Genomic DNA, 56,233 nt, shown 5'->3' on the forward strand with positions numbered 1-56,233 from the left:
CACCGTCAGATCATCCGAGAAACGCCGGTCACCCGTCGCATCCGGCACATACTTCACACAGACAACGATCCTCAAGCTCACGCCGGCTCTCCTACTGCATCGTCTTTTCCGGGCTGCCCTGTTGCACGCAGCATAGGCGCCTGATGGTGCGGTTTCCGGTCGGGGCGACCCGCGCTCCGAAGGAAATATTACTAGCCAGTACAGCCAGTGGGTGGCGTATGAGCAAGCGCTTGGAATGTGATCTGGCCGACGTACGACGGGGCGGCAGGGCGAGGGGGCGCCGCCCTGCCCTCTCCCGACGCCGTCCCGGATCCCGTCCGGGGCGCCGCCGACGGTCGCCGCACGTGCGCCGCCGGGGTTCGCGTCCGTGTGCCGCGCGGACGCCTCAGTCCCGCAGCGCGTTGAACCGGCCCTGGTGGTAGAGGAGCGGACGCCCGCCGCCGGCCGGGTCTCCCACCACGGCCTCGGCGATCACGATCCGGTGGTCACCCGCCGGGATCCGGGCCACCACGCGGCACACCAGCCACGCCAGCACTCCGTCGAGGACCGGCACCCCCTGCGGCCCGCTGCGCCAGCCGGTGGACGGGCCGAACCGGTCGGCACCGCTGCGGGCGAACGTGGCGGCCAGCTCCTCCTGGTGCTCCCCGAGTATGTGGACGCCGATGTGCTCCGCCTCGGAGACGACCGGCCAACTGGACGACGAGGTCCCCACACCGAACGAGACCAGCGGAGGTTCGGCGGCGACGGAGTTGAGGGAGGTGGCGGTGAAGCCGACGGGCCGGCCGGCCGCGGCCGTGATCACCGCCACCCCCGCGGCGTGTCGTCGGAAGACCGAGCGGAGCAGGTCGGGAGAGGCCGGACGGGCGGTGCCGATCTCGGGTGAAGCCGTCATGGAGAGGTCCTTCCGCGAAGAGGCGTACGGGGCCGTAGGTGTTCAGGCACCCGGACAGCGCGCACTCGCGTCGCGGACGAGGTCCACGTGGACCCGGCCATGGAGAAGGAGTTCCGGAGGCATGGCGTCAGACTGACGATACGTGACGGGCCCGGTCAAGCACGTTCCGCGATGTGGGAGATGCGTCACGGTCCGTCACATCGCCTCGCCCAGTGCCGCGACGACGTCGACGGTGCGCGGCTGCCCGACGGCCCTGCGGACGATCCGCCCGCCCGCGTCGAGCACCAGCACGGTCGGTGTCCTGGTGATCCCCAGCTCACGCACGAGAGCCAGACGCGCCTCCGCGTCGACCTCGACATGGGCCACTCCGTCGACCATGCGCGCGACCTCGGCGAGGACCCGACGCGTGGCCCGGCAGGGCTGGCAGAACGCGGTGGAGAACTGCACCAGGGTCGCCCTCTCCCCCAGTTCCGCGCCGAGTCGGGCCGCGTCCAGCGCGCTCCCGTGCGTCCGCCCGTCCACCCTCGCCCTCCCGTCGTCGTGCCTCCCAAGAGGGCAGCGCCGCGTGATACCGGAACATTCCCGGCCGGCCGCACGTGACGAGAATCTCGCCTCCCGCGCCCGCGAGGACTGGCCACCGCGTCGCACATGGGGCACGATCGGCCCGATGCCGCAAACCTACGGCTGCGTAACTTCCGCCGGGAGAACCCTCCTCAGGCGCTGAAGAAGGGTCTCCCCAGAGATGGCAGAACTCGTCTATCGACCGGTCATCGGCGCCGCTCGCACCTTGTTCAAGGCGCTGGACCTGAAGATCGACGCTCGGGGTTCGGAGCACATCCCGAAGACCGGCGGCGCCGTGCTGGTCAGTAATCACATCAGCTACCTGGACTTCATCTTCACCGGCCTCGCCGCGCTGCCGCAGAAGCGTCTCGTCCGCTTCATGGCGAAGGAGTCGGTCTTCCGGCACCGCATCTCCGGACCGCTGATGCGCGGGATGAAGCACATTCCCGTGGACCGCAAACAGGGCGAGGACGCCTATGCACACGCGCTCGCGTCGCTGCGCTCCGGTGAGATCGTCGGCGTCTTCCCCGAGGCCACCATCTCCGAGTCGTTCACGCTGAAGAGCTTCAAGTCGGGGGCCGCCCGGCTGGCCCAGGAGGCCGGTGTGCCTCTGATCCCGACGGCGGTGTGGGGCACGCAGCGGCTGTGGACCAAGGGACGGCCGCGCAACTTCAAGCGCGACCACCTGCCCGTGACGATCCGGGTGGGCGAGGCGGTGGAGGCGCCCGCCGACCAGTACGCGGGGGCCATCACCCGGCGGCTGCGGGAGCGGGTGCAGGAGCTGCTGGAAGCGGCCCAGCGCGCCTACCCCGTGCGCCCGAGGGACGCGAGCGACACCTGGTGGGTCCCGGCGCACCTCGGGGGTACCGCGCCGACCCCGGCCGAGGTGCGCGCCCGGGGCTGACGCGCATCGCCCCCGCTCCCGGCTGAAACGTCACTCCGGGGCGTCGGCGACGGTCGGGTCCCGGAGTTCCGCGAGGGAGCTCAGAGTTCCATGGGGAGCGCGTGCCAGAGCTGCGCGCGGTCCCCGGCGGACCTCAGGGCGCTCAGCACCGCCGGGTGCGGTGCCGCATGCAGCGTCGGGTAGTCCGTCTCGTGGAACTCGGGCCGGATGGGCCATGCCAGCCGTTCACCGTCGAGCGAGAACCGGGCGTCGACCCCCGGCTTGTTGCCCCGGGGGTCCTGGCGGTCCCAGCGGTCGCGGCCGGGCAGCCGGACCGCGACGAGGCCGTGCACGGGGCCGGGGGATCCGTGGGCGTCGGCGAGCCGCTGGTAGCAGAGGGCGGTGGGGATGCCGGCCGCGCGCAGGAGGGCGGCCAGGGCGTGCGCCTTGGCGTGGCAGATGCCGTGGCGGGCGGCGAGGACGTCGGAGGCGCGCCAGGTGACGTCCGTTCTCCCCGCGTCGCCTGAGTGCGCGATGGTGTCACGCACGTGGACGAAGGCGGCGGCCGCGTATGTGTATGCGTCGAAGGTGTCGCCGTGGAGCTCGGCGACCGTTTGTCGCACGAGCGGGTGCTCGTGATCGATGGCCTCGTCGGCGGCGAGATACGCGGAAAGTTGGGGCACGTGCTGGATCAGCTGCATGACCGCCGAGCGTAGGCAAGCGGTCGGCCTGGAGTCAATGACTTTCCGGCCGACCGCATACCTATTCAGACCTATGGCTCTCTGGACCGTGGCGCGTCCTCGGACGGCGTCACCTGGCCATCTCCTCCTTCAGCGCGAGGACGAACGCGTCCACGTCCTCCTCCGTCGTGTCGAAGGCGCACATCCAGCGCACGTCCCCGGCGGCCTCGTCCCAGAAGTAGAAGCGGAAGCGCTTCTGGAGCCGTTCGCTCACCTCGTGCGGCAGCCGGGCGAAGACGGCGTTGGCCTGGACGGGATGGAGGATCTCCACGCCGTCCACCCCGCGCACGCCCTCCGCCAGCCGCTGGGCCATGGCGTTGGCGTGCCGGGCGTTGCGCAGCCAGAGGTCGCCGGCGAGCAGCGCCTCCAACTGCACGGAGACGAAACGCATCTTGGAGGCGAGCTGCATCGACAGCTTGCGCAGATGCTTCATGGCGCGCACGGCGTCCGGGTCGAGCACGACCACGGCCTCGCCGAAGATCGCCCCGTTCTTGGTGCCGCCGAACGAGAGGACGTCGACGCCGACGGTGTTGGTGAACGTGCGCATCGGCACGTCCAGCGACGCCGCGGCATTGGCTATCCGGGCCCCGTCCAGGTGGACCTTCATGCCGTGGCCGTGGGCGTGCTCGCAGATGGCGCGGATCTCGTCGGGCGTGTAGACCGTGCCGAGTTCGGTGTTCTGGGTGATCGAGACGACCTGCGGCATGGCGCGGTGCTCGTCGTCCCAGCCGTACGCCTGCCGGTCGATGAGCTCGGGGGTGAGCTTGCCGTCCGGCGTGGGGACGGTGAGCAGCTTGAGGCCGCCCACGCGCTCCGGGGCGCCGCCCTCGTCGACGTTGATGTGGGCGGACTCGGCGCAGATGACGGCGCCCCAGCGGTCGGTCATCGCCTGGAGGGAGACGACGTTGGCGCCGGTTCCGTTGAAGACCGGGAAGGCTTCGGCGGTGGGGCCGAAGTGACTGTGCATGACGCGCTGGAGATGCCCGGTGTACTCGTCCTCGCCGTAGGCGATCTGGTGACCGCCGTTGGCGAGGGCGATGGCCGCGAGGATCTCCGGATGCGTGCCCGCGTAGTTGTCACTGGCGAAGCCGCGTACCTGCGGGTCGTGGTGGCGTCGCGCGTCGGTCCTTACGGTTGTGGGGTCAGCCACAGGCGCTTTCCGTTCACTTCCGGGGCGGGCCGGTCCCAGACGCCGACGATGGCATCGGCCAGATCCTTGACGTCGGTGAAGCCCGCGAATTTCGCATTCGGGCGCTCGGCGCGCATCGCGTCGTGCACCAGTGCCTTGACCACCAGGATCGCAGCCGCGGACCTGGGCCCCTCCTCGCCCCCCGCCTTGCGGAACGCGTCCGCGAGGGCGAGCGTCCATGCCTCGGCGGCCGCCTTCGACGCGGAATAGGCCGCGTTTCCCGCGGTGGGCTTGCTCGCCCCGGCCGCGCTGATCAGCACGTAGCGCCCGCGGTCGCTGCGCTGCAGTCCCGCGTGGAAGGCCAGCGAGGTGTGCTGGACGGTGCGGATCAGCAGCTTCTCCAGCAGGTTCCAGTCGGCGAGGTCGGTCTCGGCGAAGCCGGCGCTGCCGCGCCAGCCGCCGACGAGGTGGACCAGACCGTCGATCCTGCCGAACTCCTTCTCCGTCTTGTCCGCCCAGTCACGGGTGGCGGCGAGGTCCAGCAGGTCGACCGTGTCACCGGTGACGGTGGCTCCGCCGTGGGCGTAGCGCGCGGCGTCGACCGCTTCGGCCAGGCGTGCCGCGTCGGCGTCGGAGGCCACGACGGTCGCGCCGGCCTCCGCGAGCCTCAGCAGCGCGGCCCGGCCCGCCGGGCCGGCGGCCCCGGCGACCGCGACCACGGCACCTTCGAGGGCACCGCTCCCGTTGCCCGTGCCGTTCCCGTTCATGGCCACCGCCTCCTCTGCCCCGGCGCTCACGCGGCTGCCCGCTCGGCATCCGCGGCGGTGATCCCCTTGGTCGAGGCGATCACGTTCTTCAGCTTCTTGGAGAGCGCCTCATAGAACATGCTCAGGGGAAACTCGTCCGGAAGCACCTCGTCGACGAGCTTACGCGGCGGCAGCGACAGGTCCAGTGCGTCGGGGCCCTTCGCCCAACGGGAGCCCGGGTGCGGGGCGAGGTAGGCGGAGACGAGTTCGTACGCGGCGAACCAGTGCACGAGCTTGGGGCGGTCGATGCCGTCGCGGTACAGCTTCTCGATCTCGGCGCACAGCTGGTTGGTGATCCGCGGGGCGCGTTCCCAGTCGATCCGCAGCGTGTTGTCGGTCCAGCGGATCACGTCGTGCTTGTGGAGGTAGGCGAAGAGCAGCTGTCCGCCCAGGCCGTCGTAGTTGCGGACGCGCTCGCCGGTGACGGGGAAGCGGAACATCCGGTCGAACAGCACGGCGTACTGGACGTCGCGGCCCTGCGGGAAGCCGTCGGCCTCCAGCCGCACGGCCTCCTTGAAGGCGGTGAGGTCGCAGCGCAGCTCCTCCAGCCCGTACATCCAGAACGGCTGCCGCTGCTTGATCATGAAGGGGTCGAAGGGCAGGTCGCCGTGGCTGTGCGCGCGGTCGTGGATCATGTCCCAGAGCACGAACGCCTGCTCGCAGCGCTGCTGGTCCGCGACCATCTCGCGGATGTCGCCGGGCAGGTCGACGCCGAGGATGCCGACGGCGGCCTCGGTGACCCGGCGGAACCGGGCGGCTTCGCGGTCGCAGAAGATCCCGCCCCAGCTGAAGCGTTCGGGGGCCTCGCGCACGGCGACGGTCTCCGGGAAGAGCACCGCGGAGTTGGTGTCGTAGCCCGAGGTGAAGTCCTCGAACGTGATGCCGCAGAAGAGCGGGTTGTCGTAGCGGGTGGCCTCCAGCTCGGCGAGCCACTCGGGCCAGACCATCCGCAGGACGACGGCCTCGAGGTTGCGGTCCGGGTTGCCGTTCTGGGTGTACATCGCGAAGACGACCAGGTGCTGCACCCCGTCGGCACGCCCCTCGGCGGGCCGGAAGGCGAGCAGCGAGTCGAGGAAGTCCGGCACGCCGAAGCCGTCCGCGGCCCAGCGGCGCAGGTCGGCGACGAGGGCACGGTGGTAGGCGGCGTCGTGCGGGAGCAGCGGGGAGAGCTCCTCGACCGCGGAGATCACGCGGTCCAGCGTCGCCTCGGCGGTCGCGCGGGACGGGGCGCCCTCCGCGTCGAAGTCGATGGAACCGTCCTTCGACTGCCAGGGACGGATCTCCTCCACGGCGTCCTTGAGGAGGGGCCAGGCGGGGTGGTCGACCACCGGCTGCTCCGCAGCGATACCTCTTGCGGCGACGTCGTGCACAAGAATTTCCGTCATAACACTTCCTCCACAGGAGAACCTCGCGTCGAATCACCGTATCCATGCACGGTTACTCCAGACAAGTGGATCTCAGTAAATTATCCTGCGCACCCGCGATGCCGCCGCGATTCTTCCTGCACGAAACCGCGGAAGGAGCACTTCCGTCGGAAGCGGAGGCTCCGGTGGCCGCAGCTCCACTCCGTCTCGTACGCGTGCGCCCGAGCGGTCCCGCACGCGCCGGACGCGCGCCCGCGCACGGGCGGCACGGTTCGCCTCCCCTGCCGGCGCACGGACCCGGCCGGTTCGCCCGGACGCCCGGACGGCCGTGACGACCCGGCACCCGGCGGGTAGGAGCCGCATGCGGAGGAACACCGTCTACGGAAGCGAGTCGCCTTGCCTTTTCTCACCATCGGTCATCGCGGAGTGATGGGTGTCGAGCCGGAGAACACCCTGCGGTCGTTCGTCCACGCGGAACGGGCCGGGATGGACGCGATCGAACTGGACCTGCACCTGAGCAAGGACGGCGCGCTGGCCGTCATGCACGACGCCGACGTGGACCGCACGACGGACGGCAGCGGCCCGATCGCCGAGAAGACCCTCGCCGAACTGCGCGAACTCGACGCCGGACAGGGCGAGCGGGTGCCGGTCTTCGAGGAGGTCCTCGACGCCGTGCGGTCCCCGCTCCAGGCGGAGATCAAGGACGCGGCGGCGGCCCGCGCGCTGGCGGAGGTGATGCTGCGGCGCGACCTCGTCGAGCGGGTCGAGGTCTCGTCGTTCCACGACGGGGCGGTCGCCGAGATCGCCCGGCTGGTGCCGGGGGTGAGGACCGTGCTCATCGCGAGTCGCCGACAGGACGATGCGGTGGAGCGGGCGAAGGCGGTGGGTGCGGCGACGCTGGCGCTGAACATCCGCCGCCTCACCCTGGAGATGGTCGAGCGGGCGCACGCCGAGGGACTGAAGGTCATCGGCTGGGTGGTGAACACCCAGGACCATCTGCGACTGGTACGCGCCCTGCGACTGGACGGCGCCACCACGGACCGTCCGGAGATCCGCCGCGCCGTCCGCTTCACCGCCTGATCAGCACTCCGGCCCGACCAGGTCCTTGATCAGGAGTTCGAACGCGAGGTCGTCGCGCTGCGGGATGCCGAAGCGCTCGTCGCCGTACGGGAACGGGCTCGTCCTTCCCGTACGGCGGTAGCCGCGGCGCTCGTACCAGGCGATCAGCTCCTCGCGCACCGAGATCACGGTCATGTGCATCTCGGTCGCCCCCCAGTCCTCCCGTACACCGCGCTCGGCCTCGGCGATGACCACCTTGCCGAGCCCGGCGCCCTGGAGGTCGGGGCGGACCGCGAACATCCCGAAGTAGGCGGCGTCGCCCCGGCGTTCGAGCTGGCAGCAGGCGACGACCGCGCCGTCGCGCTCCACCACGAGCAGTCGGCTGCCGGGGGCCTCGACGACCTGACGGACGCCGTCCGGGTCGGTCCGCTGCCCGTCGAGGAGGTCCGCCTCGGTCGTCCACCCGGCCCGGCTGGAGTCGCCCCGGTACGCCGATTCGACCAGCGCCACAAGGACGGGAACATCGGCGACGACCGCGTCGCGGAACGTCAGCCGTCCGGAATCCTGGGTGGGGGCCATGTCCATGACGGCGATTCTCCGTTCCTCGGCTGCGGACGTGCCGCAGCAGCGTAACCCGGTGTCGCACGGCGGGCGGCGGTGCGGGGGCGGGCATAGAGTCCGCCGCATGGTTCATGTGCTGAGCAGCCGGATCCTGCTGCGTCCCACCGATCCCGAACGGTCCCGCGCCTTCTACGGGGAGTCGCTCGGACTGCCCGTGTACCGGGAGTTCGGGACCGGGCCCGAGCGGGGCACGGTCTACTTCCTCGGCGGCGGCTTCCTGGAGGTGTCCGGACGCGCGGACGGGCCGCCGGTGCCGAGTCTCGCGCTGTGGTTGCAGGTCGCGGACGTGCATGCGGCGCACGACGACCTGTCGGCCCGCGGGGTCGAGGTGCTGAGACCGCCGCTGCGCGAACCGTGGGGGCTCGTCGAGATGTGGATCCGCGACCCGGACGGTCACCGGATCGCCGTGGTGGAGGTCCCGGCGGACCATCCGCTGCGCCACCGCCCCTGAGAGCCTGTCGGGTGACCTCTGATCGGGCGGACGCGGCGTGGCACGCACGCCTCCGGCGTCTTGGAATCGCACGCACCACGCCGCGTCCGCTCTCCGATCGAAGGTCACCCGACAGGCTCTGCGGGACCGGGTCGGCATCCGCCACTCGGCGGCGGCCGCCCGGCGACCGGCTCGGCGGCGCGGGCCATGGGGACGGCCTCAGCGCGGGGCGCGGCTGCGTCCGGCGCAGTCGACCAGCACGGGCAGGGCCCGCTCCAGGGCGCCGTCGTCGTCCGCGAACGGGAGGCGCAGGTGGTGCCGGAAACCGTCCACGGCGGAGAAGGCGGGCCCCGGCACGATCAGGACGCCCGCACGGCGGGCCAGTTGTGCCGTGGCCTCGGCGTCGGCGCCGGGCATCTCCACCCAGAGGGCCGAACCCCCGGCGGGCCGTTCCCACCGCCATCCGGCCCCTTGCGCGCGCAGGAGGCGTTCGGTATCCGTCAGGCGTTCGCGCAGCCGGGAGCGGCGCCGGGCGCGGGCCTCGGGCAGTTGCCGGAGCAGACGCACGGCCAGCATCTGCTCGACCACCGGGCAGGACAGGTCGACGGACCTCTTGATGTCGGCCAGTCGGCGGACGACGGTCGGGGAGGCACGGATCCAGCCCAGCCGCAGACCGCCCCAGAACAGCTTGGACAGGGTGCCGATGGTGGCGGACCCGGCGGGCGGCAGCCGGGAGGCAAGCGAGACGGGAGCCTCGTCGTGATCCAGGGCCAGTTCCGCGTACGCGTCGTCCTCCACGGCGTACAGGCCCTGCCCGGTGAGCACGGCCGCCCAGGCCCGGCGCGTGTGTTCGTCCATGCTGCGCCCGGTGGGGTTGTGGACGGACGGCTGCAGATAGACGAGGCGTGGGCGCACGTGCCCGGCCAGCCGGGCCAGGGCGGCGGCGTCGCGGTGGGAGGCGTCGGCCGCCAGCGGGACCAGCCGGGCGCCGCGGGCCCGCAGGGCTTCGAGGGCGCCACGGTAGGTCGGGTCCTCGACGATCACGGTGTCCCCCGGCTCGACCAGTCCCTGGGTGATCAGCCAGACGGCCTGCTGGGACCCGGCGGTGACGAGGATCTGCTCCGGCGTGGTGGGCAGGCCGGCCGCGCGGTGGTAGCCGGCGATCGCCTCGCGCAGCTCGGGCAGCCCGTACGGCAGGTACCCATCGCCGGCCAGCGCGGCGGAGAGGTCGCGGGCGGTCAGGGATCCGGCCGCCGACGCCACCATCGGCAGGCCGTCCAGCGCGCCGCTGGAGAGGTCGATGCCGTCGTCCCTCGTGCCGAAACTGGCCAGCCGCCCCTCGGTCGCCGGTTCGCCCACGCCCCCCGATCCCCGCAGCCGGGAGCCGCTGCCCTGCCGACTCTCCAGCCATCCGGCGGCCTCCAGCAGCCCGTACGCGGCCGTCACCGTGGAGCGGCCGACCCCGAGCGCGGTCGCGAGGGCCCGTTGTGAGGGCAGCACGGTGCCGGGAGCGACGTCCCCGCGCTCCGCCAGCTCCCGCAGCGCCTCGGCGAGCAACTGCGGCAACGCGCCCGCGCCGCCCTTGGACCACCCGGTCAGCAGCCGCGACAGGCGGGTGGGAGGAATGCGGTCCATGCGTTCATCATCACCCGGCACAGGCCAATTGCCCTCAAGTGGTCTTGGTCCCCCTCCGGCCGCGGGCACATGATCGGGAGAACGCCGTTGCGAAGGAGCAGAACATGGCGACCGTCGTGCTCGTCGGAACACTGGACACCAAGGGAGCGGAGTACGCGTGGCTGTCGGCGCGGCTGCGCGAGTCGGGATGCGATGTCGTGCTCGTCGACGCGGGCGTGCTGCCGCCGCCGCAGGACGGCCCCGCGAGTGACGTCGACGCCGCCGCCGTGGCGCGGCGCGGCGGGCACGATCTGGACGCGCTGCGCGCCGCCGGAGACCGCGGGGCGGCCGTGACCGCCATGGCCGAGGGCGTCGAACTGGTCGTCGGCGACCTGCACCGGGAGGGGCGGCTGCACGCGGTCCTGGCGGTCGCCGGCAGCGGCGGCTCGTTCATCGCCGCCCGCGCCATGCAGGCGCTGCCCGTCGGCGTGCCGAAACTGCTGGTCTCCACCATGGCGAGCGGGGACGTGTCGCCGTACGTGGGCAGCAGCGACGTCACCATGATGTACAGCGTGGTCGACGTCGCGGGTATCAACTCGGTGTCGTCCCTGATCCTGGGGAACGCGGTGGCGGCGGCCGCCGGGATGGCCGCCCACCACGAGCGGAGCGTGAACCGGTCGCAGCCGCAGGGACGGCCGCTGATCGGTGCCAGCATGTTCGGCGTGACCACGCCCGCGGTCGACGCCGCCCGGCGGCGTCTGGACGAGCTGGGTTACGAGGTGCTGGTCTTCCACGCCACGGGGGCGGGGGGACGGGCCCTGGAGAAGCTCGCCGCCGGGGGGTTCCTCGCGGGCGTCCTTGACCTGACGACCACCGAGCTCGCGGACGAACTGGTCGGCGGCGTGCTCAGCGCAGGGCCGGACCGGCTGACTGCGGCGGGCCGGGCGGGGCTGCCCCAGGTCGTGGCCCCCGGCGCCCTGGACATGGTCAACTTCGGCGCCCGCGAGACGGTTCCGGAGCGCTTCGCCGAGCGCCGTCTCCTCGTCCACAACCCCACCGTGACCCTGATGCGCACCACCGTCGGCGAGATGACGGAACTCGGCACCCTCATGGGGCGGAAGCTGGCCGCGGCCCGGGGCCCGGCGGCGGTCCTGTGGCCGCTGGGAGGGGTCTCCGCGGTGGACGCGCCCGGCGGACCGTTCCGGGATCCGGAGGCCGACGCGGCCGGGCTCTCGTCCCTGCGCGCGGCGCTGAAGGGCAGTGCGGTCGAGCTGCGCGAGGTGGACGCGCATCTGAACGACCCGGCCTTCGCCGTGGCCGCCGCCGACCGTCTCCACCAGCTGATCTGTGCCCCCGCGGACCCTGACACGGGCGTCCGCTCCGGACCGACGTCCGGGCCCGCACGGCGTGCCCGCGCCATGTGACCAGCCATGTCACGCGCGTCCCCCGTGTCACGCGCGCCCGACAGAACTCGACCGCATCCGACCGATCCCGAACGATCTCACCCGAACAGGAGTCCTTCCGTGAACCGCGACCAAGCCCTGGCCCGCCTGACCGCACAGGTCGGCGCCGGCAAGCCCGTCATCGGCGCAGGCGCGGGCACCGGCCTGTCCGCCAAGTGCGCGGAGGCCGGCGGCGTCGACCTGCTGATCATCTACAACTCCGGTCGCTACCGGATGGCCGGCCGCGGCTCGCTGGCGGGCCTGCTGCCCTACGGCGACGCCAACGCCATCGTCCTGGACATGGCGGGCGAGGTCCTCCCCGTGGTGCGGGACGTGCCCGTGCTCGCCGGGGTGTGCGGCACCGACCCGTTCCGGATCATGGGCAACTTCCTCGACCAGTTGAAGGCCGTCGGCTTCACCGGCGTGCAGAACTTCCCCACGGTCGGCCTGTACGACGGGAAGTTCCGCGAGAACCTGGAGGAGACCGGCATGGGCTTCGGCCTGGAGATCGACATGATCCGCCAGGCCCACGAGCGCGATCTGCTCACCGCGCCCTACGTATTCGATCCCGAGCAGGCCGCCGAGATGGCGCGGGCCGGCGCGGACGTCCTGGTCCCCCATGTCGGACTCACCACCAAGGGGTCCATCGGCGCCGCCACCGCCCTCACGCTCGATCAGGCGGCGACGGCCGTGCAGGAGATGCACGACGCCGCCAAGCGCGTCAACCCCGACATCATCGTGCTCTGCCACGGCGGGCCCATCGCCGAGCCCGAGGACGCGCGCTACGTCCTGGAGCACACCACGGGCATCGCCGGGTTCTTCGGCGCCTCCTCCATGGAGCGGCTCCCCACCGAACGCGCCATCACGGAACAGGCGCGCGCCTTCAAGTCGCTCACGATCGGCTGATCGAACGGGTAGGGACGGGGCCGGTCCGGACCGGGGCGGCAGGGCGCGCGGCGGGGAACGCTCCGCCGCGCGCTCCCCGTGTACTCCCGTGCGCCGCGTAGGGCGTTCCGTGCCCGGGCATCGACCCAGGGGACCGACTCGTGCGTCCAGGGGGGTGCGCTGTGCACGGACCGGTGATGTCCGGCTGGCTGCTGATGGCGTTGTGCGCGCTGACGGGCGCGTACTGCCTGCTGCGTACGCGCGGCGAGACCGGTGAGGGGCGCAGGGCGGCGCGCGCGGAGGCGCTGATGGGGTTCGGCATGGCCGCCATGGCGGTGCCGACGGCCGTCATGACACCGCCCGCGTGGGGGTGGGCGGTGTACGCCGTGCTGTTCGGCGCGGCCTCGGTGCGCGCGTTGTGGTTCTCCCGGCGCGGCGGGCACCATCTGCACCATCTGGTCGGGTCGTCGGCGATGGTCTACATGGCGTTGACGATGGCACCCGGCGGCGGGGGCGCGACCGGTCACGGCGGGCACGCGGATCACGCCATGGCCGCCACGGCCGGGGGCGTACCCCTGCTGACCGGGCTGTTGCTGGCCTACTTCGCGGCCTATGTACTGCGTGCGGGGGCCCGGTTGATACCGGTGGCCGCGGGCGGCGGACCGACCCGGAACGGAGTCGGCGGACGGGCCGGGGACGGACCCGGCTGGGCGGCTCGGCCGGAGCTCGCTCTCGCCTGCCGGATGACGATGGGGATCGCCATGTTCGCGATGCTGCTCACCGTGTGAGGGGCGCGTGGGGCAAACCGTGGCGTGCGTCACTTGCCGCGCGCGGGCATACCGCGGGCACCTCGACGCTCATAGGCTGACGCCATGTTGGTCTCCCTCGCACTGCTGTCGCTCGGTGCACTGGCCGCCGTCGTGACCCCGCGCCTGATGGCGCGGGCCCGGTGGCCGGAGCGGGAGCCGGTGGTCGCCCTGTGGGTGTGGCAGTGCGTGGTGGCCGCGGTGCTGTTGTCCTTCGCGCTGTCCATGACGTTCAGCGCGGCCGCGGCCTGGCAGGCGGTGCGCGGGCACGTGTTCGCTCCGGCGCCGCGGGCCGTGGTGGAGGCGTACGCGCTGGGCGGCCACGGCCGGTGGTCCGCGGCCATGGCCGTGCTGCTGGCGCTGGGCGGGGTGTGGACGGCGGCGATGCTGGCCCGCGAGGTGCGCCGGGCCCGGGTGCGCCGGCGTCGGCGCAGGGCCGAACTGCTGGTGCGTTCCCCGCTGTTGCCCGGGGAGGAGCCCGGCAGCGGGCGGCTCGTCGTGCTGGAGGGCGAGCGTCCCGGTGCCTGGTGGCTTCCGGGCGCGGCACCGCAGCTCGTCATCACCACCGGGGCGCTCGGCCGCCTGAAGGGGCGTCAGCTGGATGCGGTCCTGGCCCATGAGCAGGGACACGCGAAGGCCCGGCACGACTGGCTGCTGCATTGTTCCGACGCGCTGGCCACCGGTTTCCCACAGGTCCCGGTGTTCGCCGCCTTCCGCGACGAGATGCACCGGCTGGTCGAACTGGCCGCGGACGACGTGGCGTCGAAGCGGTTCGGGCGGCTGACGATCGCCTTGGCGCTGGTGGAACTCAACGAGGACCGGGGGGTGTTCGGCCCGTCCCCCGCCGCCGACGCCCAGCTGCCGCTGCGGGTGAACCGGTTGCTGACTCCGGTGGAACGGCTCACCGCGGGCCGTCGGCTGCGACTGACCGCGGCGGCCGCCCTGGTGCCGGTGATTCCGCTCCTGGTGGCTTTCGTCCCGGGGCTCAGCGCGCTGCGATAGCCGGGGCGGGGGCTTTCCGCGAAGATCGCCCCATGCCCTCACCGCCCCCCGCTCCGCCGCCCCGTGCGCGTTGCTTCGTCACACCGTTCGGTGCGGCCATGGCCTGCGCCGCTGTCGCCGTGGTCCTGCTGGTCCTGGTCGCCGTGCGCTGGTCGCCGCTGATGGCCGCGGACCTCTCGGTCGCACGGGCCCTGCACCGCAGGGCGGTGACGGAACCCGGTCTCGTCCATGTGAACCGGATCCTGACCGACTGGGTGTGGGATCCGTGGACCATGCGCGCGCTGATCGCGGTGGCCGTGGTGGCGCTGTGGTGGCGCGGCGCGCGCGTGCTCGCGGGGTGGGTCGCCGCGACGAGCGTGCTGGGCACCGTCCTGCAGCAGGGGCTGAAGTCCGCGGTCGGACGTCAGCGCCCCCGGTGGCCGGATCCGGTGGATTCCGCCCACTACGCGGCGTTCCCGTCCGGTCACGCGATGACCGCGATGGTGAGCTGCGCCCTGCTGCTGTGGCTGCTGCGCCGAAGCGGTCCGGGCCGGCCGGTGTGGCGGGCGGCACTGGCCGTGGCGGTGGTCTCGGTCGTCGGGGTCGGCGTCACCCGGCTCTACCTGGGGGTGCACTGGATGAGCGATGTGCTGGGCGGCTGGCTGCTGGGGGCGGCTCTGGCCGGGTTCTGCGTCGCCGGGTTCGACCGGTACGAGCGGCGGGGCCGGTACGAGCGGCGGGGCCGGTACGAGCGACGTTGAAGGGCGGCCTTGCCCCGGCGTTCCTGAACCGGAAAGGATCGCCCTCATGCGAATCAAGGGTGTGCTCTTCGACTTCTCCGGGACCCTCTTCCGTATCGAACCGGTCCGGTCCTGGCTGCGCGCCGCCCTCGCCGAGCGCGGGGTTCCGATGGGCGAGGACGAGTTCGAGCGGTGCGCGCGGGAGCTGGAGGCGGCCGGGGCGCTGCCGGGCGGTCCGCCTCCCCTGCGGGTGCCCGACGAGCTGACCGGACTGTGGGCCGCCCGCGACGAGAGCGCGGAGCTCCACCGCCGGGCGTACACCGCCCTGGCCCGGCAGGTGGAGCTGCCGGACCCCGGGCTGTACGACGCGCTGTACGAGCGGCAGATGGCGCCCGCCGCCTGGCGGCCGTACCCGGACGCGGCGGAGGTGCTCGGCGCGCTGCGCGAGGGCGGCACCCGCGTCGGTGTGGTCAGCAACATCGGCTGGGACCTGCGACCGGTCTTCCGGGCGCACGGCCTGGCCCCCCTGATCGACGCCTATGTGCTGTCGTACGAGCACGGCGTCCAGAAGCCGGACGCACGTCTCTTCCACACGGCCTGCACACTTCTGGGGCTGGATCCGGCGGATGTGGTGATGGTCGGTGACGACCTTCACGCGGACGGCGGGGCGGCGGCGCTGGGCTGTGACGTGCGGTTCGTGTGCCATCTGCCGGTGGAGGAGCGGCCGGACGGGCTGCGGGCGCTCGGACTGGTGTCGGGCGTCGGCTGAAGAACATGTGAGGGATGTCCCTGACGCACAATGGGTCGGATTTTCACACCAGGGCCTTAGCCTGTATGCATGTCCCGTTCTCCATGCCCCTCCGATTCCACGCGCACCGCCGCCGTGGTGAACAAAGAGATTCGTGACCTGTGGCAGCGTTCGGGCGGCCGCCTGTCCCCGGAGGACGAGGAGCAGTACCAACGGCTGCTGGTGGAGTGGGCGGCGGTGACGGGCGGGAGCTCCCGGCCCGCCGCGTGACACCGCCGTGCGCTCCGCCCCCCGGTCTCGGCGACCGGGTGGGCGCGTGGTGGCTACCGGCCCTCGTCGACGCGCCCGGCCTGACGGTTCGCGGCGTCGAGGACGCTGTCGAGGAGCCCGGGGAACAGCGCCTCCAGGTCGTCACGGCGCAGCCCGTTCATCTTGGCCGTGCCCCGGTAGAACTGCCGCACGACGCCGCTCTCGCGCAGCACGCGGAAGTGGTGCGTGGACGTGGACTTGGACACCGGCAGGTCGATGCGCGAGCAGGGCAGCTCGGTCCGCGCGGCGGCCAGTTCACGCACCACGCGCAGCCGCATCGGATCGGCGAGCGCGTGGAGCACTCCCTCGATCCGGATCTCGTCCCGCTCCGGGTGGTCGAGCACACGGCCACCGGCCGCGGCACTCGCCGCGGGGGTGTTCGCTGGGGTCACCACGACGTCACTTCCTGGCTCCTCGGTCCGGGTCAGCCATGATACGAGACCCGTCGTAGTTCGACGTTCCACGTACGAATGGCTCCGGCCGGGCGCCACGACGGGTGCCGGGCTCGGCGTCACCCCCGAGCAGGTCCGGCCTGTCGGCGAGCGAGGCCAGGTGTCCGGCCGGATCGGCGATCAGTCTGCGGGTGGTCGGATCGAGCGTCCCCGCCACGCCGGTGATCCGCGCCGCGACCGTGCCGTCCTCCTTGACGACCTCCTGCACGACCTCGAACGTCTTGCCCTCGCCGTACACGAACCGGCAGGTCACGCGCACGCGGTCGCCGCCGCGGAACTCCCGTAGGTAACTCACCCTCGTTTCGAGGGCCACCGGCCCGACGCCGTCGGCCAGCAGCTTGTCCTGCGGGAGGCCGGCCGCGCGAAGGAGTTCCCGGCGCGCGTGCTCGGCGTACTGGAGGTAGACGGCCTGGTTCAGATGGCCCTGGGTGTCGAGCTCGTATCCCCGGACGGTCACGCCCACGGAAAAGGTCATGGCGCCCCGGCGTCATTCGGTGTTCGATTGTCCCTCACGCCCCGTACCCACCCCGCGCCCCTCGCAACGTCCGGCGCCCCCCTCACAACGTCCGGGAGAGAATCCTCATGACGGCATCGTCGCCCACGACTCCCCCACGCCTGGTTCCGCTGTTGGAGCAGTTCGACTTCGCACGGGGGCGACTCGTCGACCGCCTGGCCGGCCCCTGTGTGGACAGCGGGAACGGCACGGCCGTCGCGGTCGCGCCGATGACCGACGAGGAGTACCTCTGGGAACCGGTCCCGGGCTGCTGGTCGCTGCGCCGCCGCTCGGACGGACCGGGGCCGACGGCCACCCTCCTGGCCGGCGCGGGCGAGTGGGGACGCGACTCCGCGGACTTCCCGCATCCCTCTCCGCCGCCCTTCACCACTCTGGCCTGGCGGCTGAGCCACCTCGGCGAGATGCTGACGCTGCGCGCCGACCACACGAACGGCACCCACAGCCTGGCCCGGGACGACTACCGGATCGTGGCGGACGCCGCCACCGCGATCACCGATCTCGACTCCGCCGCCGCGGCCTGGCGGGAGGCGCTGCTCTGTGCCGACGACGCGGCGCTGGACACGGTGGGGCACAGCACGTACCCGTACGGCAGCGATCCGGAGGACCCGTTCCTGGAGACCGTCTGGTGGGTCAATCAGGAACTCCTGCACCACGGGGCCGAGATCGCGCTGCTGCGCGACCTCTACCGCGCCCGGCGGCACTGAACCGGATACCCGCGGCGCGGGAACGGCCGGGGTGGGGGGCTGCGCCCCGGTCCCGTCAGACGGCGCGCAGATACTGGTCCGGCACGCGCAGTCCGGCGCCCAGTTCACGGGCCGCGTGCTGGGCCCACGACGGGTTGCGCAGCAGCTCGCGGCCGAGGAGGACGGCGTCCGCCCGGCCATCGGCGACGATCTTCTCGGCCTGCTGCGGCTCGGTGATCAGGCCGACGGCCGCCACGGGCAGGGAGGTCTCCGTCCGGACACGTTCGGCGAAGGGCACCTGGTATCCGGGACCGGTCTCGATCCGGACGCCCGGCACGTTCCCGCCGCTGGAGACGTCCAGCAGGTCGACACCGTGGTCGCGGAGCTCGTGGGCGAGCCGCACGGTGTCGTCGACGGTCCAGCCCTCGCGCTCGTCCTCCTCGTTCTCCGTGAGCCAGTCCGTCGCGGAGATCCGGAAGAGGACGGGCAGGTCGTCCGGCCAGACCTCCCGCACCGCGTCCACGACCTGGAGGGCGAAGCGCGCACGGTTCTCGAAACCGCCGCCGTACTCGTCCGTGCGGCGGTTGGTGTACGGCGAGAGGAACTGCCCGACGAGGTAGCCGTGGGCTCCGTGCACCTCGGCGACCTCGAAGCCCGCGTCGAGTGCGCGGCGGGCGGCCTCGCGGAACCGGTCGACGACATCCCGGATCCCGTCCGCGGTCAGTTCGTGCGGCACCGGACGGCCCTCGTCGAACGGCAGCGGGCTGGGGGCCACCGGCGTCCAGCCGTGCGCCTCGGGGCCTACGGGGCCGCCGCCCAGCCAGGGCGCCGCCGTCGACGCCTTGCGCCCGGCATGGGCGAGCTGGATTCCCGGCACCGTTCCGCGCGCCTTGAGGAAGTCCGTGATCCTGCGGAAGGCGTTCGCCTGGGCGTCGTTCCAGATGCCGAGGTCCGCCGGGCTGATCCGGCCCTCGGGAGCGACGGCCGTCGCCTCGGTGAGGACGAGTCCGGTCCCGCCGATGGCACGCGCCGCGAGGTGCGCGAAGTGCCAGTCGGTCGCGACGCCCGCGTCCGGCCCCGTGGGCTCGGCGCTGTACTGGCACATGGGTGCCATCCACACCCTGTTCGGGATGACGAGCGATCGCAGGGTGAAGGGCTCGAAGAGGGCGCTCATGCGCAACTCCGTTCCGGTGGGTGTTCCCGGTGGACAAGGGAAAGGGCAATACAACTAGGGCGTATTGCGAAAGTCCCGTCGGGCCCCGCCCGTCGGGCGGACGACGCCGCTTTCGAAACACGCCCTAGTACGATAAGGGTCGTACTACGATGCTCGTCAAATTACGACGACTCTCGTACGACAACGCGGGCGCACGGCCCATTCCCGCCGTGGGCCGACCAGGAACGGCCTCCCGCACACCCCGGCGGTACCGCGACGACCGCACCGCCCCCGCCGTCCGTCGGCGGAGCAGGGCCGCAGCCCCGCCCGTCCCGGTCGACGCGACACGGTCAGCCGCGCCGCCGGAGCACGATGGCGGCGCCCGCGTCGTACCCCTGGGTCCAGCTGCGCCCGGCGTCCGACGTCCAGGTGACGTGGACGGTCTCCCCGGCGACCCTGACGGCCTCCACCGTCATGACCCGGTCGCCGTCCCTCACGTCCCCGCGGCGCAGCTCCCGCGCGCGGACGGTGACGGGCTCCGACGCTGCCGCGGCCTCGGCCCGGTCGGCCGCGAGGACGAGGGCCGCCGCCAGTTCCCGGGCGCGGACGGGAGTGCAGACCAGGGACAGCTCCCCCGACGGCGCCGCGGCACGGATGCCGACCCCCGTCCCGGCCGGGGCCACCTCCAGGGTCGCGACGCGCCCCTCACGGTCCTCGACACCACTCGTCATCGCTCCGCACTCCTCCCGCACGACCTGCTCGCCCCTCCCGTGCCGGGCGAACCTTCCCGCCGGTCCGCCCGTAGATCAATTGCGTTGCCGGACGGCCCGGGCCCGCATACCGTCCCACACATGGCAACACCCACTCTGAGCACTGGACGGCTGCTTCTGGAGCCGTACTCCCCCGCCGACGAAGAGGCCTTCGTCGAGCTCTTCCAGGACACCCGGGTCTCCCGATGGATGGGCGACGGGACGAAATCCGAGGCCGAGGACCGCGCCATGTTCCAGCGCGTCTTCAGCAAGGTGTACGCGCAGGAACTGTTCGACGTATGGGCGGTGCGGCACGACGGCCGCCTGATAGGACACGCGGAGATCAAGCCGACCGAGGAGGTGTCTGGTCACGAGCTCGTGTACGCCCTGGAGCCGGACGCGTGGGGGCACGGTTTCGGCACCGAGATCGCACGGGCGCTGATCGCGTACGGGCACGATGTCCTCGGGCTCACCGAGGTGCATGCCACGGTGGCCGCCGAGAACACCGCGTCCCTGGTGCTGCTGGACCGGCTGGGGTTCCGTTACGTCCGGGACATCACGGAGGACGACGGCACCACGACGCGGGTACTGACCCGGTACGCCGCCGCGGACACCGCCGACGAGGCGCCGGAAACGGCGGCCGGTCAGCCGCTGTAGACATCCAGTCGGCCGCACATACCGAACCTGCCGTGGGCAACGGGCCGTTCGGCGTGCACGGCGGCGGCGGCGAGATGTCCGCCGTCGCCGCGCGCCAGGGCGTCGAGCCGGTCACCGGTCGCCGCCGCGGCGGCCGCGGCTCCCTCGCACCAGCGCCGCCGCCACTCCCCGGCCATCGGCCGCACGAGCGCGGCGGCGGCCCGGTGGAAGGCGGCGAGGGGACGGGGGTCACCGGCCTCGGTGGCCCGGCGCAGCGTCAGAAAGCCCTCGACGGCGAGGTCCCGGCGGGCGAACGCTGCCCGCTCCCGCTCCGCTTCGGACCCTTCGACGGGAAGGGCGGCCGCCGACCGGTAGCGACCGGGGTCCGCCAGGTGCTGGGGCGGCAGGGTGAGGACGGCGTCCCCCGCCTCGGGCAGTCCGCCGTTCTCCATGAGGACGACGACCCGCAGCCCGTCCTCGTCGACGATGCGATGGATCGTGCCCGGCGAGAACCGGACCAGGGCGCCCGGAGCCAGCGGCGTCTGCCGGAAGCCCGAGGTGGTGAGCGTCTGCACCGACCCCGTGCCGCCGACCACCACGTACGCCTCCGTGCAGGCCAGATGGAGATGCGGCGTCCCGCCGCGCAGCCCGTCGACGGCGGGACGATCGTAGACCCGCAGATGAGAGACGGCTACGGCGCCGGGAAGCCCTTCGAAGGTCGACACGCGTACTCCTTTTCGGTGTGTCGGTCACAGCGCGGGAAAGCGCTTTCCGCTTCTCCCGCACCGTAGCGGCACCGGCCGGGAAGCGACAGGGGCGGATCGCCGGGAATCACCCTGCGGGGTTGCGCCGACGACGGGGTGCAGACTTGCGCGTATCCGGCACAACGGCGTTTTCGGGAGGTTCGGCCATGGCCGACGTACTGCTCACCGTGGGCACCCGCAAGGGACTCTTCATCGGCCGCGGGCGCGGTGGCGCGTGGGAGTTCGACGGTCCGTATTTCAACGCCCAGGCGATCTCCTCGGTCGCGATCGACACGCGCGGCCGGGTGCCCCGGCTGCTGGTCGGCGGGGATAGCGCGCACTGGGGTCCGTCCGTCTTCCACTCCGACGACCTGGGCCGCAGCTGGATCGAGCCCGGGCAACCGGCCGTGAAGTTCCCGCAGTTCACCGGCACCTCGCTGGAGCGGGTCTGGCAGTTGCAGCCGGCGGGGGCCGAGGCGCCGGACGTCGTGTACGCGGGGACGGAGCCGGCCGCGCTCTTCCGCTCCCGGGACGGCGGCGTGTCCTTCGAACTGATCCGCCCGCTGTGGGAGCATCCGACGCGCCCCGCGTGGGTGCCGGGCGGGGGCGGCGAGGGGCTGCACACCGTGCTGACGGATCCGAGGGATGCCGGGGCCGTGACGGTCGCGGTGTCCGCGGCCGGGGTCTTCCGCACCAGGGACGGCGGGGCGAGCTGGGCCCCGGCCAACAAGGGGGTGTCGGCGTCCTTCCTCCCCGGACCTGATCCGGTGTTCGGGCAGTGCGTGCACAAGGTGGCCCGGGACGCGGTCGATCTCGACCGGCTCTATCTCCAGAACCACTGGGGCGTGTTCCGGAGCGACGACTCCGGGGACCACTGGACGGACGTCGGCGGCTCCCTGCCCTCCGACTTCGGATTCGCCCTGGCGGCGCACCCGCATCGCGCGGACACCGCCTACGTCTTCCCGATCAACGCCGACGTCGACCGGGTGCCGGCCGAGCACCGTTGCCGGGTGTTCCGCACCGGGAACGCGGGCGGAACCTGGGAGCCGCTGTCGGCGGGGCTGCCCGAGGAGGCGCACTACGGAACGGTGCTGCGCGACGCGCTCTGCACCGACGACGCCGACCCGGCGGGGGTGTACTTCGGCAACCGCAACGGCGAGGTGTACGCGAGCGCGGACGACGGGGACAGCTGGCGGCAGCTCGCCTCCCACCTGCCGGACGTGCTCTGCGTCCGGGCGGCGGTGGTCGGCCCGTGACGACCGCCGGAGGGAGCGGGCCGCCCGCGGCGACGCGCGGTTCTCACCGGGAGGGCCGGACGCTCACCAGGGTCGTGTGCAAAACCCGTCGGCGCCGGGAGACCCGCCGTCGGAAGAGCTCCGACGGCGGGCGGCCGGTCACGGCAGTTGCCAGTCCACCGGCTGGGCACCCTGGCGGAGCAGCAGCTCGTTGGTGCGGCTGAAGGGACGCGAGCCGAAGAAGCCGCGGTCCGCGGACATGGGCGAGGGGTGCGCGGACTCGATCGCCGGGAAGTCGCCGAGGAACGGCCGCAGATTGCGGGCGTCGCGCCCCCACAGCACGGACACCAGGGGCTTGCCGCGCGCGGCCAGGGCACGGATGGCCTGCTCGGTCACTTCCTCCCAGCCCTTGCCGCGGTGCGCGCCCGGCTTACGGGGCGCCGTGGTGAGTGCCCTGTTCAGCAGCAGCACACCCTGACGCGTCCAGGGTGTGAGGTCGCCGTTGGACGGGCGCGCCAGTCCCAGGTCCGTGTGGAGTTCCCGGAAGATGTTCTCCAGGCTGCCGGGCAGTTGACGGACCTCGGGGGCCACCGAGAAGCTCAGCCCCATGGCCATTCCCGGTGTGGGGTAGGGATCCTGACCGACGATCAGGACGCGTACCTCGTCGAAGGGCTGCTGGAAGGCGCGCAGGACGTTCGAGCCGGCGGGCAGATAGGTGCGACCGGCCGCGATCTCCGCACGGAGGAAATCGCCCATCGCGGCGATGCGTCCGGCCACGGGGGCCAGGGCCTCGGCCCAGCCGGGCTCGACTACTTCATTCAAGGGTCGTGGTGCCACGGAACATCACTCTACCGGCGTAGCCGACACTCGCCCGCTCCCCATTGACGGCTCCGGCCTCCGGACTTCCGTTCCCGGCCTCCCGCCTCCCGGATCCGTGTTCACCGAATCCGGATTCCCCTCCTCGCGGCTTCCGCCCCTCCCTCCCGCCGGGCTCCCGGCCCCACCGCCCGGCCCGCGGAGATCCGCCGTACAACCGGCTCCGCCTCGGGCAGCTCGTGACGGTCGGGATAGGCTGCCGCCGTCATTCCTCGTTCCTCCTCGCACTGGAGCCGGTCCATGAGGTCACACAGGCGTCCGCCGGTGAGCGGCGACGCGCGTCACTCCCCGTGGAGGCAATCGTGACGACGGGGACGGACACGCCTTCCGGAGCGACGGAGGCGCGGGGAGCGACCAGGACGACGGCGACCACGGGGACGGCCGCACGGACGGGCGCGCCGGGCCCCTTCGTACTCGGCGTGGACTCCGGCGGCTCCGGGCTGCGGGTGGCGCTGGGCAATATGGACGCGTCCGGCGCCCTGGGCACCGCGGTCTGCGGCGAGCCGGTGCGGACCGGTCCGGAAGGCATCGACGCGGGCCACCTTCTGGAGCAACTGCTGCCCGCCGCCCGCCACTTGCTGGAGGGGCAGGGCGCCCCCCACGGCTCCGGGATCGCCGCGGTGGCGATCGGCGCCGCCGGGATGACCACCCTCGGCGGGCAGTTGCGCGCCGAACTGCCCGCGGCCCTGGAACGCGCGCTCGGGGTGCGGCTGCTGGCTCTCGCCGCCGACGCGGTGACCGCGTACGCCGGCGCGGTGGGACAGCGTCCCGGCGCGGTCGTGGCGGCGGGCACGGGCCTGATCGCGCTGGGCACGGACCTGACGCGTTGGCACCGGGTCGACGGCTGGGGGCATCTGCTGGGCGACAGCGGCGGCGGCGCCTGGATCGGGCGGGCCGGTCTCGACGCCGCCATGCGCGCGTACGACGGCCGCCGCGGCGGGTCCGCCGCACTGCTGGCCCGGCTGGAGGCCGTGTTCGGGCCCGCGCCGGAGCTCCCGGGGCGGCTGTATCCGCGCACCGACCGGCCCGCCGTGCTGGCCTCGTTCGCGCCCGAGGTCGCCGCCTGCGCCGGTCACGACCCGGTCGCGGCGGGCATTCTTCGGGAGGCCGCCGGGCACATCGCGGCGGCGGCCGCGGCCGTCTGCCCGGCGACCGGAGCCGACGGCGGACCGTGCGAAGTGGCCCTGACGGGCGGCCTGTTCCGGATGGGCGATCCACTGCTCGTACCGCTGCGCGAGGAGCTGTCCCGGCAGGTTCCACAGGCCCGGGCGGTCCCCGGTTCGGGTGATCCGCTGACCGGCGCCCTGTCCATCGCACGGGCGGCGGCCGACGGGGATCTGCGGCTGCCCCGTCATCCGACGCTGCTGTGCGTACGCGGCGACGGGCCTGCGCAATGACCTCGGACCGGCACCGACAGAACGGGACGGTCGGCCGGTAAGCCTCCCATCGGATAAAAGCGGACAGATGGCGCCCGGCTGGGCCCTCCCCGAACGGGGAGGCACTCGAAGCCAGTAGCATGCGGCGCCATGAGCACCCCCACTGGGCCCGCTTCCGGCCTGCCTGTACGAATGCCGCGACCTCGCCAGTCCGGACGGCACCGCCGCCCGGAGCCCGTGGTCGCACCCGAGGGCGCCGCGGCGCTCGTTCTCGCCGTCCCCGGTGCCCCTTCCTCGGCCACGCGCAGCCTGGCCGAGGAAGTGATCAGCATCGCCCGTTCCGAGCTGCCCGGTCTGAACGCCCTGATCGGCTACCTCGACGGCGACGACGCCGAGTTCCCCACGCTCTCGTCCGTCCTCGCCCGGAACGCCGCCGAGCGCGTCGCGCGCGTCGAGCAGGCGCGGGCCGCGGGTCGCGAGGTCGCCGACCCCGAAGGCCCGTCGGCCGTGGTGGTGCCGCTGCTCGCGGGGCCGGACAGCGCGCTGATCAGGCAGATACGGCAGGCCGTGATGGACAGCGGCACGCAGGTGGAGCTGACGGACGTGCTCGGTCCGCACCCGCTGCTCGCGGAGGCGCTCCACGTCCGTCTGTCCGAGGCCGGCCTGGCCCGCGCCGACCGCGCGCGGCTGTTCACGGTGGCGACGGCGGCCGACGGCATCGTGCTGGCCACGGTGGGCGGAGAGGAGGCCGTGCAGGCGGCCGGGATCACCGGCATGCTGCTCGCCGCCCGGCTGGCGGTCCCGGTGATGGCCGCGGCGCTCGACGTGGACGGGTCCGTCGCGTCGGTGGCCGAGCAGCTGACGAGCTCGGGCTCGGCGCAGCTGGCGCTGGCCCCGTACCTCGTCGGCCCCGAGGTGCCCGAGGGTCTGCTCGACATCGCCGCGAAGGAGGCGGGCTGCGCGGCGGCGGAGCCGCTCGGCGCCTACCCGGCGATCGGCAAGCTCGTGCTGTCGATGTACATGTCCGCGCTCGGCATCACGCCGGCCGTGCCGCAGGGCGCCCCGGCACACTGAGCCGGGCCGTGCGCGCCGCCCGGCGGGGGCCGCCGTCCGTCCCCGACGGCCGGCCGGGTCCGGAGGAACCGGACCGGGCCGGCCGTCGTGGTGCTCGGGACGTGCCGGCGGCCGTCAGGCGAAGACCACGCAGGACGCGGCGGGGACGTCCAGCGAGCCCGCACGACGCGGGATGCCGGTCGTCGCGTCGACGGCGAACCAACTGACGTTCCCCGACCGCTCGTTGGCCGCGTACAGCCACCGCCCGGTGGGGTCGAGCGCGAGATCGCGCGGCCAGTGCCCGCCGCAGTCCACGGTCGTGACCGTCCTCGCCCTCTCACCGGCCGGGTCGAGGGCGAGGACGGAGATGCTGTCGTGGCCCCGGTTCGCGGTCCAGAGGAACCGGCCGTCGTGCGAGACGACCACCTCCGACGGGTAGGTCACCAGATCCTCGGCGCCCTCCTCCCCCTCGGGCAGCACGGCCGTCTCGGCGACCGGTTCCAGAACGCCCGCGGCGGCGTCCCACCTGCACACGGTGACGGTCGGTTCGAGTTCGTTGAGGACGTAGGCGTGGCCGCCGTCGGGGTGGAAGGCGAGGTGGCGCGGGCCCGTGCCCGGCCGCAGGACCGTCTCGCCGTGCAGACGCAGCGCGCCGGTCGCGGTGTCGAGGGCGCAGATCCGTACGGAGTCGGTTCCGAGGTCCACGCTGAGCACCCAGGCACCCGAGGGGTCGGGCAGCACCTGGTGCGCGTGCGGGGCCCGTTGGCGCTCGGAGTCCGGACCGCTGCCCTCGTGGCGGAGCACGGAGCCGACGGGGCCGACGGAGCCGTCCGGCCGCAGGGACAGGGCGGTCACGCTGCCGGAACCGTAGTTGGCGGTGAGCAGATGCCCGGCCGCGAGAGCCAGATGGGTCGGGCCCTCGCCCTCCACGGGCCGGAGTTCGCCGATCGGCCGCGGCACGTCGCCGGTGATGTCGAGGGCGGCCGCCGCGCCGTGCTCGGTCTCGCTGACCGCGTAGAGCACCCCGCCGCCCGGCCCGTCGCCGACGGCCAGGTACGAGGGATCGGGGACGGCGTCCGTCGCGCCCAGGAAGCTCGGTTCCCCGGTCCCGGCGTCCACGGCGACGGCGGTGATTCCCCGTCCGCCCGCCGAGGTGAACGATCCGATGTAGGCCCGCCCCGCGCCTTCGCCCGCCGCACCGTCTGTCACCGCACTGCCCCTCTCCGCCGACGGACCGCGGCCGTGCGTGCCGCCGCGGTCTCTCCGGAGCGACGGTAGCAGTCGGCCGGTCAAGGTCTGGACCAGGGCCGCGGCGGGTGGTACGGGCCCGGCCCGCCGTGTCACGCGCCGATCGGCGGCGCCCCCGGCGCGCTGCGCAGCGGCGCGGCGAGTTCGGCCAGGGCCCGCTCCAGGCCGTGCAGATGGGCGAGGGCGGGCTCGGCGACGGTGACGTGCGGCGGCACGCCGGGCACGTCCGCCCGCCGCGCCGGGTCCGGGGCGGTCAGTGCCTCGACGGACGCCTCGACACGCCAGCACGCGGCGGCGAGACGGGCGTCGTGGGACGCCTCCGGGTCGGCGGCGACGGAGGCCAGTCCGCGTACTTCCCGGGCGCACACGTCCAGGAGCGCGAGCACCTGCCGGGCCCTGGCCCGGCGGGCGCGCAGCGGGCTCAGCGGGTGCACCAGCGGCGCCACTGAGAGCCGGACCCGGCCGAGGAGCGCCTCCAGTTCGGCGATGCGCGGAGCGGGGTCGGCGGTCGCCGAGCCCGCCAGCCGCGCCGCGGCCTCCGCGGTGCAGGCGTGCACGCAGCGCAGGGCCCGCTGGATCCACGCGTCGGTGGTCGCGTGGGTGGTGACGGGCAGCACGAGGAGCACCGCGAGGGCGGCGGCGAGCGCCCCGGCGGCGGTCTCCGTGACCCGCAGCAGGAGCAGGGCGGGGTCGAGCACGCCGAGGAGTCCGTAGAGCGCCCCGGCCAGCAGGGTCACGGACAGCATCATCCAGGTGTAGGAGACCGCGGCGGTGTAGAAGATCCCGAAGACGCCGAGCGCGACGAGGAGGGCGCTGGGCACGGGCGCCCCCTGCAGCGGCACGACGACGGCCAGTCCGACGGGAACGCCGATCAGGGTGCCGAGGACCCGGCGGAAGCCGCGCACCAGGGTCTCGCCGCGCGAGGCGGTGTTGACGAAGACCCACCAGGTGGCGCCGACGGCCCAGTACCAGCGCTGTTCGGACAGGAGCAGGCCCGCCGCGAGCGCGACGGCGCCGCCGGCCACGGCCTGGACGGCCTGCCGGGTGGTCACCCTGGCCAGTCCCGTGCCGGTCGACGGAGCGGGTACGGGGGCGGTCGGCAGCCGTCGTTCGTAGCACCACAGCCCGAAGCGGACGGTCGAGGAGGCGAGGAGGGAGAGGGCGACGGCGGAGTACAGCTCGGGGAGCTGCTCCGGCAGCGTGTGGAGGAACTGCGTGGTGAAGAAGGCCATGAACGCGAAGACGCCCAGCGAGTGGCCGCGCGGCCCCCACCTGCGCGCGTACACCCCGAGGCCCATGACGGCGAGGAACGCGGCGCCCCGCGCGGTCGGGTGGTCGTGGAGCACGGCGGCGAGCGCGAGCACCGGGAAGCCCGCCACGGGCAGCAGCGCGGTGGTGAGGGCCTGGTCCCTGACCGTGGTGTCCAGCACGGTGAAGAGCGCGAGCAGCGCGGCGAGTCCGCCCGTGACCGCCGCGACGAGCGAATGTCCCGCCAGTCCGCAGAGGGTGACGGCGAGGCCGATGCCGAGGACGGCCCTGAGCGCTCCGCGCAGCCGCAGCCGGCCCGGGTCCGGGGAAACGAACATCCTCTTCAGCACGTGGCTCCCGATTCGTGCACCGGTTCCGCGCACCGGCATGAAAAAGGCGCCGCGGAGATCCGCAGCGCCATCGACGGGTACATCACAGCACCCCTGAAGACCTTGGCTCAACCGAAGGCTGATCCGCTGGGCCATTGGTCCAGTCGACGGCTGTCCGGCCGGGCCAGGGGTAGGCCAACGGACCGGAGGGCGACACGGAGGCCGGTGGACGGCTCGGGACCGGTCCCCGCGGGCACGGTCCGCCGTCAGGGGGTGCGCGGGGCGGGTTCCGCCGGGCCGGCGGGACCGTCGGCGGACCGTGCCGGGAGGATCGCCGTCACCTCGTACCCGCCGTCGGGCGTGGGTCCGGTGGCGAGTTCGCCGCCGAGCATCGCGGCGCGTTCCCGCATGCCGAGCAGGCCGTGGCCGGCGCCCGCCGGGGACGGGACGGCCCGTCGGGGCGCCGTGTTGGTGACCCGGACCGTGAGCCCGGACGGGCGATGGCCGATCTCGGCCCGCACCGCGGAGCCGGGTGCGTGCCGCATCGCGTTGCTGAGTGCCTCCTGCACGATGCGGAACGCCGACAGTTCGACACCCGCGGGGAGCGGCCGCCGCTCCCCGGAGACGGTGACGGTGACCGCCAGCCCGGCGCCGCGGGCGTTGCCGACCAGTTCGTCCAGCCGGTCGAGGGTGGGCTGCGGGGCGTGCCGGGCGGCCTCGGTCAGCGGCTCCTCGGAGCGCAGCACGCCGAGGACGCGGCGCAGTTCGGTGAGCGCGTCGACGGCGTTCCGGCGGATGGCCTCGGCGTTCTCCCTCAGCGCGTCGGAGGGGTTGTCGACCAGGTGCGGGACGACCTGCGCCTGGATGGAGACGACGGACATGTGGTGGGCGACCACGTCGTGCAGTTCGCGGGCGATCCGGTTCCGCTCCTCCAGGAGGGTGCGCCGCGCGCGTTCCTCCGCGGTGCGTTCCTCCTGGACGACCAGCCGGGTGCGGGCCACCCCGAGTCCGCCCAGCGCGGCGCCGACCACGACGGTGGTGACGAGGACCAGGAGCGCGAGGCGGAGGTCGCCGCCGCCGGGGCGTGGGATGCCCGCGCCGCAGACGAGTCCCGTCAGCACCGTGATCGTGAGCGCCTCGACGGCGATCCGGGGCCGTACCCGCAGCGCCAGCAGGAACAGCGACCCGGCCTGCTGGGCGGCGGAGGCCCCGTCCCAGGGGAAGGCCGGGCCGCCGGGGACGCCGGTCTCGGACACGCCGTTCGAGGAGAACACGTCGCTCTGGTGGGCGTGCGCGGCGAACGGGGTGACGGCGACCATGACGAGCAGGGACGTCCACCAGGCCGGGACCGGGCGGTAGAGCGCGACGACGAGCGACACCGACTGGGCCCCGGCGAAGAGGATGCCGAGCAGGATGCCCGTCCGGTAGTGGAAGGCGTACTGGTTCGTGGCGAGGACGAGCATGCCCACCGCGAGCAGCGTCAGCGGCACGGCGATCACCGGCCGCCATTCCAGCCAACGCGGCGCTCCCGCCCGCCCGTCCGGTTCCGCCCCGGACGTCAGGAGGTCCGCGCGCAGGGTGCGGGGCAGCGCCCGCAGCGTCCGCGGCAGCCCTCGCACGGCCCGCTCCCACGGCCTTCGCCCCGGGCGCCGCGTCGTCCCTCCCCGTCCCACCGTGTCCCCCCGATCCACGACGTGCACCTTACGCCCCGGGGACCCGGCGGGAGTCGTCGCGGCGCGGCCGGACGGGGCGCCCTTCCTGTACGACGGTGCTCCCGGTCCGTGACCGGCCCGTCTCGTAGCCGCGGAACGCCGCCAGGCAGATCAGCAGCGCCACGGCGAACGCGGGCAGCCAGGCCGGGCGGGCGAGCACCCAGCCGGGGGTGTCGGGCGGGGTGTGCAGGCCGGGCAGGGGGTCGTCCAGCAGCAGACCGGTGACGGTGACCGCGATCATCGCCGTCTGGTGCCACAGGAATATCGTCATCGCGGAGAGGTTCGTCACCGCCACCGCCGCCCAGACCGCCGGGCGGCGCAGCACCCTGCGCAACGGCGCGAGGAGCAGCAGGGCCGCTCCGCACTGGGCGAGGCCGAAGCAGACCGCGGCCAGGGTCGGCGGATCGAGGTTGGAGATCTCCTCGCCGGGCACGCCGACCATGGTCGGCGGGTAGCCGGCCCACAGCACGAGCGCGACGGCGGCAGCGGCTCCGCCGAGCAGCAGGGCCCATCCGGTACCGCGTCCGCGCAGTTCGCCCCGGGACCAGGCCGCGCCCAGGCAGTACGGCACCAGCCAGCCCGCCGCCACGTTGCCCCAGGCGTACGCGCCGGGCGCGTCCGAGCCGAACCGGTGGACGTCGGTGATCAGGACGACGGCGAAGGGCCAGAGCGGATGCAGTCGCGTCACCAGCGGGGTCACCGCCGTCAGCAGCGAGAAGACCGCCACGAACCAGAGCGGGGACCAGACGAGCCGGCAGAGCGCGAACACGGTGTCCTGGTCGGCGCCGAGGGCGAGCATCGCCGCCACCGCCACGGCCCACACGACCAGCACGACGACGACCGGCCGCAGCAGCCGGGACAGCCGCCCGCGCAGCCACTGCCCATGGCTCTCGCCGCGGGCGCGTGCGGAGGCGTGGCTCCGCGCGCCGACCAGCCCGCCGACCACGAAGAAGACGGCGAGGGTCTGGAACACCCAGGACAGCGGGGCGAGTCCGGGCATGGCGCGCAGGGGGCTCGCGCCGTGCAGGCTGCCGCTGTCGGAGACCAGCGCGGTCACCAGCCAGTGGCCGATGACCACGCCGAGGATGGCGAGGGCGCGCAGGGCGTCGACGGCGCGGTCGCGGTCGGCGGGGGTGGCGGCGTCGATCCGCCGGACGAGGTCACGCACGGCGGTCTCCCGCGGATGCCGCGGCCACGATCCCGGCGATGTTCCTCAGCGGTACGGAGCCGGGGCTGAGGTAGTCGCTGTGTCCGCCGTCGCCCGCTTCGAAGATCCGGGCGCCGAACGCGGGCGAGACCGGGTCGGTGCCGAATCCGATGTCCGTGAAGGGGAGCCGGAGCCTCAGGTGGGGCACGTCCGCGATCCAGTCGTCGCCGCCGCGGCCCGCCCAGACGGTGGCCGTGGTGCGCAGGTCGGCGGCCGTCGCGTAGCCGGTGCCGGGGCTTCCGTACAGGACGACGTCCTGTACGGGCAGTCCGTGCGCGGCCCTGGCGCAGACGACGGAGCCGTAGGAGTGGCACAGGAGGGCCGTCCCGGCCCCGGGCCTGAGTGCGCGCAGTTCGCGGACGAAGTCCCGGAGCGCGGGCGCCGCTTCGGCGGCCCGGCCCGGGGTGAGCGCGGCCGGGCTCACCGTGGCGGGGGTCCGGTAGCCGAGCCAGACGACGACGGCCGTCCCGTCGCCGAGTTCCTCGTGGAGGGCCGTTCCCCCGCCGCGCAACCGTCCGTAGTGGTCGAGGTCCATCCCCGCGCCGGGGACCAGTACGGCGATCCGCTCCGCGTGCGCCAGGTCGCCGAAGACCTCGGCACCGCGGCCGCCGTCGCGGCCGTCGAAGGAGAGGAAGCGGCGTCCGGGCTGCGCCATGGCGCGCAGCGCGGCGGCCCGTCCGCGGTCGCCGTGGGCGGCGGCGGCCCGCTCGGCCGCCCGGATGTCCGCGCGGGTCGCGGCGTAGCGTTCGGCCAGTGCCCCGGGGGTGGCGGTGCGCAACGGGTCCTGTGCGGCCGGGGCGGGTGCCGGTACGGCCGCGGGTCCGGCGGCTCCCGCGACGGGCACCGCGACCGAGGCGGCCACCAGTGCGGCGAGCAGGCCGCGACGCAGGCGGGAGGCGCGCGGTGGGGACGGCATGACGGTGTTTCCTTCCGTACCGGACGGCCGGGTCGCCATCGGGTACCGAAGCTAGGGACGCGGCCCCGTAGTCGGCATCACGCCGGGGCGTGAAGCTCTCCCGTAGCTCCGGAGGACTAGGGGTATGAGGGGGCCGCCCGGCCTCTCCCGGTCTGTCCGGCAAGGGCATTGACGGGTCATTGGTACAGTCGCAGCCGGATCGTCCCGCACAGGAGGCCGACGGAGCATGGCGGTGGACGCCCTCGACACCCGCATCCTGCGGCTGCTCATCGAGCAGCCGCGGACCAGCGTCCGTGAGTACGCGCGCATCCTCTCCGTCGCCCGGGGCACCCTCCAGGCCCGTATCGACCGGCTGGAACGGACCGGGGTGATCACCGGAACGGGGCCGGTCCTCTCGCCCGCCGCGCTGGGCCACCCGGTGCTCGCCTTCGTCCATCTGGAGGTCACCCAGGGGCATCTGGACGAGGTCGGTGCGGCTCTGGCCTCGGTGCCGGAGATCGTCGAGGCGTTCTCGACCACGGGCGGCGGCGATCTGCTGGCCCGGGTGGTGGCCCGCGACAACGAGCATCTGGAGGACGTGATCCAGCGGTTGATCCGGCTGCCCGGGGTGGTGCGGACACGGACCGAGGTGGTCCTGCGGGAGCGGGTGCCGCACCGGCTGCTGCCGCTGGTCGAGTCGGTGGGCCGCACGGCCGCGGCGGGCCCGGACGTGTCGGTGGGCCGGTCGCCCGGCAGGCGCTGACGCCGTATCGGGGGATCGCGGGGCTCCCCCCGACGGCGACGCCGGGTCCCGGAGACCCCCGGGTTCCGCAGGCCCGGTCGACCGGCGGACCGGAGGTCCACCGGTGCCGGGGCCCCGGCCGGGAGCACGGCCGGAGGACGTCGCAGGGCCGCCGTCGGCACGGCCACCGGCGCCTCACGAGCCGTCCGCGCGCCGAAACCCCCTGAAACACGGCGAATCCCCATGGGTCCGCGCGGACCGTACGGGTGGGAGCGGGGCGTGCCGTCGCGGTCCGGCGGCCCGATATCCTGATCACGCCGCGCGCCCCCCACCTCGCCCCGATCACGGTCAGGGCGCGCCGTGGCAGTCGGAGCGGCCCACAATTCGAGAATGGTGCACAGGTGCTGGTAGCTGGTCGGTACCGCTTGACGTCCCCCATCGGCCGTGGCGGCATGGGTGAGGTGTGGCGTGCCGAAGACGAAGTGCTCGGCCGCGCGGTGGCCGTGAAGCTGCTGCTGGGCGATCACGCGGACGAGTCCGCCACCGCCCGGTTCCGTCTGGAGGCCCAGACGGCGGCCCGCCTGAGCCACCCCCACCTGGTGGCCGTGTTCGACTTCGGGGCCTGGGAGGGCCGCTTCTTCCTCGTGATGGAGCTCGTCGAGGGCATCAGCCTGGGCGGTCTGCTCACGGCCGAGGAGCGGCTCGGCGCCGAGCGCGTCGCCCGGATCGCCGGCCAGGCGGCCGCGGGGCTGGCCGCGGCCCACCGGCAGGGCATCGTGCACCGCGACATCAAGCCCGGGAACCTGATGCTGGACGCCGAAGGCTCCGTCAAGATCGGCGACTTCGGCATCGCCCAGTTCGTCGACGACCCGTCGGCCGCGCTGACCACCACGGGGCAGATCGTCGGCACCAGCCTCTATCTCGCCCCCGAGCGGGCCCTGGGACGTACCGCCGAGGCGGCGTCCGACATGTACTCCCTCGGCTGCGTGATCTACCAACTGCTGCTGGGCGAGCCGCCGTTCCGCTCGGACACGGCGACCGCCACGCTCTACCAGCACGTCGACACGGCGCCCGTGCCGCTCAGGCAGCGGGGCGTCGACGTGCCCCCGGCCTTCGACTCCTACCTGCTCGGGCTGCTCGCCAAGCAGCCCGAGGACCGGCCCACCGCCCAGCAGGTCGCCGACTGGTTCCAGAGCGATGCGTGGCGGGGCCGGCCGGAGCCCATGCCGTTGTACGGGACGCCGCCCGCCGCGGCGCCGGGCGGCGTCCCGTACGCCTCGGCTCCCGCGCCCCGGTTCGACCCCGCCCCGGCGACGGGCGGCGCACCGGAGGCCCCGGGCCCGACGACGTACCGCATGCCGCAGACCGGGGGGCACCGGCGCCGACAGTCGGCCCCGCCCGCGCCCGCCCTGCGGCTCACCACCGCCCGGGCGGCGATCAGGCGTCGGCCCAGGGTGGCCAGCGCCATCGCCGGCACGGTCGCCTTCATCGCGGCCGTGTACCTGGGGATGAGCCTGTTCGCCCCCGACTCGGGCCCGGCGGACACCCCGGACAGCGGTCCCACCGCGAACACCGGGGCCCCCGATTCCCCGGCGCCCCCCGCCCGGGACGGCGGGGACGACGAGGGCGACGAACAGGACTGAGGGGCGCACCGCCGTACCGGCGCCGGGGCCGGCGATCCGGCCGGACCCGCTCCGACGCCTTGTCGGGGTACCGCGGACCGGGACGAACTCCGCGCGCTCCCGGGGCCGTTGTGCGAATCGGCCACGCGGCTTGACCAAACTTGCCAAGTCGCCCGGCGACCTCCGCGATTTATTGACGCGGCCATGACGACATGTGAGTGTTCGGTCGCTCGATCACGGACGACGGCGACGCGGGCGGCCGAGGCCGTGCCTTCGAACCGACGTCTGCCGTACGGCCGAACACCGCCGGTTCGAAGAGACGGCCGAAGCGGATTCGACACCGCGCGCCGCTGCCCGTGATCGGGGCCCCACCGACCCGAGGAGCCTCGATGAAACGCAGACCGTTGACGGCCGGGACCACCCTGGCCGTCCTCGCCGGAATGCTGGTCGTCAGCGGAGGCCGGCCGGCCTCCGCCGAACCCTCCCCGCCCGCCCCCACCGCCCGCGCCGCGATCCAGGCCGCGGTGTCGGCGGCCGACCGTGCCGCCGCCAGCGGTCTCGACACGCTGGCGAAGGGGCCGGACGAGCGCTACGAACGCCAGATGGTGACCCCCTGGGTCAAGGGCATGTACTCCGTCGCCTACCAGCGCACCTACCGCGGTCTGCCGGTCGTCGGCGGGGACGCCGTCGTGATGGCCGACTCCGAGGGCCGGGTGCGCGGCACGCAGTCGGCGCTCCCCCGGCGGATCGACGTACCGACCACGCCGACCGTCTCGGCCGCCACGGCCGAGACGGTCTCGCGCAAGCGGCTCACCGCCGTGGACCGGGTGGAATCGCACCGCCTGGTGGTGCGCGCCGCGGGCAGGGCCCCTCGCCTGGCCTGGGAGACGGTCCTCACCGGACGCACGGCCAAGGCGCCGAGCCGCCTGCACGTCTTCGTCGACGCGGGCAACGGCAAGGTGCTCGACAGCTACGACGACGTCAAGGCCGGTACCGGCAGCAGCCAGTGGAACGGCCCCAATCCGCTGACCATCGACACCACCGCGTCGGGCGGTGGCTACTCGCTGCGCGATCCGAACCGGACCGGCCTGAGCTGCGCCGACTACAGCACCGGCAGCGTCTTCAGCAAGTCGAGCGACTCCTGGGGCACCGGCAACGCCTCCAGCAAGGAAACCGGCTGCGTCGACGTCATGTGGGCGGCCCAGCACGAGTGGAACATGCTGCGGGACTGGCTCGGCCGCAACGGGCACGACGGCAACGGCCGCAGCTGGCCCGTCAAGGTCGGTCTGAACGACGTCAACGCCTACTGGGACGGCTCGTCGGTCTCCATCGGGCACAACAACGCCAACCAGTGGATCGGCGCGATGGACGTGGTGGGCCACGAGTTCGGCCACGGCATCGACCAGTACACACCCGGCGGCGCCAACAACGAGTCCGGTCTCGGCGAGGCCACCGGCGACATCATGGGCGCCCTCACCGAGGCGTACACCAACGAGCCGGCGCCGTACGACGATCCCGACTACACCGTCGGCGAGAAGATCAACCTGGTCGGCAACGGTCCGATCCGGATCATGTACAACCCCTCGCAGACCGGCGACCCGAACTGCTACAGCTCCTCGATACCCAACACCGAGGAGCACGCGGCGGCCGGTCCGCTCAACCACTGGTTCTACCTGCTCGCCGAGGGCTCCGGCCCGGGTGGCGGCAAGCCCGCCAGCCCGACGTGCAACGGCTCCTCGGTCACCGGTGTCGGCATCCAGAGCGCCGGCAAGGTCTTCTACGGCGGCATGCTGCTCAAGACGAGCGGGATGACCTACAAGCGCTACCGCACGGCCACCCTCACCGCCGCGAAGAACCTCGACGCGAGCTGCGTCCTGTTCGACCGCACCAAGGCGGCGTGGGACGCCGTCAGCGTGCCCGCGCAGAGCGGCGACCCGACCTGCACCTCCAACGGCAACGACGACTTCACGCTGTCCCTGGACCCGTCGTCCGGCTCCGTGAAGCCGGGCGCTTCGGTGACCGCCGCGGTGCGCACCACGGTCGGCTCGGGCAACGCGCAGACGGTGAAGCTGTCGGCGAGCGGTCTGCCGAGCGGCGTCACCGCCTCCTTCAGCCCGTCCTCGGTGCAGTCCGGGGCGTCCTCCACGATGACCGTGTCCGCGTCGTCGTCCGCCGCGCCGGGCGCGTACACGTTCACGGTGAAGGGTGACGGCTCCCAGAGCCACACCGCCCAGTACACCCTCACGGTCGACAACGGCGGCGGCAACCCGGGCGGCGGGGTGCCCGACATCGGCGTCGCCGCCGTGCAGGCGCACCTGACGCAGCTGAACACCATCGCCACCCAGAACGGCGGCAACCGCCGGGCGGGCAGCGCCGGTTACTCCGCGTCGGTGGCCTATGTGAAGGGCAAGCTGGAGGCGGCCGGTTACACCGTCACCGAGCAGACCTGCACCAGCTGCACCTACCGGGGCACCAACCTGATCGCCGACTGGCCGGGCGGCCCGTCCGACCAGACCGTCATGTTCGGCGCCCACCTGGACGGCGTCTCGGCCGGCCCCGGCATCAACGACAACGGTTCGGGTTCCGCCGCACTGCTGGAGAACGCGCTGGCCCTGGCCGGGGCGAACCCGACGATGACCAAGCACGTCCGCTTCGCCTGGTGGAACGGCGAGGAACAGGGGCTTCAGGGTTCGAAGTTCTACGTCGGACAGCTCACCTCCGCCCAGCGCGCCGCCATCAAGGCGTACTACAACTTCGACATGGTCGCCTCGACCAACGGCGGCTACTTCATCAACAACCTCACCTCCGCCGCGTCCGCGCCGATGAAGGAGTACTGGGACTCGCTGAACCTCGCCCCCGAGGAGAACGTCGAGGGCCAGGGCCGGTCCGACGACTACTCGTTCCAGCAGGGCGGCATCCCCACCTCGGGCTACGCCACGGGCGCGAGCGACACCAAGACCTCGGCACAGGCCGCCAAGTGGGGCGGCACGGCGGGCCGTTCCTACGACCCCTGCTACCACCAGTCCTGCGACACCACCGCCAACATCAACGCGACCGCGCTCGACCGGAGCGCCGACGGGATCGCCTACACGGTGTGGAAGACCTCCGTCGGCAGCACCGCGCCCGTCGACGACTTCTCCGTCGCGGTCCAGCCCGCCTCCGGCAGCGTCCAGCCGGGCGGATCCGTCACCGCGACCGTGAAGACCGCGACCACCAGCGGCTCCGCCCAGACGGTGAAGCTGACCGCCTCGGGCGCCCCGAGCGGGGTCACCGTCTCGTTCGAACCGGCCTCCGCGCAGTCGGGTTCCTCGTCCACCATGACCGTCTCCGCCGGGTCCCGGACCACGCCCGGCACCTACACCCTCACCGTGACCGGTACCGGCACGGCCACCCACACCACCACCTACTCGCTCGTCGTCGGCGGTGGCAGCGGCAGCTGCCAGGCGACCCAGGCCGTCACCAACGGCGGCTTCGAGAGCGGGGTCGCGCCGTGGAGCCAGACGGACGGTGTGATCAACAACCGGACGTCGGAGAAGCCCGCGCACAGCGGCTCGTACATGGCGTGGCTCGGCGGCTGGGGCTCGACGCACACCGACACCCTCACCCAGCCCCTGACGGTCCCGGCCGGCTGCTCGACGTACCAGCTGTCGTTCCACCTGCGCACCGACACCGCCGAGTCGGCGGGCTCCCCCGCGTACGACACGCTCACCGTCAAGCTGGGCACCAGGACGCTCGCCACGTACTCCAACGCGGACGCCACGAACTCCTACGTCCAGAAGACCTTCGACGTCGGCGCGTTCGCCGGACAGACGGTCACCCTCGGGTTCACCAGCAGTGAGGACGCCTACCTGCAGACCAGTTTCGTCGTCGACGACGTGACATTGAACGCGAGCTGACGAAGCCCGCACGGCACACCGGGCGGGGCGCGTGCGTACGCGCCCCGCCCTCACCGCTCAGCGGACCACGGCCGCCAGCCGACGGGTGAAGTCGTCGTTCTCCGCGCGGCCGGCGCGTCCGACGGCCAACCTGCCGAGCAGGCCCCGCAGTTCGTGCCCGAGCAGCGCCGATGCCATGCCCTCCGCGGTGTCCAGCACGGGCCGGGCGATGGCGATCGCCGCCTGCGGGTCGCGGGCGCAGGCATGGGCGTCGGCCATCCGCACCAGGAGCAGTGCCCGCGCCGAGCGCATACCCGACGGGAGCAGTTCCAGTGCGGCGCGGCTCGCCTCGACCGCGCGCAGCGCCAGCCGCCGCTCCCCGGTCGTGGCGGCCAGGTCCCGCAGCGCACCGGCGGCCCCGGACTCCACCCGCAGACGCACGGAGGCGACGGACAGCCAGGGCGCCTCCCCCTCGTCCTGCTCGCCGACCCGGTCCAACTGCGCCCGGGAGCGGTCGATATGCCCCAGGGCCTGCCGGACGTCGCCCCGCACCGCGTGCCCGCGCGCCAGGTAGACGTCGCTCATGGCGCCGGCCCAGTCCCGCCCGGCGGCGGCCTGCCGGACGGCGCCTCCGTAGGAGAGCGCGGAGGGCGCGTCGCCCTCCAGCCGCGCCAGGGTGCTCATGTCGCTGAGCGCGGCCACCTCCGTCCCGACGTGACCGGCCAGGTCCGCCCAGACCAGCGACCGGTCGAGCCAGGCCATCGCCGTCGCGTTGCGGCCCCGCAGCAGCCGCAGGCACCCGGCCGACTGCGCGTACTCGGCGGCCAGCGGCGCCAGTTGACGCTGGTACGGGGCGGCGGGCAGTGCCATCCAACGGAGCATGGCGTGCAGGGTGCGTTCGACCACGGCGGTCGCCCCGGGCCAGGCCCGTTCCTCGTCGGCGCGCAGACAGACCGCGAGCAGCGCCGTCAGGGCGTGCACGGTGTCCGCGTCCAGCGGCGGACGCGCGACGGCGGCCGGACCCAGCTCGCAGAAGGCCGCGTACAGCGCGACGGTGTCGGCCAGCGCGGGCACGGCGCAGCCGTCGCGGCCGTGCAGCGGGCACACCAGCCCGTAGGTGGGCAGTCGTGCGGGCAGGACGACGTCCGGCGGCAGCATCGAGAGCAGGTCGCCTCCCGCCGGTTCGCCGGGCAGCGGACCCGTGCGGGCACCGGTTGCCGGCCGGCGCGCCGAGGGCCCGTCCTCCGGGACGGTTCCCGGCCCCTCCGCCTCCGCGGCCTCGCAGGCGCCGAGGAGGTCGCCGCCCGCGGTCAGCAGGTCGTCCAGCCTGCGGGCGAGCGGCAGCGGCGTCTTGCGGGTGCCGTGCTCCAGCTTGCTGATGGCGGTGTGGTCGTATCCGACACGGGCACCGACCTGGGCCTGGGTGAGCCCGGCGCGCCTGCGCCACTGGCGCAGCCGGGTCCCGAAGACCAGCCACGCCTCGGCGGTGCGGGCATCCGGCGAGGGGCCCACGTACTCGGTCACGCGGTGCTCCGCGGAGCCGTGCGGGACGCCCCTCCCGTGCCATGTTCATGGCTCATGGCGGGAGAATAGCGAGCACGTGTGCGCGCTGTCCCCGGTGCGTCGGGAAGACGGCGCCGCCCCGCACGCCGCCCGGAAATCCACCCCGCCTGTGCACAACACCCGTGCTCCCCATGCCGGTTGGACCGGGCGGGGCCGCATGAAGAAGTGGCTCGCCGGGCATACGACCGGTAGTCCGAGTGGAGGTGGTGGCCGTGGGCCGCATCAGGATCGTCCGACGTCCGCAGCCGCCGTCACGGCCGCGCCCCCTCGACCTCCGGACCCCGTCAGGCCGGCCGTTGCCGTACTGAGTCCGCGCGGCGGGGCGCGGAGCGCGACGGGAGAAGAGCACCGGTGGTGCCCGGACCCCCTCGGCGTCTCCTCCGGATCGCGGGCCCCCCGTCTTCTTCTTCGGTGACCGCTTCCCCGCGCGTTCGGTGACCGCTTCGCCGCGCGCCGGGCGGCCGGGCCGGAAGTGCTCCGCCACCTCGCCGTGCGCACCTGCGCGGGCCCGCTGACGAGTGCCGTGCTCGCGCTGCTCGCCCGCGGTGCCGTCCTGGCCGGGGTGCTGGTGACCAGGCTGCCCCGTCCCGCCACGGGCGCGCTGCTCCGGCAGGCGCACGAGGAGACCCGGGATGTCCTCACCGAACCGAGGGGGGGTGGCCTGGCGGGTCCATCCGTCCGCGCTCGACGACCTGGGCCCGGTTCCGCGGCGGCCCTCCCTGATCGATGATGGGGCCCAGGGCCGCCGTCCTCGGTACGGCACCGGCCGACGCGGAATCAGGAAGAAGGGGTCCCATGCGGGAAGCGACACCGGACCGGTCTCCGTCGGACGAGGGGCCCGTTCGCGGTCCGGACGAGGAGGCCCAGGTCATCGTGGTCGGGGCGGGGCCCGCGGGCTCGTCGGCGGCTTCTCATCTCGCGCGGGCGGGGGTCGACGTCCTGCTACTGGAGAAGTCCGGTTTTCCCCGGGAGAAGGTGTGCGGGGACGGTCTGACGCCTCGCGCGGTGCACCAACTCATCCGGATGGGCGTCGACATCAAGGCTCCGGGGTGGACGCGTTCGCGCGGGATGCGCTGGGTGGCCGGGGACCACCGGGTGCACATCGACTGGCCGTCGCTCGGGCGCTACCCGGATTTCGGGCTGACCCGCAGCCGGCACGACTTCGACGACATCCTGGCCCGGCACGCCGTCGCCGCGGGGGCCCGGCTGCGCGCCGGGGTGAAGGTGACGGGGCCGTCGACCGACCGGGCCGGGCGCGTCACGGGCGTCACGGCCACCACGACCGCGACCAGGGAACCGCTGGCGTTCCGTGCGCCGATCGTGGTCGCCGCCGACGGCGCATCGGCCCGCCTGGCCATCGCCCTGGGACTGCGACGGGACGCGCGCAGGCAGATCGCGACGGCCGCCCGCCGCTACTACCGCAGCCCGGAACGCTCCCGTGAGGAGTACCTGGAGCTGTGGGCCGATCTGCGCTTCCCGGACAGCGACGACTACCTCCCGGGCTACGGCTGGATCTTCCCCATGGGCGACGGCCGGGTCAACGTCGGTCTGGGTGCCCTGCCCCACCGCAAGCACGGCTCGGCCGATCTGCGCGCGGCCCTGGACCGGTGGCTGGACCGCACCCCGGGCGCGTGGGGGCTGAGCGAGGAGAACGCCGAGGGCCCCGTGCGGAGCGCGGCGCTTCCGCTGGGCTTCAACCGTCATCCCCTCTACACCCGCGGGCTCCTCCTCGTCGGCGACTCCGGGGGCATGATCAGCCCCTGGAACGGTGAGGGCATCGGGCAGGCCATGGAGGCGGGAGAGGTCGCGGCCGAGACCGCCGCGCTCGCACTCGCCCTCCCCCCGGGACCCGGGAGGGAGCGGGTGCTGCGCGGCTATCCCGTGGAGATGAGCCGCCGCTGGGGGCGCTACTACCGCCTCGGCAACGCGGCCGCCGACCTCGTCTTCAGCCGGTCGGGGTTCCAGCCGGTACTCAACCGGTACGTGATGGGGTCGCCGTTCCTGCTGAACGCCCTCGCCCGGCTGCTGACGAACCTCACGGACCGGCCCTCGCGCGATCTCGTCGACCACCTGCTGAACGGTGTCGTACGCGTCGTGCCGGAACCGAGGATGCGGACCGGGCGCTGAGCCGGGGTGTGCGCCGCCGGGCGTCGTGCTGCCGCCCCCGGCCGGAGCCGGCTCCCGGAGCCGGCTCCCGGAGCCGCCGCCCGCGACGGCTGCCGTAGGACGTCGGCCGAGGAGCGACGGAACAGCCCTCAGGACCGGCGGCGGGGCCTTCCGCGCCTGCTGCCGCCCTTGGTGCCGCCGCCGGAGGTGCCGCGCCGGCCCTTCCCGGCCGTTCGGCCGGCCGACTTGCCGGCCGCCCTGCCCGCGCCGCCGGCCGAGGACTTGTGGCGCGCGTCGCCCGTGCGCGGACGCTCGTCCTTCGGCTGCGCCGGGGTCCGGGGACGGCCCCGCGTGCTGTTGACGGTCCGGCCTCGGACGATGCCGATGAAGTCGTCCACCAGGTCCGTCGTCCCGTCCTCCGGCCACGACAGCGCGACCCGCGACTGAGGGGCGTCGGTCACCGCCCGGTAGGTGAGGTCCTTGCGGTGGTGGAGGCGGGCGAGCGACTGCGGGACGACGAGGAGGCCCACACCTGCCGCCACGAGTTCGACGGCGTCCCCGGTCGTGGCGGGGCGCTCGCTCGCGGGACGTCCCGGCGGGCGCTCCCAGTCGAGGGTGTCGTCGAGCGGGTGCAGCACGATGTCGTCGGCGAGGTCCTCCGTGGAGACCTCGTCGGCCGCCGCGAAGACGTGGTCCTTCGGCACCACCACGACCGTCGTCTCCGTGTAGAGCGGGATCGCGCTGAGGCCCGTCCGGTCGGTCGGCAGCCGCAGCAGCCCGGCGTCGGCGCCGCCGTCCCGCAGCAGGCCGGCCGCCTCGGCGGCCGGCACCGCGACGAGCTCCAGCGGAACGTCGGGCAGCCGTTCGCGCCAGATCCGCACCCACTTGGCGGGCGTCACCCCCGGGGCATAGGCGAGCCGGAACACGGGGGCTTCTTCGGAGCTGGTCACCCCGCAAGGTTACCGGCCCTGGTCGGAGGCGGTGCGCACGCTCGATACCCTGGACACCATGACGTCGCACAAGACCGCCCAGACGATGAAGCCCGCGACCGCGGCGAAGAAGCTGGGCGTGTACCTCGAGGCCACCCCCGCCGCGTTCCGGGAGGGTGTCGTCTCACGCACCGAACTGAACGCGCTGCAGTCCGATCCGCCCGAGTGGCTGCGCGAGCTGCGACGCAACGGCCCGCACCCCCGTCCCGTGGTCGCGGCGAAGCTCGGGGTCTCCATCTCGGGTCTCGCCCGCGGCGGAATCACGGACGCGCTCACCACGGAGCAGATCGAGGAACTGAAGAAGGAGAACCCCGACTGGCTCCAGCGGGAGCGCACCACCCAGGCGGAGGTCCGGAAGGAAACGGTCCGCATCAAGGAGAAGCAGGCGCAGAAGGAGAAGCGCGCGGAGGACTCCGGACGGAGCGCCGACCCGCGCGACTGACTCCCGCGTGTCGCGACGGCCCCGGGGCCGTCGCGAGGGAGCATGCCACCCCCCAAGGGCCCATTTGGCATACCATCCCTCCATGACCCTTGCGACTCTGCTGAACGTCCGCCCCTGGGGCGCCGAGCCCGTGGACATCGTGATGTCCGGGGCCGCGATCGAGGCCGTGGTGCCCACGGGCCGGACGAGCGGCGACGGCGAACGCATCGACGGCGGCGGGCTCCTGGCGCTGCCCGGCTTCATCAACGCGCATGCCCATGTGGACAAGAGCTGGTGGGGGCAGCCCTGGGTCCCGTACGGCGGCGAGGCCACGACGCAGGGGCGTATCGCCCACGAACGCGCGACGCGCGACGGACTTGGTATCCCGAACGTGGCCTCGACCACCGCGGTGCTCCGCGAGTTCCTCCGGCACGGCACGACGGCGGTGCGCAGCCATGTGGACGTCGACCTCGGTGTCGGGCTGCGCGGGATCGAGACCGTTCGCGAGGCGGTGGACTCCCTCGGCGGTGCCATCGAGGTGGAGATCGTCGCGTTCCCGCAGGACGGCGTGGTCCGCCGTCCCGGGGTGCTGGATCTGCTCGACCGCGCGGCCTCGGCCGGAGCGACGAGCATCGGCGGCATCGACCCCGCGTCCATCGACCGTGATCCCGTGGCACAGCTCGACGGACTGTTCGCGGTCGCGGAGCGGCGTGGCGTGGGCCTCGACATCCATCTGCACGACGGCGGGGAACTCGGCGCGTTCCAGTTCGAGCTCATCATCGACCGCACCCGGCGCTCCGGGCTGCACGGCAGGGTGACGATCTCCCACGGCTTCGCCCTCGGGGAGCTCCCGGCGGAGCGCCGGGAGGACCTGCTCGACGGCTGCGCGGAGACCGGCATCGCCTGGACGACCGTGGCCCCGCCCCGTACCGCGCCGCTCCCCTGGCGCGGGATGCGGGAACGCGGTGTCCCGCTCGGTCTCGGCACCGACGGAATCCGTGATCTGTGGTCGCCGTTCGGCGACGGCGACCTGCTGCGCGTCGCCCTCGGCTTCGCGCGGCTCCACGGTCTGCGCACCGACGAGGACCTCGCCCACGCGGTGGAGCTGGCCTCCACCCGCGCGGCCGGGTTCGTCCACCGAGCGGTCCACGACCTCGTCGCGGGGGCACGCGCGGACATCGTCCTGGTCGACGCCGAGAACACGCAGGACGCCCTCGTCCGCGCGCCGCGCCGGCAGCTCGTGATCTCCGGCGGCCACGTGGTCGTGCGCGACGGCGAGTTGCGGGTCTGACGTTCCCGGCAGGGCGCGGGGCCCGGTCCCCGGGCGGCTCAGTACCCGCTCGGGCGCACCAGCCCCGTCTCGTAGGCGTGGATCGCGGCCTGGGTGCGGTCGCGCACGCCCAGCTTGGCCAGGATGCGGCTCACATGGGTCTTCACGGTCTGCTCCGCCACGACCAGACGCTCGGCGATCTCCGCGTTGGACAGGCCCTGCGCGATGAGGGCGAGGACCTCGGTCTCGCGTTCCGTGAGGTTGCCGCTGCGTGGCGTGAAGGGACCGCGGGGAGTGTCGGAGATCCGGGAGAACTCGGCGATGAGGCGCTTGGTGATGTTCGGCGAGAGCAGTGCCTCGCCGGCCGCCACCACCCGTACGGCATGGGCGAGTTCCGTGGCCGAGGCGTCCTTGAGCAGAAAGCCGGACGCTCCGGCGCGCAGCGCCTCGTACACGTACTCGTCGAGGTCGAAGGTGGTCAGGACGAGCACCCTGGTGGCGGACGACGACGCGGTGACGCGCCGGGTCGCCTCGATGCCGCCGACGCCGGGCATCCGTATGTCCATCAGTACGACGTCGGGGGCCAGTTCGGCGGCCTTGGCGACGGCGTCGGCGCCGTCCACGGCCTGCCCGACGACCTCGATGCCGGGTTCGGCGTCGAGCAGCACCGTGAAGCCCTGACGGACCATCACCTGGTCGTCGGCGATCAGCACACGGGTGGTCGTCACGGAGGGCCTCCAGAGGATCCGACGGTTCTGCGGGGAGCCGCCCGGGCGGCGTCACGATCATCCCGCAGTCCCGTTCCGGAGGACACCGGGGGCCGTGCCGCCGCGGGCCCCGGGCAACGCCGGGGCGGGGCGGGCACGGGCCGGGTCAGCTCTTGCGGAGATCCGGGGCCGGCACGCCGATGAGCAGCCGCCGGGGCGGCGACGCGGGAGGCGAGGAGGATTCCGGCCAGCACGATCAGGCCCGCGTACCACCGGTCCAGGTAGAAGATCTGGCCGATGTTGTCGCACAGCGCCCGGCCGGCGTCCGCGAGCGTCAGCTCGGTGAAGCCCGGGACGCGCAGGCTCGGACCGTCGGTGACCGGGGTCTTCGACAGTGCGGCCACCAGCACCCCGGCGACCAGGCAGTACGGGGCCGTCAGCACCGGGAGCCCGAGCGGTCCGAGCAGTCGTCCGGTCGCCGCGACGAGCACCGCGCAGGCCGCGCCGCCGAGCACGGCCAGCGCGGCCGTCTGCCAGGAGACGCCGAGCCGTACCGCCAGCGCGATTCCGGTCAGGCAGCCGCAGTAGCCCTGCAGTCCCGCGGCCAGTCCCCCGCGGTCGGCACCCAGAAGGGCCGCGGCGGCCGTGGACGAGGCCGTGCCGAGCAGCCCGTACACGCCGATCCGCCAGTCGCACACGAACAGCGCGACGACGAACAGCAGACCGGACCATGAATTCGAGAGGAGCGCCACCTGGGAAATGCCGCGCATCGGTATCCGTCCGGCGTGCGCCGGGGACCATTTCCCCGGCCGTGCCTTCTGTTCCGCCACGAGCATGCCTGCTCCTTCGAGGACATGGCGAATTCACCAAATCCCCGCCGTTCAGGAGGCTTTGGCTTGATCAACAATCCGTTGGGACGGTACGCCCGGAGGAGGCCGCCAACGAGGTGCGACGATTCGGCGCCGAGTGTGATCTTTCGAATACCGTGCGCCATAGGCCCGGTTGGGCGGCATCGGGATAGGGCTCGCCGGGGCGGGCGCCCCACCCATTCGCCCAGAATTCTTGGTCAGAGGTTGAACATTCCGTACCTGTCATTTGACCGAGGGCGACGGAACGATCCGCGTTCCGGATCCGTCGCGCGGCACGGAACACACGCAGAGCCTCGGCGCGCTCAGGGGGCGCTCGCGGAACGCCCGTGGAACATCGAGCGGATTCGGGGCTTCCGCATCCCTTTCGCCCGGCGTGCGCACACGCGTTCCGGCCGATGCCGCGGAAGCGATTCCGGCACAGGGGCGTTCTCCGACCACGGGCCGGGGTGTCCTTCGACCGTGGGCGACGGGGGCACGGGGGCACGGCACACCGTGCGGCGAGGCCGCGGTGCGTACGCGTACACTCCCGGTCCGGCGCCCCCGGGGGTACCGGACCGGGAGCGGGGCCCGCGGTGCCCGGAGCGGGCGACCGGGGCGGTCAGGGCTTGCGCGCCACTCCGGCGTACATGTTCGTCGTGGTGGCGGGCGGCTCCTCGCCTGCCGGAGGCCGCCACGAGGTCATCGGCACGACACCGGGTTCCACCAGATCCAATCCGGTGAACAGCCCCTCGACCTCCGCCCGGTCGCGCAGGTACATGGGGATGCCGCGCTCGGTGTACTCGCGCGCGAGGGCCTCCGACCCCGGCGCGAGATCGGCGGTGGCGAGCGTGACCGCCAGATGGCTTCCGGGCGCGAGCGGTTCCATCAGCGTCTCGACCAGGCCCTGTGCGTCCGCGACGAACTGGAGCATCGCGATGACCGTCACCGCGACCGGCCGCGTCAGGTCGAGGGTCCGGTGGAGGACCGGGTCGGCCAGGAGGGTGCCGGGGGCGTTCATGTCGCTCTGGATGTACGCGGTTCGGCCCTCGGGGGTGCTGCGCATCAGCGCGTCGGCGTGTGCGAGGACGACCGGGTCGTTGTCGACGTAGACGATCCGCGCCTCGGGGGCCACGCCCTGCACGACCTGGTGCAGGTTGGGTTCGGTCGGGATGCCGGTGCCGATGTCGAGGAACTGGCGCATCCCGGCCTCCGTCGCCAGCCAGTGCGCCATGCGGCGCATCGCCGCCCGGTTCGCCAGCATGCTCGTGCGCAGACCGGGCCAGGCCCTCAACGAGGCCTCGGCCGCCAGGCGGTCCACCTCGTAGTGGTCCTTGCCGCCCAGAATGCAGTCGTACACCCGTGCCGAATGGGCCCGGCCGCCGACCCGTTCGGTCTCCCGCTGGTTCATGCTCCACCGCCTGGTTCGTCGTCGTTCTCCGCGCCCGGGTCGGCGCGGCGGGCGCGGCCCGCGCAGGTGCGGGCCGCGCGTGTGCGTCGGTCGCGACCCGGGACTCACGAATAGAAGTTGCGCTGCCACCGGTGCCGGGCCAGCACGGCGTGCTGCTCCGCGGTGAGCGAACGCCCGTCGCTCACGGCCGTGTTGCGCTCGACGTTGCGCACGCTGCGCATGCCGGGGATGACGGTGGAGACCTCGGGCGAACTCAGCACGAACCGCAGGGCGTACTCCGCGATCCCGTCCGTCGGGACACCGAGGTCGGCGGCGATCGCGGCCACGCGCCGTTCGACCTGTGCCGGGCGGTCGTCGCGGAAGTACCGCCCGCGCCAGTCCCCTTCGGGGAACGTCGTGCCCGCGGTGATGCGACCGGTCAGACCGCCCTCGTCGAGCGGCACCCGGACGATCACGCCGACGCCGTGCTCCGCGCAGGCCGGCAGCAGTTCGTCGGCCGGTGCCTGGTCGAAGACGTTGTAGATGACCTGCACGCTGTCCACGGCGCCACTGCGTACGAGCGCGAGCGCGCTGTCGGGCCGGTGGTCGTTGACGGAGACGCCGAACAGGCGGATCTTTCCCTCCTGTTTGAGCGCGCCGATCGTCTCCAGCCAGTCGCCGCGGCCGACCCAGTCGTCGCTCCAGACGTGGAACTGCAGGACGTCGAAGTGGTCCAGCCCGGATACGCGCAGACTGGTCTCCAGGCTCTCGCGGATGTGCTCGCCCGGGAACGTCTCGGCCGGGTCGATGCCCTCGGGTGCCGGCCACATCCGGTTCTTCGGCGGCACCTTGGTGGCGACGAGAACCTCGTCGTCGGACCGTTCGCGCACGACCCGGCCCACGATCCGTTCGCTCTCGCCGTAACCCCGGGCCGTGTCCACGAAATTGACGCCGAGTTCGACGGCGCGGTGCAGGGCGCGCACGGACTCGCTCTCCGTGGCCCCCACCCAGGCGGACTCGCCGATGCCCCAGGCGCCGTAACCGATCTCGGACACCGAAAGCCCACTGCGTCCCAGCGCGCGACAGCGCACAGTCGTCCTCCTCGTCGTCATCCCCTTCCCGGCGGCGCCGTCGCGCTCGCCGGGCAATCCCCCTCGACGATAAGCGACTTGGGGCGGATGTGACGGGTGGGTTTCGCGAAGACCGCCGGCGCGACGCCGCTCGACGGCCCGGGGGTCGACGACGTCGCCGACGGCCCCTACGCCCGGGACCGCGCTCGCGGGAGGAACCGGAATCCTGACCGCCGCCGCGTGCGAAGGCGGTCTCCCCCGGCGCCGCGCCCCGTTCAGCCGCCGGCTCGACGGCCGACGAGCTCCCGCCCGGTCCGCGCGATGTGGGTACGGGAGATGCCGGCCGCGTCGAGCAGTTCGGCGCTGGTCCCGGAACCCGGCAGGTCGCGTACGGCGAGATGGGCGAACGCCGGGGCCAGCCGCTGCGCGGCGAGCGCGGACAGCACGGCCTCGCCGATGCCTCCCTCGGGGTGGTGGTCCTCCGCGACGACCAGTGCTCCGGTGTCCCGGGCGGCGCGGGCGAGCGTGGCGAGGTCCACCGGCTTGACGGAGTACAGGTCGACGACGCGCGCGGGGACACCGTCGGCGGCCAGCGCGTCCGCCGCGGCGAGGCATTCGTGGAGGGTGACGCCCGCGCCGACGAGGGTGACCCGGTCGTCGGGGCCGGAACGCAGGGTCTTGGAACCGCCGACGGGGAACGTCTCGTCGGGTGCGTAGAGGACGGGGTAGGCGCCCCGGGTGGTGCGCAGGTAGGAGATGCCGTCCAGGTAGGCCATGGCGGCGGTCAGGGCGGCGGTGGACGTGGCGTCGGAGGGGTAGAGCACGGTGGAGCCGTGGACGGCGCGCATCATGGCGAGATCCTCCAGACCCATCTGGGAGGGCCCGTCGGCGCCGATCTCGACCCCGCAGTGGGTTCCGCACAGGCTCATCGAGACCCCGGAGACGGCCGCCATGCGGATGAAGTCGTGGGCCCGGGTGAGGAAGGCGGCGAAGGTGGTGGCGTAGGGGCGGTAGCCGCGCGCGGCCATGCCGACCGCGGAGGCGATCATCTGCTGTTCGGCGATGTAGGTCTGGAAGTACCGCTCGGGATGGGCCTTGCCGAAGTCCTCCGCGTGGGTGGAGTTGCCCACCTCGGCGTCCAGGGCCACGATGTCGGGCCGGTCGCCGACCGCGGCGAGCGCCTTGCCGAAGGCGACACGGGTGGCGACGGTCTCGCCGGTCCGGAACTGCGGCAGCACGACCCGCACCGGGGCGGGCGGGGCGACCACGGGGGCCGCGGGCGGCCGGTGGCCGCGCACGGTGAGGTGGCGTACCCCGCCGAGTTCGGCGACGGCACGGGCGGCGAGGTCGTCGGGCAGCGCCTTGCCGTGCCAGCCCTCGGCGTCCGCGATCTCGAAGACGCCCTGGCCCTTGACGGTGCGGGCGACGACGACGGTGGGGGCCTGCCCGTCGCGCGCGGTGGTCAGGGCTTCGTCGACGGCCTCGAGGTCATGGCCGTCGACGACGAGGGCGCGGCAGCCGAACGCCTCGGCGCGGCGGGCGTAGGCACCGGTGTCCCATCCCAGCTCCGTGGGACCGCGCTGGCCGAGCCGGTTGACGTCGATGATCGCGACGAAGTTGGCCAGACGGTGGCGGCCCGCCTTGTCCAGGGCCTCCCACACCGAGCCCTCGGTCATCTCGCTGTCGCCGCACAGGACCCACACGTGGTACGGCTCGTGCTCCAGGTCGCGTCCGGCGAGCGCGATGCCGACCCCGTACGCGATGCCCTGGCCCAGCGATCCGGTGGCCGCGTCCACCCAGGGCAGCACCGGAGTGGGGTGCCCCTGGAGGCGGGCACCGGCGCGGCGGTAGGTGGTCATCAGCTCCTCCTCGCCGATCGCGCCGGCGGCGAGGAACATCGCGTACAGCAGGGGCGAGGCGTGTCCCTTGGAGAAGATCAGGTGGTCGTTGGCGCGGTTGTGCGGGTGCTGCCAGTCGTAGCGCAGATGGCGGGTCATGAGGACGGCCATCAGGTCGGCGGCGGACAGGCTGGAGGTCGGGTGCCCGGAACCGGCGGAGGTGCTGGCGCGGACGGAGTCCACGCGCAGTTGCTGGGCCAGTTCGAAGACCTCGTCCAGGCCGCTGTCGGGTCCGAGGGCGGTGCTGGTGTTCTCGGCCGTCATCACGGCCTCCTCTCGTCCGGTCCTCCGCCTCCCGTCCACCGCCTCCCGACGGTCCGGTTCCGCGTTCCGGGCGTTCCACGGCCGTCGGCGCGCGGCCACGGGGCGGCGGCGCCCGGGAGCGGGGCGGCACAGCGGGGCACGGCACCGTGCCCCTTGCCGACCGTATGTCCCGGGCGCGCGGGCCGCGATTCAGAGCCTGCCGGGTGGCCTTCGGCCGGAAACCTGACGCGGCACGGCGCGTGCGGTGCCAGGCGCCGGAAACGTGCGCACCCGGGCGTGGCCGCACCGGTCACCGTTCCCCCGACGGGCTCTCAGGCGCGGGACGGTCCGACGGTGCGGTCCAGGAGGGCCAGCAGCGCGGTCCAGTGACGCTCGTCCGCGTCGCGGTCGTACGCGGCGGTGTCCGCCTGGGTGAATCCGTGCCGCGCCCCGGCGTAGACCTCGCCCCGGTGGCGCACGCCCGCCGCGGTGAGGGCCGCGTCGAGGCGGGCGATCTGCTCGGGCGGCAGCGCGGGGTCCTCGTCGGCGTGGCCGAAGTACAGCTCCGCGGTGATCCGCTCGGCGAGCAGATGGGGGCTGTCGGCGGACTCGGTGGCCAGCCGCGCGCCGTGGAAGCCGGCCGCGGCCGCGATCCGGTCCGGGTACGTGCCCGCGGTGCGCAGGGCGAGGCCGGCGCCCATGCAGTACCCCGTGACGGCGACCGGCCCGTCGGCGGCCGCGGGGCAGTCCGCCAGCCAGGTCAGGTAGGCGTCCGCGTCGCGCATCGCCAGCTCGGGGGTGAGCGAGCGCAGGATCGGCCCGAGGCGCTCGAAGATCTCCGGACGTGCGGCCGGATCGATGAAGTCGGGCAGTTCGACCACCGGGGCCCTGCCGTGGCGGTGGAAGACGTTGGGGACCAGGACGGTGTATCCGGCTCCGGCGAGACGGTCGGCCGTGCTCCTGAGCCGGGGTCGGAGTCCGAAGGCGTCCATGTAGAGGAGGACCGCGGGATGCGGCACTCCGTCGTCCGGGTGGACCAGATAGGCGTCGGCGACGCCGTCCGGTGTGGTGATGTCCACGGACGTCCCGTGCACGGCGGTCATGGGCGATTCCCTTCACTTCTCGCTTGCGGCGGTGCTTCCCGCTCGTGGCGGTTCTTCCCGGTCGTGGCGCCGGCCCGGCGCGCGGGGACGGCCGGGCGGGAGGTGACCGGCGCCCCGGCGGGAGCGTGCGGCGCCGACCATGTTCATGAGCACTGTTCCGGTCCCACGACTCGGTATCGTCGAGCGGCAGCCTCGGTCGAAGAACAGTACTCGGGCGGACAGCAGGTGCGGTTTCCGGCAGGGGACCAGGACGGTGAAGGATGCGGAACCCCGATGACAGACAACTCCGACATGATCGAATTCGTTCGGGCGCGTCTCGCCGAGGAGGAGCGGATCGCGCAGTCGGCGGGCGGGGACAGCTGGCGCTGCCCGTCCGGGATGTCCGGCGAGGTCCACGACCGGACCGGTGCCATCACGTTCAGCCTGCGCGGTCACGGTTTCGATCAGCACATCGCCCTCCAGGATCCCGCGCGCACCCGTCGTCGCATCGAGACGAGCAGGGTTCTCCTCAACGAGTACGCGGAGGTGGCCGACCAGGACACCGACCGCCCGGACCACGACTTCTCGTCCGGTCGCGCGGTCGGCCTCGGTTTCGCCGTGCGACAGCTCGCCGCGGAACACGCGGGCCATCCCGACTACCGGGCGAAGTGGCTGCCGCGGTTCATCCACTAGTGCTGTGACCGGCATGGCTTGCCCGGAAGGAACGTCGTCCGGTGCGTGCGATCGCAAGGGGGCCGGAAGCCCCCGAATGGGGTCTCCCCTGCTCGAACGAAGCTGAGAGCTCGGGGAAGTGCCGGACGGCGCGACGGGGCAAACGTTGCCGGGAGCGGCACTGGCCGTGCAGCAGCCAGACGCGCAGCAGCGAGGTCTCCGGGGGGCGGCCGTCGGCGGGAACCACCGCTTCGCCGGGCACTCGACCGGCGCCGCCGCGGGTATACGTCCCCTGTCATCACCGGCCCGGGGACTGCACCGGAGGGAGCGGCGGCCATGGAACGGACCACATGCTGTGTGGTGGGCGGCGGGCCCGCCGGAATGGTCCTCGGGCTGCTGCTGGCCCGGGCGGGGGTGGCGGTCACGGTCCTGGAGAAGCACGGCGACTTCCTGCGCGACTTCCGCGGCGACACCGTGCATCCGTCCACCCTGGGGCTGCTGGACGAACTGGGGCTGGCCGGACGGTTCGGCCGGCTGCCGCAGCGCCGGGTGACGACGGTCCAGGTGCCCCTCGGCCCGGACCGCTCGCTGGTCACCGTCGGGGACATCGGCGCGTTGCGCGGCCCGTACAACTACATCGCGATGGTGCCGCAGTGGGATCTGCTGAACCTCCTCGTGGACGAGGCCGCGCGGGAGCCGTCCTTCTCGCTCCGGATGAACACCGAGGCGATCGGGTTCCTGCGGGAGCGCACCGGTTCACGCCGCGGCCGAACGGGGCGGAGGGCTCGGGGAAGGGTCGCCGGAGTGCGGTACCGCACGTCCGACGGCCGCGTCGGCGAGCTGCGCGCCACGCTCACCGTCGCCTGTGACGGCCGGTTCTCGCTGGCCCGGTCGTTGCCCGAACTGGGGCTGCGGAGCTTCGCCTGTCCGATGGACGCCTGGTGGTTCAGGCTGCCGCGGCGGGACGGCGACCCGCACGGGCTCGTGGGAGGCGTCGGCGACCGGTTCTTCAGCGCCTTGATCGACCGCGGGGACTACTGGCAGTGCGCCACGTTGATCCCGAAGGGGACCGACACGCGGCGCCGCGCCGCCGGCCTCGACCGGTTCCGTGGCGAGTTCGCGGCCGGCGTGCCCTGGCTCGCGGACCGCGTGCACGCGCTCGGCTCGTGGGACGAGGTGAAACTGCTCGACGTACGGCTCGACCGCCTGCGACGCTGGCACCGCCCGGGACTGCTCTGCATCGGCGACGCCGCGCACGCGATGTCACCGGTGTTCGGCATCGGGATCAACCTCGCGGTCGAGGACGCGGTGGCCGCCGCCCGGTACCTCGTCGGGCCGCTGCGCGAGGGCGCGGTCGGCCTGCGGACCGTGCGCCGGATCCAGCGCCGCCGTCTGCCGACGACCGTCGCGACGCAGACCCTTCAGCGCCTCGCCCACACGAACATCATCGAACCGGTCCTCTCGGGCCGCCCGGCGTTCGGCGACGCGAGGCGTGCCCGGCGGCTGAGCGAGCTCGTCACGACCTCGCGGTGGCTGAACCGTCTGCCGGCGTACTTCTTCGCCTACGGGGCCCTGCGCGAACGCCCGCCCACCGCCTCGGTGCGCTGAACGCGCACGGCGGACCGGCACCGGGCATCACGCGCGGACACCTGCCACCGGACACCGGGGACGCGGGCGCGGTCGGGCGCGGTCGGGGTCAGGCGCGCGCCTTGCGGGCCGACATCCAGGCGTAGACGAGCACTCCCGCGAAGAGGAACAGCACGCCCTGGTAGACGGCGGCGTAGCCGGAGCCCGCGAGGAGCCACATGGAGAAGCCGAAGGCGACCAGGGCGAGCGCGGCGTCACGGACGAGGCGGGCCGGGCGGACCCGGTCGCGCCGCCCCGAGGCGAGGAAGTACAGCTGGGCCGCCGTCGCCAGCAGGTACGGGACGGCCGCGGTGAAGGTCGTGACCAGCACCAGGATCTCGAACACCCGGGCCGACCCGGCCATGTAGTTGTAGACGGTCAGCAGGGAGGCGAGCACGGCCGCGACGACGACCCCGAAGGTGGGCACTCCGCGCCGCTTCACCACGAAGCGGTCGGGGAACAGCCCGTCGCGGGCCGCGGCGTACGCCGTCTGGGCGCTCAGCAGCGTCCAGCCGTTCAACGCGCCCACGATCGACACGAGCGCCGCGCAGGCGACCACCGCGCCGCCCCACGTGCCGCCGAACATGGCGTCGACGGCGTCGGTGAAGGGGGCCTTCGACGTGAGCAGCTCGTCGTGCGCGACGGTGCCGAAGACGGCGAGCGTGCCCAGGAGGTACACCAGCGCCGCGCCGAGCGTGCCGAGGACGGTCGCCCGGCCGACGTTGCGCCGGGGGTCGCGCACCTCCCCCGCGCTGACCGCCGCCGACTCGACGCCGAGATAGCTGAAGAGCAGGATCGCGGCGGACGCGGAGACCGCGCCGAGGGCACTGCCGCCCGTGGCCTGGAAGGGGCCGAGGTTGTCCGCGTCGAAGAAGAACATCCCGCCGACCGCGACCAGCAGCAGGGGCACGAACTTCAGCACGGTGGAGACGAGCTGCACCGCGCCCACGTAGCGGGTCCCGGCGAGGTTGGCGAGGGCGGGCGCCCACTGCACCACGAGTGCGGCGGTCATCATCAGCCACGGCGAACCGTGCAGGGGCAGCAGCACGTCCAGGTAGCCCACGGCGGTGACGGCGAGCGCCGCGTTGCTCACCCAGGAGGTGATCCAGTACGACCAGGCGGCCAGGAAGCCCGCGAAGTCGCCGAACGCCTCGCGCACGTAGACGTACGGCCCGCCGGTGCGCGGGTCGCGCCGCGCGAGCCGTCCGAAGACGAGCGCGAGCGCGATGGCCCCGAGCGTGAGCACTCCGAAGGCGACGAGGCTGATGGTGCCGTACGGGGCGACGGACGCGGGGAGCAGGAAGATGCCGCCGCCGATGATGTTGCCCATGACCAGGGCGGTCGCCACCGGAAGCCCGAAGCGTCGGGCGTGCCGGCCGTCCCCTTCCCGCTCCGGGAGCCGCGAGGACCCCGGCGAGGCCGCGGAGGCCGGGGCCGGAGCCGATGGTGGAACGGTTCCGGTGTCGCGCATGGGTGGTGTGCCTTTCGTCCTTCCGGGATGCCGTCGGCCGCCCCCGCGGGCCGCGTCACGGCCCCCGGGCGGCGCCACGGCGGCGGGCGGGTGTGCGGGCACACACCTCTGCCGTGGTCATCGCCCGGGGATTTGCTCCATGCTCGGATATCGGACACCTCAGACAAAATCGCCGCTGAATGTTCACCGAATCACCCGCTTCGACCGGAAAACGGACGGGTTCGAGGGCATGGGTCGGCGCATCCTTCACCGGGAGCCCCGGCACCGCCCGCGCCGGGCACACCCGAACGGAAAACGCGTCGACATCGCCCCATCGCCTCCGGCACAGTGACTGCCCATGACGAGCAGCGAGCTGTGGACCCGCGCGACCGCCGAACGCTACGACGCCGAGGAGACCGAGAGGTCCTCGCCCGCCTTCCTCGGACCGGCTCTCGACTTCCTCGCCGAACTCGCCGGGGACGGCCGGGCACTGGAGTTCGCCGTCGGAACCGGGCGGGTGGGCGTCCCGCTCCGGGAACGCGG

Annotated in this window: 51 protein-coding genes and 2 pseudogenes (1 of these 53 cut by a window edge); 24 read left to right on the top strand and 29 right to left on the bottom strand. The window is 73.4% G+C overall.

What is annotated here, in order from left to right:
• The 3 genes and pseudogenes from AB0E67_RS21425 to AB0E67_RS21435 all read right to left on the bottom strand — a co-directional run.
• Positions 1–81: pseudogene (locus AB0E67_RS21425) on the bottom strand (electron transfer flavoprotein subunit beta); the annotation flags it as partial.
• 304 nt (positions 82–385) lie between these two features.
• Positions 386–892: a flavin reductase family protein gene (locus AB0E67_RS21430; protein ID WP_362029065.1), complete on the bottom strand. Its 507-nt coding sequence runs from the start codon at positions 890–892 to the stop codon at positions 386–388.
• A 195-nt stretch (positions 893–1,087) separates the two neighbouring features.
• A complete protein-coding gene (locus AB0E67_RS21435) occupies positions 1,088–1,414 on the bottom strand; it encodes a thioredoxin family protein (protein ID WP_073782428.1) in 327 nt (108 codons plus the stop codon).
• Between the two features lie 220 nt (positions 1,415–1,634).
• Between AB0E67_RS21435 and AB0E67_RS21440 the strand changes: the two genes are divergently transcribed.
• Entirely contained in the window at positions 1,635–2,357 is a 723-nt protein-coding gene (locus tag AB0E67_RS21440) for a lysophospholipid acyltransferase family protein (RefSeq protein ID WP_351516408.1), read from the top strand.
• Positions 2,358–2,437: 80 nt separating this feature from the next.
• On the opposite strand, the gene AB0E67_RS21445 is transcribed toward AB0E67_RS21440, so the two are convergent.
• The 4 genes from AB0E67_RS21445 to AB0E67_RS21460 all read right to left on the bottom strand — a co-directional run bounded on the left by AB0E67_RS21445 (position 2,438) and on the right by AB0E67_RS21460 (position 6,396).
• Positions 2,438–3,037, bottom strand: a complete 600-nt coding sequence (locus AB0E67_RS21445; protein WP_362029068.1) for a transglutaminase family protein — start codon at positions 3,035–3,037, stop codon at positions 2,438–2,440.
• A 109-nt stretch (positions 3,038–3,146) separates the two neighbouring features.
• Entirely contained in the window at positions 3,147–4,226 is a 1,080-nt protein-coding gene (locus tag AB0E67_RS21450) for a low specificity L-threonine aldolase (protein WP_362029071.1), read from the bottom strand.
• On the bottom strand, positions 4,205–4,972 hold the full coding sequence (locus AB0E67_RS21455) for an SDR family NAD(P)-dependent oxidoreductase (protein ID WP_351516411.1): 768 nt from the start codon (positions 4,970–4,972) through the stop codon (positions 4,205–4,207). The genes AB0E67_RS21450 and AB0E67_RS21455 overlap by 22 nt, the downstream gene beginning before the upstream one ends.
• A 26-nt stretch (positions 4,973–4,998) precedes the next feature.
• Positions 4,999–6,396, bottom strand: a complete 1,398-nt coding sequence (locus tag AB0E67_RS21460; protein ID WP_362029074.1) for a DUF6421 family protein — start codon at positions 6,394–6,396, stop codon at positions 4,999–5,001.
• A gap of 375 nt (positions 6,397–6,771) precedes the next feature.
• On the opposite strand from AB0E67_RS21460, the gene AB0E67_RS21465 reads away from it, so the two are divergent.
• On the top strand, positions 6,772–7,455 hold the full coding sequence (locus tag AB0E67_RS21465; RefSeq protein WP_362029077.1) for a glycerophosphodiester phosphodiesterase family protein: 684 nt from the start codon (positions 6,772–6,774) through the stop codon (positions 7,453–7,455).
• Here the strand turns inward: AB0E67_RS21465 and AB0E67_RS21470 are convergent, their stop codons facing one another.
• Positions 7,456–8,019, bottom strand: a complete 564-nt coding sequence (locus tag AB0E67_RS21470) for a GNAT family N-acetyltransferase (protein ID WP_362029079.1) — start codon at positions 8,017–8,019, stop codon at positions 7,456–7,458.
• A gap of 100 nt (positions 8,020–8,119) precedes the next feature.
• On the opposite strand from AB0E67_RS21470, the gene AB0E67_RS21475 reads away from it, so the two are divergent.
• Positions 8,120–8,506 carry a VOC family protein gene (locus tag AB0E67_RS21475; protein ID WP_362029082.1) on the top strand — a complete coding sequence of 129 codons (387 nt, stop codon included), beginning with the start codon at positions 8,120–8,122 and terminating at the stop codon, positions 8,504–8,506.
• 198 nt (positions 8,507–8,704) lie between these two features.
• Here AB0E67_RS21475 and AB0E67_RS21480 read toward each other — a convergent pair whose 3' ends face one another.
• Positions 8,705–10,120, bottom strand: a complete 1,416-nt coding sequence (locus tag AB0E67_RS21480; RefSeq protein ID WP_362029084.1) for a PLP-dependent aminotransferase family protein — start codon at positions 10,118–10,120, stop codon at positions 8,705–8,707.
• A gap of 104 nt (positions 10,121–10,224) precedes the next feature.
• Between AB0E67_RS21480 and AB0E67_RS21485 the strand changes: the two genes are divergently transcribed.
• From AB0E67_RS21485 to AB0E67_RS21515, 7 genes are all read left to right on the top strand, one after another.
• Positions 10,225–11,523, top strand: coding sequence for a Tm-1-like ATP-binding domain-containing protein (locus tag AB0E67_RS21485; protein WP_362029087.1), 1,299 nt, complete (start codon positions 10,225–10,227; stop codon positions 11,521–11,523).
• 99 nt (positions 11,524–11,622) lie between these two features.
• Positions 11,623–12,447 carry a phosphoenolpyruvate hydrolase family protein gene (locus AB0E67_RS21490; RefSeq protein ID WP_073782450.1) on the top strand — a complete coding sequence of 275 codons (825 nt, stop codon included), beginning with the start codon at positions 11,623–11,625 and terminating at the stop codon, positions 12,445–12,447.
• A 161-nt stretch (positions 12,448–12,608) separates the two neighbouring features.
• On the top strand, positions 12,609–13,214 hold the full coding sequence (locus AB0E67_RS21495; RefSeq protein WP_362029089.1) for a DUF5134 domain-containing protein: 606 nt from the start codon (positions 12,609–12,611) through the stop codon (positions 13,212–13,214).
• A gap of 84 nt (positions 13,215–13,298) precedes the next feature.
• Complete coding sequence (locus tag AB0E67_RS21500; protein ID WP_362029092.1) at positions 13,299–14,234, top strand: M56 family metallopeptidase; 936 nt, start codon at positions 13,299–13,301, stop codon at positions 14,232–14,234.
• Positions 14,235–14,332: 98 nt separating this feature from the next.
• Positions 14,333–14,974, top strand: a complete 642-nt coding sequence (locus tag AB0E67_RS21505; RefSeq protein WP_362029094.1) for a phosphatase PAP2 family protein — start codon at positions 14,333–14,335, stop codon at positions 14,972–14,974.
• Positions 14,975–15,020: 46 nt separating this feature from the next.
• Complete coding sequence (locus AB0E67_RS21510; RefSeq protein ID WP_362029097.1) at positions 15,021–15,722, top strand: HAD family hydrolase; 702 nt, start codon at positions 15,021–15,023, stop codon at positions 15,720–15,722.
• Between the two features lie 69 nt (positions 15,723–15,791).
• The gene (locus tag AB0E67_RS21515) at positions 15,792–15,971 is read left to right on the top strand and encodes a hypothetical protein (protein ID WP_073782460.1); all 180 of its coding nucleotides are present in this window, start codon (positions 15,792–15,794) and stop codon (positions 15,969–15,971) included.
• A 53-nt stretch (positions 15,972–16,024) separates the two neighbouring features.
• On the opposite strand, the gene AB0E67_RS21520 is transcribed toward AB0E67_RS21515, so the two are convergent.
• Both AB0E67_RS21520 and AB0E67_RS21525 read right to left on the bottom strand, forming a co-directional pair.
• Entirely contained in the window at positions 16,025–16,402 is a 378-nt protein-coding gene (locus AB0E67_RS21520; RefSeq protein ID WP_362029356.1) for a helix-turn-helix domain-containing protein, read from the bottom strand.
• 121 nt (positions 16,403–16,523) lie between these two features.
• Positions 16,524–16,937: pseudogene (locus AB0E67_RS21525) on the bottom strand (acyl-CoA thioesterase); the annotation flags it as partial.
• A gap of 107 nt (positions 16,938–17,044) precedes the next feature.
• Between AB0E67_RS21525 and AB0E67_RS21530 the strand changes: the two are divergent.
• Entirely contained in the window at positions 17,045–17,680 is a 636-nt protein-coding gene (locus AB0E67_RS21530) for a DinB family protein (RefSeq protein WP_362029100.1), read from the top strand.
• A 55-nt stretch (positions 17,681–17,735) separates the two neighbouring features.
• Here the strand turns inward: AB0E67_RS21530 and AB0E67_RS21535 are convergent, their stop codons facing one another.
• Positions 17,736–18,833, bottom strand: coding sequence for an NADH:flavin oxidoreductase/NADH oxidase (locus AB0E67_RS21535; protein ID WP_362029102.1), 1,098 nt, complete (start codon positions 18,831–18,833; stop codon positions 17,736–17,738).
• A gap of 329 nt (positions 18,834–19,162) precedes the next feature.
• A complete protein-coding gene (locus AB0E67_RS21540) occupies positions 19,163–19,543 on the bottom strand; it encodes a hypothetical protein (RefSeq protein WP_362029105.1) in 381 nt (126 codons plus the stop codon).
• Positions 19,544–19,663: 120 nt separating this feature from the next.
• Between AB0E67_RS21540 and AB0E67_RS21545 the strand changes: the two genes are divergently transcribed.
• Positions 19,664–20,218 (top strand): GNAT family N-acetyltransferase, encoded by a 555-nt coding sequence (locus AB0E67_RS21545; protein WP_362029108.1) that lies wholly within the window; start codon positions 19,664–19,666, stop codon positions 20,216–20,218.
• Here AB0E67_RS21545 and AB0E67_RS21550 read toward each other — a convergent pair.
• On the bottom strand, positions 20,206–20,922 hold the full coding sequence (locus tag AB0E67_RS21550) for a cupin domain-containing protein (RefSeq protein WP_362029111.1): 717 nt from the start codon (positions 20,920–20,922) through the stop codon (positions 20,206–20,208). The two genes, AB0E67_RS21545 and AB0E67_RS21550, sit on opposite strands and share 13 nt — an antisense overlap.
• A 185-nt stretch (positions 20,923–21,107) precedes the next feature.
• Here AB0E67_RS21550 and AB0E67_RS21555 point away from each other — a divergent pair, with 185 nt between their 5' ends.
• On the top strand, positions 21,108–22,196 hold the full coding sequence (locus tag AB0E67_RS21555) for an exo-alpha-sialidase (protein ID WP_362029114.1): 1,089 nt from the start codon (positions 21,108–21,110) through the stop codon (positions 22,194–22,196).
• Positions 22,197–22,334: 138 nt separating this feature from the next.
• Here AB0E67_RS21555 and AB0E67_RS21560 read toward each other — a convergent pair whose 3' ends face one another.
• Positions 22,335–23,012, bottom strand: coding sequence for a uracil-DNA glycosylase (locus AB0E67_RS21560; RefSeq protein ID WP_362029115.1), 678 nt, complete (start codon positions 23,010–23,012; stop codon positions 22,335–22,337).
• A gap of 458 nt (positions 23,013–23,470) precedes the next feature.
• Between AB0E67_RS21560 and AB0E67_RS21565 the strand changes: the two genes are divergently transcribed.
• Complete coding sequence (locus AB0E67_RS21565) at positions 23,471–24,448, top strand: BadF/BadG/BcrA/BcrD ATPase family protein (protein WP_362029359.1); 978 nt, start codon at positions 23,471–23,473, stop codon at positions 24,446–24,448.
• Positions 24,449–24,577: 129 nt separating this feature from the next.
• Entirely contained in the window at positions 24,578–25,501 is a 924-nt protein-coding gene (locus AB0E67_RS21570) for a hypothetical protein (RefSeq protein ID WP_362029118.1), read from the top strand.
• A gap of 114 nt (positions 25,502–25,615) precedes the next feature.
• Here AB0E67_RS21570 and AB0E67_RS21575 read toward each other — a convergent pair whose 3' ends face one another.
• The 5 genes from AB0E67_RS21575 to AB0E67_RS21595 form a co-directional block, all read right to left on the bottom strand.
• A complete protein-coding gene (locus tag AB0E67_RS21575) occupies positions 25,616–26,689 on the bottom strand; it encodes a lactonase family protein (protein WP_362029121.1) in 1,074 nt (357 codons plus the stop codon).
• A gap of 131 nt (positions 26,690–26,820) precedes the next feature.
• Positions 26,821–28,326: an FUSC family protein gene (locus tag AB0E67_RS21580; protein ID WP_362029124.1), complete on the bottom strand. Its 1,506-nt coding sequence runs from the start codon at positions 28,324–28,326 to the stop codon at positions 26,821–26,823.
• Positions 28,327–28,571: 245 nt separating this feature from the next.
• Positions 28,572–29,924: a sensor histidine kinase gene (locus AB0E67_RS21585; protein WP_362029127.1), complete on the bottom strand. Its 1,353-nt coding sequence runs from the start codon at positions 29,922–29,924 to the stop codon at positions 28,572–28,574.
• A gap of 82 nt (positions 29,925–30,006) precedes the next feature.
• On the bottom strand, positions 30,007–31,185 hold the full coding sequence (locus tag AB0E67_RS21590) for an acyltransferase (protein WP_362029130.1): 1,179 nt from the start codon (positions 31,183–31,185) through the stop codon (positions 30,007–30,009).
• Positions 31,178–32,140, bottom strand: a complete 963-nt coding sequence (locus tag AB0E67_RS21595) for an alpha/beta hydrolase (protein ID WP_362029132.1) — start codon at positions 32,138–32,140, stop codon at positions 31,178–31,180. Before AB0E67_RS21595 ends, AB0E67_RS21590 begins: the two co-directional genes overlap by 8 nt.
• Before the next feature lie 226 nt (positions 32,141–32,366).
• Between AB0E67_RS21595 and AB0E67_RS21600 the strand changes: the two genes are divergently transcribed.
• From AB0E67_RS21600 to AB0E67_RS21610, 3 genes are all read left to right on the top strand, one after another.
• Positions 32,367–32,882, top strand: coding sequence for an Lrp/AsnC family transcriptional regulator (locus tag AB0E67_RS21600; RefSeq protein ID WP_362029134.1), 516 nt, complete (start codon positions 32,367–32,369; stop codon positions 32,880–32,882).
• A 431-nt stretch (positions 32,883–33,313) separates the two neighbouring features.
• The gene (locus AB0E67_RS21605; protein WP_362029362.1) at positions 33,314–34,504 is read left to right on the top strand and encodes a protein kinase; all 1,191 of its coding nucleotides are present in this window, start codon (positions 33,314–33,316) and stop codon (positions 34,502–34,504) included.
• A gap of 368 nt (positions 34,505–34,872) precedes the next feature.
• Positions 34,873–38,379, top strand: coding sequence for a M28 family peptidase (locus AB0E67_RS21610; RefSeq protein WP_362029136.1), 3,507 nt, complete (start codon positions 34,873–34,875; stop codon positions 38,377–38,379).
• Positions 38,380–38,436: 57 nt separating this feature from the next.
• On the opposite strand, the gene AB0E67_RS21615 is transcribed toward AB0E67_RS21610, so the two are convergent.
• The gene (locus AB0E67_RS21615) at positions 38,437–39,882 is read right to left on the bottom strand and encodes a helix-turn-helix transcriptional regulator (protein WP_362029139.1); all 1,446 of its coding nucleotides are present in this window, start codon (positions 39,880–39,882) and stop codon (positions 38,437–38,439) included.
• 834 nt (positions 39,883–40,716) lie between these two features.
• Here AB0E67_RS21615 and AB0E67_RS21620 point away from each other — a divergent pair.
• Positions 40,717–42,048: a geranylgeranyl reductase family protein gene (locus AB0E67_RS21620; RefSeq protein WP_362029142.1), complete on the top strand. Its 1,332-nt coding sequence runs from the start codon at positions 40,717–40,719 to the stop codon at positions 42,046–42,048.
• Between the two features lie 128 nt (positions 42,049–42,176).
• Here the strand turns inward: AB0E67_RS21620 and AB0E67_RS21625 are convergent, their stop codons facing one another.
• Complete coding sequence (locus AB0E67_RS21625) at positions 42,177–42,977, bottom strand: LysR family substrate-binding domain-containing protein (RefSeq protein ID WP_362029144.1); 801 nt, start codon at positions 42,975–42,977, stop codon at positions 42,177–42,179.
• A gap of 58 nt (positions 42,978–43,035) precedes the next feature.
• On the opposite strand from AB0E67_RS21625, the gene AB0E67_RS21630 reads away from it, so the two are divergent.
• Positions 43,036–43,458, top strand: a complete 423-nt coding sequence (locus AB0E67_RS21630) for a DUF5997 family protein (RefSeq protein WP_362029147.1) — start codon at positions 43,036–43,038, stop codon at positions 43,456–43,458.
• 82 nt (positions 43,459–43,540) lie between these two features.
• Positions 43,541–44,728 (top strand): amidohydrolase, encoded by a 1,188-nt coding sequence (locus tag AB0E67_RS21635; RefSeq protein ID WP_362029149.1) that lies wholly within the window; start codon positions 43,541–43,543, stop codon positions 44,726–44,728.
• A gap of 38 nt (positions 44,729–44,766) precedes the next feature.
• On the opposite strand, the gene AB0E67_RS21640 is transcribed toward AB0E67_RS21635, so the two are convergent.
• From AB0E67_RS21640 to AB0E67_RS21665, 6 genes are all read right to left on the bottom strand, one after another.
• A complete protein-coding gene (locus AB0E67_RS21640; protein WP_362029152.1) occupies positions 44,767–45,435 on the bottom strand; it encodes a response regulator transcription factor in 669 nt (222 codons plus the stop codon).
• Positions 45,432–46,250, bottom strand: a complete 819-nt coding sequence (locus AB0E67_RS21645) for an urea transporter (protein ID WP_362029154.1) — start codon at positions 46,248–46,250, stop codon at positions 45,432–45,434. Before AB0E67_RS21645 ends, AB0E67_RS21640 begins: the two co-directional genes overlap by 4 nt.
• Before the next feature lie 631 nt (positions 46,251–46,881).
• The gene (locus AB0E67_RS21650; RefSeq protein ID WP_362029156.1) at positions 46,882–47,670 is read right to left on the bottom strand and encodes an SAM-dependent methyltransferase; all 789 of its coding nucleotides are present in this window, start codon (positions 47,668–47,670) and stop codon (positions 46,882–46,884) included.
• Positions 47,671–47,774: 104 nt separating this feature from the next.
• On the bottom strand, positions 47,775–48,740 hold the full coding sequence (locus AB0E67_RS21655; RefSeq protein ID WP_362029159.1) for an aldo/keto reductase: 966 nt from the start codon (positions 48,738–48,740) through the stop codon (positions 47,775–47,777).
• Positions 48,741–48,994: 254 nt separating this feature from the next.
• A complete protein-coding gene (locus tag AB0E67_RS21660; RefSeq protein WP_362029162.1) occupies positions 48,995–50,881 on the bottom strand; it encodes a transketolase in 1,887 nt (628 codons plus the stop codon).
• A gap of 311 nt (positions 50,882–51,192) precedes the next feature.
• Complete coding sequence (locus tag AB0E67_RS21665; RefSeq protein ID WP_362029165.1) at positions 51,193–51,963, bottom strand: dienelactone hydrolase family protein; 771 nt, start codon at positions 51,961–51,963, stop codon at positions 51,193–51,195.
• Positions 51,964–52,236: 273 nt separating this feature from the next.
• Here AB0E67_RS21665 and AB0E67_RS21670 point away from each other — a divergent pair, with 273 nt between their 5' ends.
• Positions 52,237–52,635, top strand: coding sequence for a DUF6221 family protein (locus AB0E67_RS21670; protein ID WP_362029168.1), 399 nt, complete (start codon positions 52,237–52,239; stop codon positions 52,633–52,635).
• Between the two features lie 315 nt (positions 52,636–52,950).
• Positions 52,951–54,222: an FAD-dependent oxidoreductase gene (locus AB0E67_RS21675; RefSeq protein ID WP_362029171.1), complete on the top strand. Its 1,272-nt coding sequence runs from the start codon at positions 52,951–52,953 to the stop codon at positions 54,220–54,222.
• A gap of 88 nt (positions 54,223–54,310) precedes the next feature.
• Here the strand turns inward: AB0E67_RS21675 and AB0E67_RS21680 are convergent, their stop codons facing one another.
• On the bottom strand, positions 54,311–55,711 hold the full coding sequence (locus AB0E67_RS21680) for an amino acid permease (protein ID WP_362029174.1): 1,401 nt from the start codon (positions 55,709–55,711) through the stop codon (positions 54,311–54,313).
• A gap of 337 nt (positions 55,712–56,048) precedes the next feature.
• On the opposite strand from AB0E67_RS21680, the gene AB0E67_RS21685 reads away from it, so the two are divergent.
• Positions 56,049–56,233, top strand: partial view of a class I SAM-dependent methyltransferase gene (locus AB0E67_RS21685; RefSeq protein ID WP_362029177.1) — the start only. 556 nt of this gene lie beyond the right edge of the window; only the first 185 of its 741 coding nucleotides appear in the window; it begins with the start codon at positions 56,049–56,051; its stop codon lies off the right edge, out of view.

The sequence above is a fragment of the Streptomyces sp. NPDC032161 genome (genome assembly GCF_040636995.1).
In the GTDB taxonomy this organism is placed as follows: domain Bacteria; phylum Actinomycetota; class Actinomycetes; order Streptomycetales; family Streptomycetaceae; genus Streptomyces.

What these genes read in the sequence shown, in the direction of transcription:
- AB0E67_RS21430 (WP_362029065.1), bottom strand. Translation starts at nt 892, where the DNA reads ATGACGGCTTCACCCGAGATCGGCACCGCCCGTCCGGCCTCTCCCGAC.
- AB0E67_RS21440 (WP_351516408.1), top strand. Translation starts at nt 1,635, where the DNA reads ATGGCAGAACTCGTCTATCGACCGGTCATCGGCGCCGCTCGCACCTTG.
- AB0E67_RS21445 (WP_362029068.1), bottom strand. Translation starts at nt 3,037, where the DNA reads ATGCAGCTGATCCAGCACGTGCCCCAACTTTCCGCGTATCTCGCCGCC.
- AB0E67_RS21455 (WP_351516411.1), bottom strand. Translation starts at nt 4,972, where the DNA reads ATGAACGGGAACGGCACGGGCAACGGGAGCGGTGCCCTCGAAGGTGCC.
- AB0E67_RS21460 (WP_362029074.1), bottom strand. Translation starts at nt 6,396, where the DNA reads ATGACGGAAATTCTTGTGCACGACGTCGCCGCAAGAGGTATCGCTGCG.
- AB0E67_RS21470 (WP_362029079.1), bottom strand. Translation starts at nt 8,019, where the DNA reads ATGGACATGGCCCCCACCCAGGATTCCGGACGGCTGACGTTCCGCGAC.
- AB0E67_RS21475 (WP_362029082.1), top strand. Translation starts at nt 8,120, where the DNA reads ATGGTTCATGTGCTGAGCAGCCGGATCCTGCTGCGTCCCACCGATCCC.
- AB0E67_RS21480 (WP_362029084.1), bottom strand. Translation starts at nt 10,120, where the DNA reads ATGGACCGCATTCCTCCCACCCGCCTGTCGCGGCTGCTGACCGGGTGG.
- AB0E67_RS21485 (WP_362029087.1), top strand. Translation starts at nt 10,225, where the DNA reads ATGGCGACCGTCGTGCTCGTCGGAACACTGGACACCAAGGGAGCGGAG.
- AB0E67_RS21500 (WP_362029092.1), top strand. Translation starts at nt 13,299, where the DNA reads ATGTTGGTCTCCCTCGCACTGCTGTCGCTCGGTGCACTGGCCGCCGTC.
- AB0E67_RS21505 (WP_362029094.1), top strand. Translation starts at nt 14,333, where the DNA reads ATGGCCTGCGCCGCTGTCGCCGTGGTCCTGCTGGTCCTGGTCGCCGTG.
- AB0E67_RS21510 (WP_362029097.1), top strand. Translation starts at nt 15,021, where the DNA reads ATGCGAATCAAGGGTGTGCTCTTCGACTTCTCCGGGACCCTCTTCCGT.
- AB0E67_RS21515 (WP_073782460.1), top strand. Translation starts at nt 15,792, where the DNA reads ATGTCCCGTTCTCCATGCCCCTCCGATTCCACGCGCACCGCCGCCGTG.
- AB0E67_RS21530 (WP_362029100.1), top strand. Translation starts at nt 17,045, where the DNA reads ATGACGGCATCGTCGCCCACGACTCCCCCACGCCTGGTTCCGCTGTTG.
- AB0E67_RS21535 (WP_362029102.1), bottom strand. Translation starts at nt 18,833, where the DNA reads ATGAGCGCCCTCTTCGAGCCCTTCACCCTGCGATCGCTCGTCATCCCG.
- AB0E67_RS21540 (WP_362029105.1), bottom strand. Translation starts at nt 19,543, where the DNA reads ATGACGAGTGGTGTCGAGGACCGTGAGGGGCGCGTCGCGACCCTGGAG.
- AB0E67_RS21545 (WP_362029108.1), top strand. Translation starts at nt 19,664, where the DNA reads ATGGCAACACCCACTCTGAGCACTGGACGGCTGCTTCTGGAGCCGTAC.
- AB0E67_RS21555 (WP_362029114.1), top strand. Translation starts at nt 21,108, where the DNA reads ATGGCCGACGTACTGCTCACCGTGGGCACCCGCAAGGGACTCTTCATC.
- AB0E67_RS21570 (WP_362029118.1), top strand. Translation starts at nt 24,578, where the DNA reads ATGAGCACCCCCACTGGGCCCGCTTCCGGCCTGCCTGTACGAATGCCG.
- AB0E67_RS21595 (WP_362029132.1), bottom strand. Translation starts at nt 32,140, where the DNA reads ATGCCGTCCCCACCGCGCGCCTCCCGCCTGCGTCGCGGCCTGCTCGCC.
- AB0E67_RS21600 (WP_362029134.1), top strand. Translation starts at nt 32,367, where the DNA reads ATGGCGGTGGACGCCCTCGACACCCGCATCCTGCGGCTGCTCATCGAG.
- AB0E67_RS21605 (WP_362029362.1), top strand. Translation starts at nt 33,314, where the DNA reads ATGGGTGAGGTGTGGCGTGCCGAAGACGAAGTGCTCGGCCGCGCGGTG.
- AB0E67_RS21610 (WP_362029136.1), top strand. Translation starts at nt 34,873, where the DNA reads ATGAAACGCAGACCGTTGACGGCCGGGACCACCCTGGCCGTCCTCGCC.
- AB0E67_RS21620 (WP_362029142.1), top strand. Translation starts at nt 40,717, where the DNA reads ATGCGGGAAGCGACACCGGACCGGTCTCCGTCGGACGAGGGGCCCGTT.
- AB0E67_RS21630 (WP_362029147.1), top strand. Translation starts at nt 43,036, where the DNA reads ATGACGTCGCACAAGACCGCCCAGACGATGAAGCCCGCGACCGCGGCG.
- AB0E67_RS21635 (WP_362029149.1), top strand. Translation starts at nt 43,541, where the DNA reads ATGACCCTTGCGACTCTGCTGAACGTCCGCCCCTGGGGCGCCGAGCCC.
- AB0E67_RS21645 (WP_362029154.1), bottom strand. Translation starts at nt 46,250, where the DNA reads ATGCTCGTGGCGGAACAGAAGGCACGGCCGGGGAAATGGTCCCCGGCG.
- AB0E67_RS21650 (WP_362029156.1), bottom strand. Translation starts at nt 47,670, where the DNA reads ATGAACCAGCGGGAGACCGAACGGGTCGGCGGCCGGGCCCATTCGGCA.
- AB0E67_RS21660 (WP_362029162.1), bottom strand. Translation starts at nt 50,881, where the DNA reads ATGACGGCCGAGAACACCAGCACCGCCCTCGGACCCGACAGCGGCCTG.
- AB0E67_RS21665 (WP_362029165.1), bottom strand. Translation starts at nt 51,963, where the DNA reads ATGACCGCCGTGCACGGGACGTCCGTGGACATCACCACACCGGACGGC.
- AB0E67_RS21670 (WP_362029168.1), top strand. Translation starts at nt 52,237, where the DNA reads ATGACAGACAACTCCGACATGATCGAATTCGTTCGGGCGCGTCTCGCC.
- AB0E67_RS21675 (WP_362029171.1), top strand. Translation starts at nt 52,951, where the DNA reads ATGGAACGGACCACATGCTGTGTGGTGGGCGGCGGGCCCGCCGGAATG.
- AB0E67_RS21680 (WP_362029174.1), bottom strand. Translation starts at nt 55,711, where the DNA reads ATGCGCGACACCGGAACCGTTCCACCATCGGCTCCGGCCCCGGCCTCC.